The following is a 42,998-nucleotide window of genomic DNA, read 5'->3' on the forward strand; positions in this document are numbered from 1 at the left end:
CGCAGGTAGTACCGCGTCTCTATCTCTTAAATCGCTCATGCTTCATAGCTGAACCACAATAGAAATATTCAGGAAGGCGTCAGTCGCCGAGTGCTTACCAGAAACGGGCCTTCCGGATGACTTTTCCCAGGACCAGTTCAGCGCGATCAAAGGCGCGATCCAGTGCCCCCAGAAACCAGTGCAGCCAGAGCGTGATGTCCATATCGCCCTTCTGGGTGGCCTCAAGGATTGCGTAGTAATCCTTCCGGTCGTGGCGGATCTGGGCCGACAGGCTGTAGAACCGCTGGTCTGTCTGCTCCGAACGCGCCAGCATGAGATCACCGATGGCCCGGGCCATGCGCCCGTTTCCGTCCTCAAACGGATGAATGGTGACAAACCACAGATGTGCAATGGCTGCCTTCAGCACAGGATCCAGTGTCTGCCCAGCATTGCACCAGTCGAGAAAGGCCTGCATTTCCGCGGGCACCCTGCTGGCTGCCGGAGCCTCATAATGGACCGTCTCCCGCCCGACAGGGCCTGACACGACCTCCATCGGCCCGGTTCTGTCATCACGCCACTCTCCGACCAGAATGCGTGCCATGCCGTTCCTGCCAGTCGGAAACAAAGCCGCATGCCAAGCGAACAGTCTTTCTTCGGTCAAAGGCTCAGCGTAATGCCGGGTTGCGTCCAACATCATTTCCACGACGCCTTCGACATCCCGATCCACTGGCGCCAGCGCGCCAATATCCATCCCCAGTCGGCGGGCGATGGAAGAACGCACCTGCTCACGATCAAGGTTTTCTCCCTCGATCTCGCTCGACTTGATGACATCTTCCGTCAGGGTCTGGAGCACGGCTTCCGACCTGAAATCGAAGCCGATACTTTCCATGCGCCCCAGGAGCCGCCCCTGCCGGTGACGCACGGCGGCCAGTTCATGGGAGATGCTGTCCATATTCCACCGGAAATCCGGCCAGTCTCCATGCTGATGAATGTATCGTGCCATATTCCCTGCACTCCTTGCGGAGAATATGGCGCTTAATCGCCGCAAACTGCAAGGCTATATCCGCATGATATGCGGCGAATACGTCCATTATTCAACGCACACACTGGCCGAGCGCCTGGCAGAGGAACTCCTGCTGCCTTTTCCACCTCTTCCGAAAGAGCCGTGCCGCCTTTTTATTCCGGCAGCAACACCAGATCATCGACGGAAAATGACAGCAATGGGGAGGAGAGTTGACTGTCGGTTAACGGTCGCGGTAGGCAAAAAGCTGCTATTCACTTGCGTGCTGCTTACGACTGCCATGCGGCTATTCGACTGACACTGGCGATTTCCCGAAAGCCGACATTGTTTGTGGCGTATCGGGGCACCAGCCGATTACTTCGGCATATATATTAGTGCTCTTGCGAAAGCGTTCTCCCGATCCGGCTGCGGCCGGATTTCTCCATTGTTTTGGAGGGTTATGCGCAGTGAACTGTCGACTGCGCTCAATAGGTACAGTTATCCAAGATCATGAAAATACTATTCTTTTTAGGTCGCTAGAGCTGTACCTTTACGGCGGACGATCGGCATGGGAGCGCGTCTCGGACCGAAAACCATAGCCGGTATGCATTGGTTCGCGACCATCGCTCATCAATACGCCTAAATTTTTCCGCCCACACCCTTGAACTTTTCAACGAACGCAGAGATGCGCTGAAACACATCTCTTTTTTTGGTCAGGTATTTTGGATTGAGCGGGCTCATTTTTGGAAGGATCGAATTCAACTCTGTGCCGTTTTCGCTCGCATATTCGCGCTTGATCGACGTCGCAATGTAGCGCTTGGCGGCCTCTGCGTTCAATTTTTCATCGGTTATCAGTTCTTCCGCTTCCCGGCTTTGTTCAGCCTGTGCGAAGGCAAAAAAAGCCTCGATCACTCCTGCCTTGTCCCCCAGTTCGTCAAGGTTTGTCTGATTGATAAAATCGACGATGAGGCTTTCTTTTGCGCGGTTGCCAATACTGGCGCGAATGACACGCCGAACTTCGCTAACGAGCTCTGACTTTCTCTTCGTTTTTTTGTTGTGCTCGAAGATTAGCTCAAGGATATAATCCAGATTTATTTCCTGAGACTTCAAGAGGTCGACCTCAAAGACGACATCATCCCAGTCGATCGTTGACTCAACCTGCTCGGCACTAGCCTTTTCGCGGCGAAGCCAATCCCGAATGTCATTGTAGGTCGAACGGTAGTCCTGGACCTTTCGGTCAGCAGGCATTTCGATGCTCTTGAGCTCGTCAACGTCATCATCACTCAAATGATGCTGCTCCTTGAACGCTCTCACCGCTTCGGGATCACTCTCGTCGATCTCCTGAAACTCTCGCAGGTTGGAGAACTCATCATAATTCTGAAGGATATTCTCAACACGGAGATACTCGCCGAACAGCTTTGCAAAGGCCTTTTTGTCCGCTTCCTTTTCGATGGCGGTGGGATCCGGGAAACGCTCTTTCAACTCACGGACGACATCGATAAAGCCTCGCCTCGCCTCGCCTGTCGTCTGGTCCGTAAAACCTTCCATGTATTCTGAGTAGCTCTTCTCCAGAACGACATTCTTGGTATTGGCGTTACCAAAGAGTGTGATTGCCTTGACGGTCGCCTCTTCTAGGTCGCGGAAGGTAACGATATTGCCGAAGGACTTGGTCGCATCATAAATGCGGTTGGTGCGGGAGTAGGCTTGTATAAGGCCGTGAAAACGCAGATTCTTGTCGACGAACAGCGTGTTCAGGGTTGGCGCGTCGAAGCCAGTCAGGAACATGCCAACCACAATGAGCAGGTCGACTTCCTTAGACTTCACCCGTTTCGCCAGATCCCGGTAATAATTCTGGAAGCCCTTGCTATCGACGCTGAAATTCGTTCGGAAACAGGCGTTGTAGTCCGCGATGGCGGCGTTTAGGAATTCCTTAGCACTGCTGTTCAGCGCCGAAACCTCAAAACTCTCGTCAGGAATGTCGCCAATCGCATCCTGTTCTTCGTTGGCAGCGAATGAAAAGATGGTTGCGATCTTCAACGGCTTATCGCTACCGTCCTGCAGCGCATTCAGCTTTTCATAATAGAGCTTGGCAGCATCAACGCTACTCACCGCGAACATGGCGTTGAAGCCTTTATTGTCTCCATAGAGACGATGCGTCTTGCGGCGGAAGTTATCAAGAATGTAATGGGAGATTTCAGCGATTCGTTTGGGATGCTGAAGAGCTTGCCGGTTTTCGGCGGCGGTCAGCTTCTTTTCATCCTGTTCGGTTTCGATCGCTTTGAACTGAGGGCGCACATTGTTGTAGTCGACCTTGAATTTCAGCACCTTCTCATCGCGAATGGCGTCGGTGATCACATAGGAATGAAGTTCGGTCCCGAATACGCTGGCCGTCGTATCCGCACCCGAAGCATTTTCTGGAAAGATCGGCGTGCCGGTGAAGCCAAACTGACAGAACTGTTTGAACTTCCGCTTGAGGTTATTCTGTGCCTCACCAAACTGGCTACGATGGCATTCGTCGAAAATGAAGACGACGCGCTGGGTATAGACCGGCAGGTCGCCCTCGCTCTTCATCAGATTGTTAAGCTTCTGGATAGTCGTGACGATGATCTTGTTGTCATCCTTGGAGAGGTTCCGCTTCAATCCGGCGGTACTGTCCGATCCATTGACGCTGTCCGGCGAGAAGCGCTGATATTCCTTCATCGTTTGGAAATCGAGGTCCTTGCGGTCGACCACGAAAAAGACCTTGTCGATGAAGTCGAGCTGCGTGGCAAGGCGGGCCGCCTTGAAGCTGGTCAGCGTTTTGCCTGAACCTGTAGTGTGCCAGATATATCCGCCACTTTCCGGCTTACTAAACGTCTTGCCTTCGAACGAGCTTTTGATCTTTCTTAAGATTCGTTCAGTCGCCGCGATCTGATATGGGCGCATCACCAGCAGCGTGTCGCTAACATCGAAAACGGAATAGTTCAGCAACACGTTCAACAACGTGCGCTTCTCAAAGAAGGTCGCCGTAAAATCCTTCAGGTCCCGGATCAGGCTGTTATCGGCCTGCGCCCAGTTCATCGTGAAGTCAAAGCTGTTCTTGTCGCGCTTGGTCGTGTTGGCGAAGTAGCGCGTGTCCGTGCCGTTCGAGATTACAAAAATCTGGATGTACTTAAAGAGCGAATTGTCCGAGTTGAAGCTTTCTTTGCTGTAGCGGTGGATCTGGTTGAACGCTTCCCGAATGGCAACGCCGCGCTTTTTCAGCTCGACTTGCACCAACGGCAGCCCGTTTACCAGAATGGTCACATCGTAGCGGTTCGCATGAGTGCCCGCTTGCTCGAACTGCTTGATGACCTGAACCTTGTTGCGGCAAACATTGGCCTTATTGACCAGATAGATGTTCTGTATACGGCCATCATCAAAAACGAAGTCAAAGATGTAGTCGTCGTGGATCTTGCGAGTCTTGTCAGTGGCAGTGTCGCTGGGTCGATTTAGATAGGTCTCAACGAAGCGCGCCCATTCCTTATCTGTAAATTGAACATCGTTGAGAGCTTGCAGCTGAACGCGAGCATTCACCAGCAGGGCGTTGGTTGATTTCAGGTCAGGCCGATACTCATAACCCTGATTTTGCAGGTCCTGAACAAGCTCGCACTCTAGGTCGGTCTCAGACTGATAGCTGTCAGCCGCCTCCCAGGCGCGCACATATTTATCGAGAACGATAAAGCGATTGGTCTCAGCAATGGGCGTCGTCTGCTCAGGCATTTTGGGCCTCTTTCTGATAGTATTTGTAATTTTTGCTCAAATGTTCCAGCAGGAGCTTCACCGTCTTCTTTTCTGGCGATGTTGGCTCGGCGATGACTTCGTTGGAGAGCGAGCTATGACTCGTAAAATTAATGATGCGCTGCAGGTAAAGCTTCTGGTCGCCTGGCAGCAGGTCGGACCATTTTTCATAGCCCAGAAAATTCGATGTCTTTTCATAGAGATTGCGTAGCAGGGTGAAGTGGTAGCGCTCAATCTTGTCCGCTTCGATTGCCTCCTCCAGCGTTTTCTTCAGGTAAAGATGATAAGAAAAGCTCTTGTTTGAATCGCCGTCCGTCTTTTCCAGCTCGAACGTTTCATCATCAAACCGTTTCAGCATGTAACTCGCTGGTTTCTTTAACTCGTTGTACAGCACGTTGAAAAAAAGTGGGCTGTGCGTTGTGATGATGAATTTCAGGCCATTCGTGTTGTCACTTCTCCTGATCAGAGCCGCGATATCGACGGCAAGCTGAATGAGGTGGTTTTCGTCGAGTGAGCTCACCGGATCATCGATGAAGATATATTTCAGATCATTGAACTGGTCCGTCTCGCGATCCTCAACTTCAAGTATGTTGCGCGTGCTGATCACCTGATCCAAGAGGCAGTAGAAAATGCTCCAGATGAAGTTACTCTCTTCGCCCTTGGAGATTTTCAGATTGCCAGTGCTCGTATCGGTGCCACGTTCGAGCGAGAAGGTCACTTCGGAAAATGCCGGAATGGTAACCTCTTTACCGTCCTTGCCATTAGTCATGTACTCCTGATTGAAGTGAGGCATCAGGTTTCGTTGAGTATACTGCTGAAAAACGGTGATGACATTGAAGTCGAGCCCGAGATCTTCAAAGGCTGACTTGGTAAAGGCGTTCGGCTGGATGCGGAGTTTCCGGTTAATGTCGCCATCGAGATCATTATCCCAATAGAACAGGTCTTCGGTGAAGGCGTTATAATATAATACCTTGGGGCGACGACCGTCGTCCTGCTCCTCGATCTTCGGGTCGATCAGCTTTCTGAACTCGCGCGAAAGGCGCGTCTTGCCGGTGGCATTGAACGCATAAATCAACTGCACCTTTTTGGAGGCGTCTCGCAGCGTTTCAGCGATTTTGGTTAGCGTCTGTCCCATTTACGCCGACTCTACATCAGGCTTGGGAAAGCTCAGCAGCTGATCGCGGTACCAAGCATATTGCTTTTCGCGCAGCTCGATTTCGCGGGGCAAGCCTTCGCTGATCGAACTCGTCAGCGTGTCGAACTTGTCGAGGATGGCGACAATGTTGGCTTGTTCGGTCAAACTCGGGATAGGTATGCCATATTGCTCCACTTCTTTGACGCGAACGTGCGGTACACCAGCACCTTTTTTCATATCATGAAGCTGCCTCTGCTTATTCTGGAGTAGATAAAAAACAAACTTGGGCAAAAGCAGATTCGGCGCAGGATGAACGCTAAAGGCGTCTGTTAGAAATATCGGCTGATTCCAGTAACTAACATATCCAGCGTAAGCGCCTGATCGAGCAACGACTACGGTTTCACCATCACGATTATGCTGATCGTGGGAGTAAGTCGAGATCGGGCCATTCGCAACGACCGGGATTTTACCCTTCTTCGTCTGTGTCTTCGTGATCGCCGTACCCCTGCGAAACTCGGCGACATCCCCCAAGGTTTTCCACTCCACCTCATTCTCATCAAAGGTCAAAAGTTGCTCGCGGTAGTGGTTGTATTGCTTTTTGCGCTGGATAAGCTCGGCGGTAAGCTCGGCGGTAAGCTCGGTGAAGGTGTCCAGTATCCGGACAATCTCCCCCTGTATCAACAGCGACTTCTCCGGATCATCAGGGCATGGAATAGGGACAAGATATTGTAGGATATGCGGTTTGCTTCCACGAGGCATCTTTGCACCTTTGGAGTGCTGAATATTATACTCGAAGAAATTTTCGTCGGTCAGAACCTGAAAAAGATAGCGTGAGTTCAAGACAGAGTCTGTTGGATGAACCACCAGAACGTCCCCATTGGTTCCACCTCTCCGATCTGCGTACCAAATTTTCCTGAGGTAAGGACGAATGTTACCGATTAGGACGTCGCCCTCCTTAAACTCTGTAAAATTGCCGGACGTAGGAACGTAGTTTGAATCTATCCTCCCAGCTCGGTTTTGAAGAAGGTTATCCACTCCGACATAGTTTGACTCATTGAGCTGATCGGAGCCGATGCGGGTCGTTGAATACTGAGCAATATCCCCCAACGGCTTCCAAACCACCTCAGCCCCATCCAACAGCTTCTCCAGAAAACCCGCCACACTCATGCGTCAATCTCCGCAATGATGGCGTCGATGTCAGCGCGCAGCCGATCGATTTTCTCAACCGTGCCTCTGATTTCCTCATTTAGCTTATTGATGTTCACAACCTCGCGCATGTCGCGCGGCTCGATATAGGAACTGACCGAGAGGTTATAGCTGCGCTCTACGATGGTCTCATACGGCACCGAGGCGGCGACATGATCTACGTCTTCCTTACGACCAAAAATCTCCATCACCCGCGCGATGTGATGGTCCGTCATCAGATTGGTGTTGGTAGCCTTCTTGAAAAATTCTTCGCCACTTGCGTCGATAAATTGGATGGCCGTGTCGGTTTTATTTTTAGCGAGGACCAGGATCGTCACCGCGATGGTCGTACCGTAGAAAAGGTTGGAGGCGAGCGCGATCACAGTTTCGACATAGTTGTTATCAACCAGATATTGCCGGATCTTCTTCTCCGCGCCGTCGCGATAGAAGATCCCCGGAAAACATACGATTGCCGCGCGGCCCTTGGCCGAGAGATAGCTGAGCGCATGGAGCACAAAGGCGAAATCGGCTTTTGATTTGGGTGCCAGCACTCCCGCCGGAGCAAAGCGGTCATCGTTGATCAGGGTCGGATCGTCCGAGCCGATCCACTTCACCGAATAGGGGGGGTTGGAAACGATGGCATCAAAAGGCTTGTCGTCCTGGAAATGCGGCTGAGTGAGCGTATCGCCGCGCTGTATATTGAACTTGTCATAATTAATGTTGTGCAGGAACATGTTCATGCGGGCGAGGTTATAGGTCGTGTGGTTGATCTCCTGCCCGAAGAAACCCTCTTCAATGATGTGTTCATCGAACTGCTTCTTGGCTTGCAGCAGCAGCGAGCCGGAGCCGCAGGCCGGGTCGTAAATCTTGTTGACCTTTTTCTGCCCGTGCATGGCAAGCTGCGCGATGAGCTTCGAGACATGCTGCGGTGTGAAGAACTCTCCACCAGACTTGCCCGCATTGGCGGCATAATTCGAGATCAGGAATTCATAGGCATCACCGAACAGGTCAATCTGACTGTTGTGGAAGTCCCCGAAATTCAATTCCTCAACGCGCTTAAGCACCTTAGCTAATCGGCTATTCTTTTCCGTGACGGTATTTCCGAGGCGCGTGCTGGTCGTGTCGAAATCGGCGAACAGGCCCTTAATATCTTCCTCGGACGGATAGCCATTGGCTGAGGCTTCAATAGCCTTAAAGATCTGTGCCAGATCGGTGTTCAGGCTGTCATTCGTGTTGGCGTCGTCCGCCACATTGGCGAACAGCTGGCTGGGGTAGATGAAATAGCCCTTGGTCTTGATGGCGTCGTCCTTAATGTCATCAGTGATGACATCATCGGATAAAGCAGCATAGTCGATGCTCTCGTCATCCGCCTCAATATATGCGGCGAAATTCTCGCTGATGAACCGATAGAAGAGCGTGCCAAGGACATACTGTTTGAAGTCCCAGCCATCAACCGAGCCACGCACATCGTTCGCGATGTCCCAGATTTTCCGTTGTAGCGCTGCGCGTTGTTCCTGGCCGGTCATCTCTTTTTGTCCTTCTTCGGACTGGCTTCACGCTCGATCCAGTCCTCAATATCCACGCGCCGAAACCGCCACGTGCCGCCAACCCTGAAGCCGGGCAGCTCGCTGTCGGCCGCAAGGCGGTAAGCGGTTTTCCTGTTGATTCTAAGATAGTCGGCGACTTCATCAATGGTCATGATGTCAGCTGCCATGCGAATTACTTTCCCAAAATCATCCCTTTTGAGAATTTTATGGAAAATTGCGGATTCCTACAAGGCGGGCATTCCGAGCAATTTCAGAGTTCTGATGAGATCGCGCTGGTTTTGGGCGTATCGCTCCTTGGATTCTGGCTGTTGCGTCACTGTCTTCGATGTCCGGACACCTGAGCAGAAGCACTGCCCAAGCCTTATAACTCTACCCACGGTCCAGCCGATGCCGCCTGTGCGCGCTGAGACGATTAAAGACAGAAGCGGTCAGCCGGAAAGTTGGCGCATAAAACGGGTTTGAATGACCTACACACGGCCCGGTGAGCGTCCGTGATCGACAGTTTTCGTCCCAGATCCGGCCGGTCCGCTCACGGCCCCAAGTAGTAACAGAGATTTGCGCTGATCATGTCTGCTATGCAGAAGGCGATCTGGGCAACTGTATGTCCAACATGAGGCGGATGCTGCCCGTCCGCTTCATTCACCAGCAGCCATAGCCCATAATGATCTCGTCCAGACGCAGCCTTCTATCTGGACCTGGAATACCGTGCACCTGCCCTCAATTTCATTGACAGAAATTGGCAAAGATTGTCATGCTCGAGGTTGGAGGCACCGATGGCAACAATGAACGTATCCCTGCCCGACCCCATGAAGGAATGGGTAGAGGCTCAGGCCAGAACGGGACGCTATAGCAATGCGAGCGACTATGTCCGCGATCTGATCCGACGTGATCAGGAAGCCCGTGCCGTGCATGATGAGGTTCAGGCCCACATCACGGCCGGTCTGCGTAGCGGCGTCGGGACCAGAAGCATGAAGCAGCTGCTACAGGACGCCCGGGCTGCTGCCGGGACGACGGATGCCGACCTGTAGAAAAACACGGCTCGCCGAAGACGACATCATCGGCATCTACATGCAGGGCGTGAGGGAATTCGGGCCACGGCAGGCCGAGGCCTACCATGCAGGTCTGGCGGATGCGTTCGACCTTATTGCGTTACATCCGCAGCTTGCGCCAGAACGTCACGAATTCGCCCCGCCGATACGGCTGCACCGCCATCAGGCTCACCATATTCTCTATCTCATTGACGACGACGGGGTTCTGATCGTCCGCGTGTTGCCCCGACTACGGCGCTGGGAACGGCTTGTGGGTACAGACTGACGGGACTACGGCCGCGCACTGAACCTGCCTCACCGTTAGTCGCCAACGCCTGTCATCCTGCCTGCCAACGCTGGCTTTCTGCCGCGTCGCTGTTTCTGGAAGGCCCGATCGGTCTCCATGAAACGTCCGACCATGAGCGGCACCAGCCGGGCTGCATCGGGTATGGCATCTGCCGCCTCCCCTGCTTTCCCCGAGACCAGTTCAGCATACAGCAGCAGATCACGATGTATCTCCGCTGGCAGTTCAATCGTCAGCTTGACCGGGCGACAGTCAGGAATGGTGCTGATACGGAGTTTTGTCATGGCGTTGCCCTTTCATGCGGATGCCAGGGTTTCAGGACCAGATCGCGATTGACGATCAGGGTAAACGGCAGGCCGGGCCGGTCGGTCAGCGTGGGTTGCACGTCCATGCTGCGGTCGATCAGGCGGTTGCCCACCATGGAAAACCCGTTGCTGGCGCCGCTGCGGATCGCCTGAAGCAAGTTGTTTTCACCCCATGATGTCCCGGCTTCGGACCCAACGCTCAGCATGGTTGTCACCAGCGCCGCCCGGAAAAGCTGGCCCCAGTGCTGGTCGACCAGATCCTTGAGCCCGGTCTGGCCGATCGCATCAGCACCCGGGATCCTGTCGAGCACGATGCTTTCGCCATCGGGACGGATGAGACGGGTCCAGATCACCTGCGTGCGCTGCTGCCCGAACGAGACGCTGCTGTTATAGGTGCCGAACAGGGTACTGCCCTGCGGCACAAGCAGGTAGCGTCCGGTCAGACTGTCATAGACGTTCTGCGTCACGTGCCCGATCAGTTGTCCCGGCAGGTCGGAACTGACTTTCGAGTTAAGCGCGCCCGCGATGACCGTTCCCGCCTGAACGACGTATGGGGAAACGGGCGGCGTCAGGCGATCCGGGCTGACCGTGACACGATCGGGCTGTCCCGCCAGAAAGGCGCGGTTGGCAGCCTGCCGGTCATTTGCGCCTGCAGATGCAGCCGGAGTGGTGCCCCCTGCAGAGGGCAACGCAGGGGCGGACGCGCTGTCCCGCCGCCCGGCATTCTGCGTCTGCACGAACAGCTTGCTGGCAATGGCCGCCTCGACTTCCTGTTCGGCGCGCCGGTCGCCCATGCCGGAAACCGGTCCGGCCCTGCCTTCCTGCTGCGCTTTCAGGATCGGTTTGCCCAGATCACCAGGCAGAGGCAGTCCCAGTTTCGGCACACCGGTATAATCCTTCGGCAGGGCATCCAGCCCATCGGCCGAGGGGCGCGCATCGGAATCCTGCACGGCAGACGCTGGTCCCTGCCGGGCGGAATTCTGCAACGCGTAGCCCAGCGCCAGCCCAATCCCGATCATGCCCGTGCCCGCCAGCCCCCAAACGACATAGCGCGACAGCCGCACGACGCGCGGCCGCGCCGCCCGCAGACGCAGATCGGGCGGTGACGGCGGGACCGCAGGGGGCACGTTTCCTGCGCCGGCATCGCCCCTTTCATCCCGTTCTTCTTCCTGCCCGTCCGTCATGACCGCCGTCCGTCGGTCCGGACAATGCGCACGCGCTGCTCGGAATGTTTGTCGCCCAGCCGCAATTCGGCAGCGGCAAACAGCCGGTCCACGATCATCCAGTTCTGGCGCACGCGGTAATTGACCAGTTCCGGCCCCCCATCGGCCCCCAGCACGAACAGCGGTGGCAGTTCCCCCTGCCCTATGCCGACAGGAAAGGCGATATAGACCTTGTGCCCGTCATCGAAGGCCCGACTGGGAAGCCAAGGCGGTGTGCCGCCTTTTACTGGCTCGATGGCATAGCGGAAGTTCAGCGCGTTCAAATCCAGCCCTGCATCCACGGGGGCTGCGTCATCGGCCGCACTGTCCTGTCGGTGCAGGGCAATGAGGTCGTCCTCGGGATAGTCCCACGACACGGATGCCATATAGGTGGCGGGCGTAGAGCGCAGTTCCGCCAGATAGGTCCGCCGGTCGGTGTTGACGATCAGGTTGGTGGTGAGATCCGGGCGCGTGGGCTTGACCAGAATATGGATGCGCTTCGTCACCCCTGCCCCGCTCTCGGTATCGCCGATGATCCAGCGCACCGTATCCCCTGCTGCCACAGGTCCGGTGCCGACCAGCTTTTCGCCCTGCTGGAGCATGATGTCGGTAATCTCGCCGGGCGAGGTGTAGACCTGATAGAGAGCGCCCGGACTATAGGGATAGACCTGTACGGCATTGATGAACCCCGCACGCGTGGGCTGGATGCGCGCGGCAACATTGGCCTGAACCACCCGCGCCGTCGGGTCGACGGCTTCGGAAGCCGTATGGGCCGCGCGTCGTGAGGGCAGCGGCTTGAACTGTCCCGGCAGGGGAAGCGGTTTCGGGACTTCGACCACCTGCACCGGTTTCGGCGGGTCCGGCAGACGTGTCGCCTGCACCGCATCATCGTAGCGGATAACCGGCGGGTGATAATGCTGCGCGCATCCGGCCAGAGGCAGGATCAGCAGCGGGAAGAAACGAAGAGCGCGACGGATCATTGGCCAAGCTCCTTCGACCAGTTGATGGCTGAGACAAAAACACCCAAAGGATTTTTCCGCAGATGATCCGCATCGCGGGGCGGGCTCAGCCTGACCGAGACAATGGCGGTCCAGCGCTCGGTGCCGGTAAAGGCTCCATCGCGGAAACGCCGCTCGACCCAGGCAATCCGGAAACTCGCAGGCGACGCCCGAATGACCGAGGACACGTCCAGTTCGACCTGTTCATGCCCGATACGGGCAAAGGGATCGTTCTGGCGGGCATAATCGTTAAGCGCCTGGGCACCCGAGGGGGTGGTGAAAGCATAGGCGCGCAACCAGTTCTGCCGCACCACCACGGGATCGGAGGACAGGCTGCGGACATCCTCGATGAACCGGGCCAGATACCAGGCGATCTGCGGGTCGGTGGGCACATAGGCGGCTGTCGCCGGGGCCACGACCTGCGCCTCTCCCAGACGGTCGACCTGTACCACCCACGGCGTAATGGTGCCGCGCGCGGACTGCCAGACCAGCCCGGCCCCAAGGTCTGCAGACAGAAACAGCGAGCCAAACGCCATCAGCCGCCAGTTGCGGGCCTGCACGCGGGCGGAGCCGATGCGTTCATCCCAGATCTGGGCGGCTTTCTGATAGGGGGTGACCGGCTCCGGCGTCGTGCCGTAGCGCACCGTGGAGCGACGGAACATCGTCCTCATTCCTTTTCCGAAAGATCGATTGAGGAAGATCCGCCCCCGCCATCGGCGGAGCGGATGACATGGGCGGCCTCGGCGGCATGGGTCGCGGCCTGACGGCGCTTCATGCCGCGCGCCCAGCGCGGGGGCGCACTGGCGGATGATGCTGACCCGGTCCTGCCCGTCGATGCCCCAGTATCAGCTGCGCCACCACCCGAACCTGTTGTCCGGCCACCGGTCGCGGTAAAGGCCGCCCTGCCGCCCGATGAGAAACTGTCCTTCATGGCGCTGGCCGCACTGGCCGCCCTGTTCTTCACAGCGCCTGCGGCCGCAGACCCGGCCGCCCGGCCAATGCCGCCCACACCAGCAGCCATCCGCGCACCGGCACTCCCGCCAGCCGCTGACGCGGACCCGAGCGTGTAGGCTGTTGATGCAGCGCCTGCTACGGCCGCTCCTCCCCGCGCGGCTGCCGCCGTGGCGGCCAGGGCTGCCCCACCACCAGAAACAGCCGCGCCGACGCCAGCCACGGCAGCCGCTCCCATGCCAGCAACGGCCATACCCGTGCCGACGGCGGCACCCGCGCCAAGCTGGGGCGCGCCGGCAATCAGCCCGTTGGCCAGGCTGCCCCCGAAAATCGCAAGACCCACGATGGACAGTGAGGCGATGACCACGGACAGGGCCTGCCCGACCGTGGGCTGCACATCGCCATAGGACGTCGTGAACTGGCCGAACAGCGTCGTGGCAATGCCGCTGATCACGGCCAGAACCATGATCTTCACGCCCGAGGAGACGACATTGCCCATCACCTTCTCGGCGAGGAAAGCCGTGCGGTTGAACAGGGCAAACGGGATCAGCACGAAGCCTGCCAGCGTGGTCAGCTTGAATTCGATCAGGGCGACAAAGAGCTGCACGGCCAGAATGAAGAACGCGGCGAGCACGATCAGCCAGGACAGGCAGAGCACGAAGATCTGTGCGAAGTTGGTAAAGAAGGCGACCGGACCAAGGAGTTTATGGACTGCATCCAGAAGAGGCCGCGCCGCATCGAACCCGGTCTGGGCCAGACGACCCGGACGCAGGAACTGATCCAGCGACAGCGTCCCGCCTCCAGCTTTCAGGCCAAGGGCGGCAAAACTGTCAAAGACGGTCTTCGACAGGCTGGAAAAATTGCTGATCAGGAAGGAAAAAAACCCGATATAGAGCGTCTTTTTCACCAGACGCTGGATGACATCCTCGTCTGCCGCCCAGGCCCAGAACAGGCCCGCCAGCGCCATATCCAGCACAGACAGCGACCCCGCCAGCGAGATCATGCTGCCCTTCACCAGACCAAACCCGGTATCGATGGTAGTGGTGAAGGTGTTCAGAAAAGTGTCGATGACGCCAACATCGTTCATGGCCATGGCGCTCAGTTCCCGCTGCTGCCGAACATGGACACCGCGCCGGGAGTATAGGCGTCATGCTGCGCGAAATGCTGGTACTGCGCTTCACTCTCCGCTTCCGTCGCCGCATCCCGCGCCCGCTCCAGCGCCGTGGCCCGACCGTTGGCGGCAAGCTCGGCCTGAATGTCGGACAACTGGCGGGATTGCAGGGCCATAAGCTGATTGCCAGCCTGCGCCGCCTGCAGGGCGCCCGTAGAGGTCTGGCTCGCCGCGACCAACTGCGTCATGGCAGAGCTATCGCTCGGGATGTTACCCACCACCCGCGCCTGCAGTTTCAGCGCATCCTCGAACCCGCCCACGGAATTCTGCCAGCGCGTCTGCGCGAGGAGCGTCGTTGTCTGGGAAATCGTCGATTGCAGCGTAGACAGGGTCGAAAGCGGCAGGCTCGCCAGATTGCGGCCCTGGTTGACCAGCATCTGGGCCTGATTGGCCAGCGACGTGATCTGGTTATCGATCTGCTGAAGCGTACGGGCCGCAATCAGCACGTTCTGGACATGGTTCGCCCCGTCATAGACCGCCCACTGCGCACGGGCAGGCACGACCGGCATGAGAAAAACCAGAGCGGCTCCCACCACCACAGCACATCCGGGCCGGAAATGTTTTGCCCGGATACGGAAAAGTTTTTCCATCATGGCATGTCCCCTTCCCGCAGAAGGTCTGCCGCCCACATGACGCCACGCGCCTCGAACCAGGCGGGAAGAAAGCCATCGCGCCCATGTTCCGCCAGCACTGCGTCGATCAGCCTGTGCTCGTCCTTCCCGGATGCCGCGCACAACGCCAGGGCGACAGGCCCAAGCCCCAATTCGAACAGGCGGTTTCCCCGTTGCGTCTGGCAGTAATATTCCCGCTTCGATGCGGCACGGGCGATGATGGCGATCTGGCGTTCGTTGAGCCCAAAATCGCGGTAGATGGCCGCGATCTGTGGTTCGATCGCCCGCTCGTTAGGCAGGAAGATCCGGGTAGGACAGCTTTCCACCACCGCCGGAGCGATAGAGGAACTGGCGATGTCAGACAGGGACTGCGTGGCGAACACCACCGAGGCGTTCTTCTTGCGCAGGGTTTTCAGCCACTCCCGGAGTTGCCCCGCGAAATCCCCGTCATCCAGCACCAGCCAGCCCTCATCGATGACCAGCAGCGTCGGACGCCCGTCCAGCCGACCCTCGATGCGGTGGAAGAGGTAGGACAGCACGGAAGACGCCGCGCCGGAGCCAATCAGCCCCTCAGTTTCGAACACCACCACGTCGGCATCGCCCAGCCGTTCGGTGTCCGCATCCAGCAGACGTCCATAGGGGCCACCAAGGCAGTATGGCGCCAGCGCCTGCTTGAGGGCGTTGGACTGCAGCAACGCCACCAGCCCCGACAGGGTCCGTTCATGAACCGGTGAGGATGCCAGGGAATTCAGGGCCGACCAGAGGTAGGATTTCACCTCCGGCGTCAGGCTGACGCCCTCCCGGATAAGTATCTGCCCCAGCCATTCCGCCGCCCACGCGCGCTCGGGCGGGTCGTCGATACAGGCCAGCGGCTGAAGCGAGACGCCGCTGCCCTGTTCGCCAGCGTCATCAAACTCACCCGTCTGCTCCGTCAGACCGCCGCCCAGATCATGCCAGTCTCCGCCCATCGCCAGCGTCGCGGCCCGCAGCGAGCCGCCAAAATCGAAGGCGAAGATCTGCGCCCCCATATACCGGCGGAACTGCAATGCCATCAGAGCCAGCAGAACCGACTTTCCCGCCCCCGTCGGTCCCGCGATCAGCGTGTGGCCGACATCGCCGACATGGAGCGAGAAGCGGAAGGGTGTAGCCCCTGCCGTTTTGCCATAGAACAGGGGCGGCGCCCTGAAATGCCCGTCCCGTTCAGGCCCGGCCCAGACGGCGGAGAGCGGGATCATGTGCGCGAGGTTCAAAGTCGAAACCGGCGGTTGACGCACATTGGCGTAGACATGGCCGGGCAGAGAGCCGAGCCATGCTTCCACGGCGTTGAGGCTTTCCGCCATACAGGTGAAATCGCGCCCCTGGATGATCTTCTCCACCAGACGCAGCTTCTCGATCGCGATCGAAGCAGAGCCATCCCAGACCGTGACGGTTGCTGTGACGTACGCCTGTCCGACATCATCGGCGCCAAGGGACTGTAGCGCCAGATCGGCGTCGGCTGCCTTGTTGGCGGCATCATTATCCACCAGCACCGAGGCCTCGTTGGTCATGACCTCGCGGATGATGGCGACAATCGATTTGCGCTTGGCGAACCACTGGCGACGGATCTTCGTCAGCACCTTCGTCGCATCGGTCTTGTCGAGCAGGATGGCGCGCGTGGACCAGCGATACGGGATGGCCAGACGGTTCAGGTCATCCAGAATGCCGGGAAAGGTCCGGCTGGGAAAACCTGTGATCGTCAGGGTTTTGAGGAAGGCATCGCCCAGTTTGGGTTCCAGCCCGCCTGCCAAAGGCTGGTCAACCAGCAGGGCGTCGAGGTGCATCGGGATTTCCGGCACCCTGACGCGCTGATTGCGGGTAGAGATCGTGGAATGCAGATAGGTCAGCGTCTCGCCGTCACTCAGCCAAACGGCCTCGGGCATGAAACCTTCAAGCAGGGCCAGCAGTCGATCGGTCCGGTCGATAAAGCCCCTGACCAGACCCTGCGGGTCATGACCGTCACGTTCCATGCCTTCATAGAGCAGGCGCTCGGCACGGCCCGACGTTTCCACGGGTGGCAGCCAGACCAGGGTCAGGAAATACCGGCTCTCGAAATGCGCGCCTTCATCCTCGAAGGCTTCCCGGCGCTCCAGATCGACCATCTGACCGGCGGCATCAGGGAAATCACTCTCGGGATAGAGGGTCGCCGGTATGCGCTGTGCCTCCACAAACACGGCCCAGCCGGAACCCAGACGCCGCAGGGCGCTGTTCAGCCGCCCCGTCACGCCAACCAGTTCGGCCGGTGTGGCGCTGTCCAGATCAGGCCCGCGGATACGGGCCGTACGCTGGAAACTGCCATCCTTGTTCAGGACCACCCCTTCCCTGACCAGCGCGGCCCAGGGCAGGAAGTCTGACAGGATGGCGGCAGGACCGCGATATTCACCAAGGGACATCATCGCCCTGCCCTCCCTATGCGCGAAGCCAGGCGGGGTAGCGGAGATGCCGCCGCCCCACCTCGATGAACAGCGGGTCGCGCCTGCCCCCCCAGACCGCCAGCGTGTGCCCCACGATCCAGAACACGGCCTCGACCAGCCAGAGGCGCAAGCCGAGAGCTATGGCGGATGCCAGCGTGCCATTGGCGATGGCTACGGCCCGTGGCGCGCCGCCCAGCAGGATCGGTTCCGTCAGGGAGCGATGCACGGGTACGAAATAGCCGGGCACGGCCCCGGCTTCAGGATCGAAGAGGACCACCATCAGACCAGCGCTCCGCCCGAGAAGGAAAAGAAGGACAGGAAGAAGCTGGAGGCCGCAAAAGCAATGGATAGGCCAAAGACGATCTGGATCAGGCGGCGGAATCCGCCCGATGTTTCCCCGAACGCCAGGGTCAGACCCGTAATGGTGATGATGATCACCGAAATGATCTTGGCGACCGGTCCCTGCACGGATTCCAGGATCTCGTTGAGCGGTGTCTCCCACGGCATGCCCGTGCCGGACGCCCATGCCGATGACGCGAAAACAAGCGACAGCAGCATGGATGTTCCGAACACACGAAAATCCGGCATACGACGGTCAGGACGTGCTCCAGCGCGCACAACGACGCGCTTGCGTGAGGGCGGCATCATGATGATTCTCCATTGGCAGAGAATGATGTTTCGGGAGAAGAAAGGCTGACCGGGCTGATGCAATAGGCTCCGGCCGTGGAATCGAGACCGTCAATTTCGGCCAGTTCGGTCAGACGGCGCGCTGTGCCGCGCCCCGAGAGCACGGCGACCACGTCGATGGTTTCCGCGATCATGGCGCGTGGCACCGTCACGACAACTTCCTGGATCAGCTGCTCCAGACGATACAGGGCCGCGAGCACCGATCCGGCGTGCAGCGTGCCGATACCGCCCGGATGACCGGTGCCCCAGGCCTTGAGCAGATCAAGGGCCTCGGGGCCGCGCACCTCGCCGATGGGAATACGGTCAGGACGCAGACGCAGGGCTGAGCGGACCAGTTCGGACAGGGTCACAACCCCTTCACGGGTCCGCAGGGCTATGAGGTTGGGCGCGGTGCATTGCAGTTCGCGCGTATCCTCGATCAGGACGACGCGATCGCCGGTTTTCGCTACCTCGGCCAGAAGCGCATTGGTCAGGGTGGTCTTGCCCGTAGATGTCCCGCCCACCACAAGGATGTTCTTCCGCGCGGCGACAGCAGCGCGCAGATAATCCGCCTGCCCTGCGGTCATGATCCCGGCAGCGACATAATCGTCGAGCGTGAAGACTGCGACGGCGGGCTTACGGATCGCAAAGCTGGGGGCCGTCACCACGGGTGGCAACAATCCTTCGAAGCGCTCGCCGGTTGGCAGTTCCGCCGACACACGCGGTGCTGCCCCATGCACCACCGCCCCAACATGATGCGCGACCAGACGCACGATCCGCTCGGCATCCGCGGGCATGATCCGTTCACCAGTATCGGCCATGCCGTCAGCCAGACGGTCGATCCATACCCGCCCGTCGGGATTCAGCATGACTTCGATAACGGATGCATCAGAAAGATGATCTGCTATGGCAGGCCCCATAGCCGTACGCAGCATGGACATACCGCGTACCCGACCCTGCTGTGACGAAACGTGAGACATGACCTTGCCCGCATTTCTTGGCTGACAGAAGGACTTCCGTCAGTTGCGGGATGTATTAGGAGAGGCACACATGGACAGATTTCAACAGCGGATTTCTGCTGTAGGTACGCGGGCGCATCGTAACGCATAATTGTCGGCCGATACTGCCTGATTACTCTGTATCGGATGCTTGAAGATTAAGGAGAAACAGACGGCTGCAGGATGCAGCTCCAACGACGTCGCTCACGAATGGGCCCCTTCCTCTCCGCTCAAATCCTGATGCAAACGATGCCCGGTGCTCAGATGCCGGGCCAATGTCTCGATGAACTGTTCATAACGCGCAGTCGCCTGGGCGCGGGCAGCGGCTGCAGCCGGCTCGGGCAGCGGGGGCGTTGTGAGCAGCCAGAAGCGGATGAAAAGCGCCAGCGTTTCCACGCTAATCCCAAGGTCGCGCTCCATGTGACCGATCCGGCGATCAAGCCGTTCCAGTCGTCGGTTCAGCGCTCCCTCACCCTTTCCATCCTCCGGGGAAAGAAAGGCGGCCAGTGCCGTTTCGACCAGCATGGACTGGGACTGACGACGACGTGTGGCGAGATCGCCCAGGGTCTCCGCCAGCAGCGGATCCAGATAGACGGTAATCTGCTGCTTCCTGCGCGTGCGCTTCATGGACCTTCCATCTCCATGCCATCATCGCGATCGAGCGCGGCCAGCCGCGTCATACGCTGGAGATCCTCGAATTCCCGCCTGGCTCGCACCGAGGCATGATCGGGATCGAGGTCCGGGTCTTTGCGTTCATGCTCGTCCCGCCCCCGCTCAGCTTTCGGCGTATGGGCTGCATCAAACTCACGCGCCTGCTTCTGTCCTGCACCCATCGGTTCCTGCCAGCCAATGTGTCTTCATCCTCGGGAGGCATCTGGTCTGGCACGGGCCTGCCACTCCAGTCATCCTCGTCCGGAGCGCTTGATGAAGGTCGAGGCGCAGGTGGCGGCAGGATGCGTTCCTGCAGACGCGGATCGGCATAATAGCGCGCCTTGCGTGCCCGCACCGGCGGCGTGCCAGCCGCCATGACCACCTCTTCGTCTGGCGGCAACTGCATGATCTCGCCGGGCGTCAGCAGAGGTCGGGCACTCTCCTGCCGGGACACCATCAGATGGCCCAGCCAAGGCGACAGGCGATGACCGGCATAGTTCTTCTGCGCCCGGACCTCGGTGGCTGTTCCAAGAGCATCAGACACACGTCGGGCTGTCCGTTCATCATTGGTCGCGAAACAGACCCGGACATGGCAGTTGTCGAGAATGGAATTGTTCTGCCCGTAAGCTTTCTCGATCTGATTCAGGCTCTGGGCGATCAGGAAAGCCTTGATGCCGTAGCCTGCCATGAAAGCCAGCGCACTTTCGAAGAAGTCGAGACGCCCGAGTGCCGGAAACTCATCCAGCATGAGCAGAAGGCGATGATTTTTCTTCTGGTGCTGCAGGTCTTCCGTCAGGCGGCGACCGATCTGGTTAAGCACAAGGCGGATCAGCGGCTTGGTCCGGCTGATATCCGACGGTGGCACGCTGAGATAGAGCGTCGTTGGGCGATTTGTTGAGCAGTTCGCGGGCGGCCGAGGCCACCACAGGATGTGGCCCTGCTTCCCCCAAGTGCTTCGTCCGCATCATTGCGCGCAATGTCGTCTCGATCGGACGCTTCGGATCGGAAAGCAGGTTGGCCACGCCGCTGAGGGTCTTGTCATTCTCCGCATACAGAACGTGCAGGATAGCTCCGACCAGGAGGGAATGGCTGGTCTTTTCCCAGTGGCTGCGACGTTCCAGCGAGCCCTCGGGATCGACCAGCACGTCAGCCACGTTCTGGGCATCCCGCACCTCCCACTCACCCCGGCGGATTTCCAGCAAGGGGTTATAGGCATCCGAGCGGGGATTGGTGGGATCAAACAGAAGGACACGGCTGAATGTCCCCCTGAAGCCCGCGGTCTCGCGCCAGTTTTCCCCCTTGATGTCATGCACGATGGCCGAACCCGGCCAGGTCAGGAGCGTCGGGATGACGAGACCCACACCCTTGCCCGAACGCGTGGGCGCGAAACACAGAACATGCTCCGGGCCGTTATGCCGGAGATAGATCTTGCGGTGGCAGCCCAGCACAACCCCGTCGGGATCGAGCAACCCGGATTTCTGCAGGTCTTCGGCGCTCGCCCATCGCGCGCTACCATAGGTGGCGGCCCGTCTGGCCTCCCGCGCCCGGCGCACCGACATGGCGACGGCCACGAGAAACGCCAGCACGCCACCGGCCCCCGCGATCCAGCCGCCCTGCGCAAACACATGCGGCGCGTAGGCATCGAATTCGTACCACCACCAGAAAACAAGCGGCGGAGCATAGACCGGCAAGCGATGGAACAAGGTGAACCATGGCAGGCCGAGTTCAGACTGGAAAGCCAGTTGCCAGGCCACCCACTCGGTCGCCACCCACCAGGACAGGACAACCAGCGCCAGCACGACGCAAAGTTGCCCCCACAGGATACGCGCACCTGACATTGCCGTTTTCTCCTCTTTCTCAATCGAGAAAAGACGACGGTAACGTGCAAATGCCAGCGCCAGAGGGCCGCCTACGCGGGCGGGCGCATCCGGGCGTAAAATTATCGCCGCCCTCGTGGGATCTGGGTCTCAATGGCGGTTCGACCAGCTTGCGCAGGGACATCATCCTCCCTGAAACGAAGGCACGAGCCCTGCACTGTTAATATCCGTAACGGCGTTGTGAATCCGCGAAGCCTGGTGCTCCTCACTTTCTGCTTAAAATTCAGGCGTTAGGTGCATCTAGGTTGTTATGACAATCGAGATCCGCCATTTGCGGTCCGCGCTCGCGGCCGCCGAGCACGGCAGCCTCCGCAAGGCGGCGGCTGCATCGGGCATACGTGCCGCCATTCTTTCCAAGGACATTCGCCTGCTGGAAGACGTGATTGGCTGCACGCTCTTTATCCGCACCCCTGCTGGCGTACGGCCAACATCTCATGGGATTGATTTCCTGCATGTGGCCCGGCAGATCGTCCATGACGTGGATATGCTGGCGAACAGTCCCGGCTCAGGCCCCAGAAAGACAGCCCGCCGCCTGACGATCGGTTATTATACCTCCGTCTCGACCGGCAATCTCCGGGCAACGCTGGGGGAGTTCCAGCGTAGGCACCCGACCATTCCGTGGAAGTTTGTGGGCGGCAGCCGTGCGTCATTGTTGCAGAAGGTCGAGACCGGCCAGGTCGATATCGCGATTGTCACCGCCGGCGGGCTGGAATGGCGGGATGCACTGCTCAGGCTTTGGTCGGAACGCTGCGTGGTCGCGCTGCGGACCGATCATAAGCTGGCAGCGCTTCCCGTTCTGGAATGGAGCCTTCTGCGCCATGAGCGTTTTCTGATCAGCACACACGATCCCGGTCCCGAGATAGCGGACATCATCCGCCACCATCTCTCGGTCGATGTGCGCGCCCCCAATCTCGTGACACACGATATGGAGACGCAGTTTCTCAAACCCTTCGTGGCGGAGAATGGCAGCGTGATGATCGATTATGAAAGCGCGACGGGGGACGGCCTGAGCAACATTGTCTACCGGCAGGTACTTAACGGCCGCCAGCCTGTCGAACTGCGTTTTGTCGCCTGCTGGCGGGCAGACAATCCCAACCCATCTCTGGCCCGTTTTCTTCAGCTACTCCGGGAACGCTATCCAGACATAGCCTGACGAAGATGCGTGCGTCAGGGATGCCAAAGCTATCCGGGAATAACGACTATCCAATACGTGCAAGCACATCTCATGAGTGTTGCATAGATCACTCTCGCATTTTGCACTGTGCCTTATCACGACTTTGGCATGGCTTGCCCCACGGAAATTGCAGTGAGGCTGCCCCTCGACTTTGACATGGAGACGAGAGGCAAAGTACTGAAACTAATAGGCAAAAGGTGCTGTAGTTCGGGGTGGGGAAATTTTACCAACTATACGAAAGGTTTCCGTATATCCGTTGGCCCTGCCCATAATAGCAGGCACCACCACCGCCAGAGCACGATGTAACGTATCGTTTATTCGTCAGATTTGACATGGCCAACTGCGCTTTCAACCCCTTGAGCGCTGGTGTCAGCGCAGAAAAATCGTAATGGGCACCAACATCAAACAGGGTATAAGCCGGGGCCTTGAAAGAGTTAGCGTTATCTGCATAGGTCATGCCAATATATCGGACGCCAAAGTTAACGCCAAATCCATGAAGAATTCTGGCAGGCGGGGTATAGTCAATAAACATGTTCACCATATTGCGCGGCAGGCCAGAAATATATTTTCCTTTTTCAGAGACCTCACCCAGGACGTTGCCATAGATATCTGTGCGGTCTTCAACCGTATCGCTTTTTGCAACGCGTGTATCATTAAAGCTATATGACGCAGTTAGATGCAGATCTTTCGTAATGTTCGCATGGGCAGATAATTCAACCCCTTTCGACACAACAGTTCCCGCATCAACCTGATAGCCTGGATTGACTGTATCGGTGATTGCGTAGTGATCTTCTTTGATGTGATACGCGGCTGCTGTAAGGAAAATATCAGAATGTGGGATTAAATATTTTAATCCCGCTTCAAACTGATCTCCCTGGTTAGGCTTGAACAGCTTTCCATCTGCGGAAAAATATCCGACCTGCGGCATGAATGACGTTGCGTAACTGAAATATGGTGTCAGTCCAAAATCGAAGTTGTAGGTAAATCCAGCTCGCCATGTAAATGCGGAAGCCGGTTCATTATGCTCGGCACTTACATGCCGTGCAACATTTGTTGCACCAATGTGGCGCTGGGCATAAACGATTGAATCATAACCATACCAGTCCTGTCGCCCCCCGAGCGTAACAGTAAGCTTGTGAAACTTCATCTGATCCTGAAAATATATGCCTTTCTGGTTTAATGTCTGGAACATATCCTGATTTGTAACCATGTCGGAGCCAGACAAGCTATAATTGGGGGACCATCCATATTGAGGATTCCAAATATCTATTGATGATGCACTTAGATCATAATAAATATTTTGTTCGACTTTAACCTGACGGAAGTCCATACCAGCTACAAATGTGTGGTCAATTGGACCGGACGAGAAATGACCGATTACCTTGCTATCTAAACCAATAGTTCTACTTGGCTGCGATGCTGAATTTCCTGTTCTGGTATATGTAGAACCATCGCTATCTAGGCTTCCTCCACTTAGGGAATTGTATTTTGCTGTTGAACTTTCATACATAAATGTCTGCTGAAATTCGAAATGCTTGTTGAATTTATGGGAGAACTGATATTCAAATCGCGCTTCCGATGTATTAAATTCATTATTCGCAGGCTCTCCTAGAAAACGGCTTCGAGGTAGATAACCTCCTTTGCCCGGCACCAATGTGCCGATCAGCGGATAACCTGTCCCATAGAAGCCACTATCAGGTGTGTACACATAGCTACCCAGAAGGGTGATACTTGTCTTATTATCAATATCCCATTTTATGGAGGGGAGAATTCCAACCCTCTTGTAATTAACGTAGTCTGTTTGTGTTCCTTGAGTAACACCTATCCCCGCAATACGATATTTCAGATTTCCCGATTTGGTGATCTTGTCACTGACGTCAAAGGTTGCTTCGTAGCGACCCCAATTTCCGAACCCCACAGAGACATTTCGAATAGGTGTGTCAGTCGGCTGTTTTAAGCGTGTTGCTATGATACCTCCAGGTCCCGTCTGCCCGTACATAACTGATGCAGGGCCATTCAGGGCTTCCACGCGCTCGACAAAAGCAGTTTCGCCGGCGGACATAGAGTTGGATTGAATCCCGTCAACATATTGCGTGGATTGAAAACCGCGTTGCATAAATCCTCCGCCAGATGTACCTGCGTTTCCGTTGTTTCCGGTACCAGTTTGCTCAGAATATACACCTGGCATGTACCGCAGTGCCTCTTGGATGTTTTGTGCCTGCTGGTCCTGAATTTCCTGCTTGGTGATTACGTAAACAGAGCTGGGAATTTCCCATAGCGGCGTATCGGTCTTTGTTCCTGCGTCGGTATAGGTTGCAACGTAGCCGTTCCCAGGCCCTATTGCAGCTTGATGAGGGTCAAAGCTCCCCCCAACACGAACGGGGCCAAGCGTGATATTGGCCGCTTTCTGTGCTGGAACGATCTGGAAAGCACGCTCTCCCAACGACTGATATGACAACCCACTTCCCTGCAAAAGATGGGCAAGCGCCTCACTGGACGTAAACTGCCCGCGTAGCCCAGTGGTGGTGTGACCCGCCAATGTCGGTGCCTGCGATGTCACCTGAATGTGGGACTGGGCACTGAACGACACCAGCGCACTGGACAGCGATCCAGCAGGAATATTGAAGCTGAATTTCGGCTGGGTCTGTGCCGTCTCTGCCCGCGCGCCTGTCGGGACAAAGGATGTCAGCGCGGTGGTGGTGGCGAGCATCAGGACCGATGCGGCAATCGGTCTCCTCAGAAATCCTGACGAATGCATGGGCGCGGCTCTTCCTGTCATCTCAGTTTTTAATGCAATTCATTTGCATTCAATGGGCATGGTAAGTGAGATGCACGGGAGGGCCGTTTTTTCGGAAAAAATTTCAGATTTTTTAATTTTTTTTGCGTGATGCATGCTATCATACTGTTTTATAATGATTTTTTATTTCATGAGGTTTCCATTTTTCTGACATCAGATCCCGCATCTCGGCACACGCTCCCAGCCAGAGCTATCCTCCTGCAACGGAGATTTGCTGGCGATCAGAAGCGTGTCACGCTCCTGCCGTCTCTGCTGATCTAAATGAATATCTGTGAGAGCACCTTACGAGCGACGAAAAGCCTGATCGCCAGACGGCCTCAGCGCCCCGTCACGAGTGCAAACCAGGGCGTTACGGACATGACCTTCGCCCCATAGGGATGCACGATCAGTTGCAGCGACGTTTCCGGATGACGCAGGTCGTAGGAACCGCTGACCTTACGTGCTGCCAGTGTGTCATGCGCGACGATGATCCGCGTGCTGGTCCAGGGCTGGAGCGCTGCCACCATGTCAGCGATGGTATTGTCCTGTGCCACCAGCATGCCGTCACGCCAGAGCCCGATGGTCTCGGGTGCCTGCGTGTCGGATATGACCTGAGTGCCTCTGACATCGACACGATCCCCGGCATGAAGGTCGCGCTCCAGGCCGATATCTCCCTTTGCGGACACATGCACGGCCCCTTCCCGCACGGCCACGGATGTCTCGTCGCCATCCGTCCGGGCATCGAACATCGTGCCAATATCCGTCGTCGTCACCGGTCCGGCAATTACGGTAAACGGCCGACTGGCATCATGATGCACCACGAAATACGCTTCGCCGCGCAGCAGATTGATCCGACGCTCATGAGCCGTCATATGCACGGCAAGCGCGGAACGCGGCGCCAGAATGATATCACTGCCGTCAGCCAGATGAATGTCCTGCGTCGCGCCTGCCTGCGTGTAATGGTCCGCCCGCAGGCGCAGGGACAGGTCGGGCACGAACATGAAGGCAGCCAGACAGGCGGCCATGGCCACACCTGCAACTGCGGCGATCTTTGCCTTTCGTTGGCCAGTACGATCGTTCGCCGGCATACCCCGAAACCTTCTGCGGGTGCTGCTCCGCCTTTTACGCTCCGGTGGGGCTAAATCGAGCACGCCCAGCGTCTCGTTAATTTCCGCCCAGGCCTGCCGGTGCAACGGGCTTTTCTGGAGCCATGCCTCGAACTGTCGGCGCAATTCGGGATCGTCCGGCTCCTCACGAAGATAGATATGCCAGCCTGCGGCTGCCTCATCGGGACTGCGGGACTCAGTCATGCCGCGCCTCTCCTGTCCCGGAATCGGAGAGACAAGCCGGGAGGAACGCAGCAGGCAGGATCGCAGGGTCATACCGATAAGATGCGCGGCATCCCCGGTTTTTCAGAAAATAATTCAAATCCACCGAGGCCTACTGCCCTTCCTTGCGTATCCGGTTGCAGATTGCCAGCCCTTCGGTGATCAGGCCATGCACCATCGGAATGGACACACCCAGCACGGCAGCAACTTCCCGCAATTTCATCCCTTCAAAATGATACATGCGAATGGCCTCCGCCTGTCGCTCGGGCATGACATCCAGCGCATCCATCACACGCATCATCGTTTCACGGGCCGCTACGGTTTCTTCGGGTGATGCCGCATCATCGGGGACGGTCGCTGTGACGACGTCAAAATCCGCCTCGCTCATCCGTTCGATTTTTGTACGGCGGGCACGGGTCATCAGAAGATTGCGAACGATGGTCCGCAGGTAACTGCCGGGCGAGGCAATCGTGCTCGCGGACTGCCGTGCAAAAAGCACCCACGCATCCTGCACGATGTCTTCCGCCAGCACACTGTCGCCCGACAGTTGGCGTGCGTAGGACAGAAGGCCGGGACGGTGAGCCTCGTAAAGCTCAAGAGACGGATGTTTGGACTTCAAGACAGGTGGTTCCCGATGCCATCACGACGCCAGCATTCAGAAATTAAGAAGGATTCGCAATTGTGATGGCACATGGCCCTGCTTTCCGCAAGATTTTGCAGCAGACCGCCGGTTTCGCCGTGGTTCAGCGATGACCGATGAACGGGATACCTGCGCTCGAAGAAAGGCTGTTTTCTGCGGGTAAGACGCAAGTCCCTCGAAAACCGCATATCACGTGTCTGTCATTTATCGCTCTTTTTTCTGAAAAAATGGCAACGCCAGGCATCCATACTTCCAGCAGGGGTTCGCCCCGTTTTCATTCCGGACGCCGTCGCCGACTGCGTGTTCCGGGCACGCAGGGAGAGTTCACATGCAGCACGGTTGCCCATCTTTCCGCCATTCAGTTGCGATTCAGTGTTATTCTTATTCCCTCAAGAGTAACAGACCAGCGGTATCCGTCGGCGCGTTTGTGCCATGACGACCCGCACCCTTCGCCGCTGGTTTGTGGTCCATAAATGGACGAGCCTGGTCTGCACGCTGTTCCTGCTGACCGTGTGCGTGACCGGTCTGCCGCTCCTGTTCTCCGAGCAGATCTGGGACATTTTCGTCGGCGACGATGACCCGCCGTATGAAGTTCTCCCGCCCGGAACGCCCAACGCCAGCCTCGATGTCATCGTGGAAAAAGCGCGGGCGCTGTATCCGGGGCAGATCATCACCAATGTGAATCCGGACGACGATGAACCGGCGGTACTGGTCTCCATGGCTCCAAGCTGGCAGGCCCTGAAGGACGACGAGACCTATCCCGACCGCCATTCCGGCCACTGGATCAAGTTCGACGCCCGCACGGCGAAGGTACTGGAGCAATCCCGTCCGGCGGATGCCCCCAGGGAGCCGCGCACCTGGACCGGTATCATCATGAGCACCTGTAACCGGCTGCATACCAGCCTCTTTGCGGGACTGCCCGGCCGCCTATTTCTTGGCCTTATGGGCGGTGTCTTCGTGGCCTCCCTGATCTCCGGCACGGTTCTGTACGGCCGCTTCATGAAGCGCCTGCCGTTCGGTTCCGTCCGGCGGGATCGCGCGTCGCGCCTGACATGGCTGGACCTGCATAACCTGCTGGGGGCCGCCACACTGGTCTGGGCGACGGTGGTGGGCTTTACCGGGCTGGTCAATGAACTCCAGACGCCGCTCTTCGGCCTGTGGCGTGTGACGGACGTGCGCCAGATCCTGAAACCTTACGCCAACCTGCCGGTGCCGTTGCAGGACCATCTGTCGTCCGTGCAGACCGCGTTCGACACGGCGGCCAGGGCAGCCCCCGGTAATGAGGTGACGGGACTGTCCTTCCCTGGTGCCTCCTTCGGCAGCCCGGTGCATTACGTGCTCTGGACCCGAGGCGCGACACCGTTGCGGGCACGGCTGTTCACGCCGGTTCTGGTCGATGCCCGCACGGGAGAACTGACCGGGGCGTATCCGATGCCCTGGTATCTGCGTTTCCTCGAAATCTCCCGCCCGCTGCATTTCGGTGATTATGGCGGCATGCCGCTGCGTATCCTGTGGGCGCTGCTGGATGTGGTGGTGATCGGCGTGCTGGTCAGCGGTCTGGTGCTGTGGGCGGGCAAGCGGAAGATCGCCACCGATGCCCGGCTGCGGGCGCTGGGTTACGATCTGGACGATACGGACGGCGTGCCTGCTTTGGCGGAGCGCGCATGATGAACGCCGTCTCTCCCGAAAAACCCATGCCATTTCCTCCTGTTTCGGCATCACGTTCTTCCGTCGCCGTCTGGCCATGGCCGATCGCACTGGGGCTGCTCACCACCTTTGGCCTGCTGTCCGCCCTGCTGGGCCAGCACGGTATCTGGCTGGCCCTGTCCTGGGCGGCCCTTTCCATTCCCCTCATCGTCACGGTCGCCTGCCTGATCCGGGCCTGGCGCCGTACGCCGTCTTTCAAAGGAGGTCAGTCATGACCCCGATCTCGTTCTCCCCGTGGGATATGTTCCTTAATGCCGGTCCCGTCGTTCGCTGCGTCATGATCCTGCTGGCCGCGGCTTCGCTGCTGACCTGGACGATCTTCATCGCCAAGTCGGTCGAACTGCTGCGCGTGCGCCTCAAGCTCCAGAAGGCCGAAAAGTCGCTGGAAGACGCCAATACGCTGGATCTTGGCGAGGAATGGACGCGCGGGAACTCGTCGATCGCCCACACGCTGGTCATGGCGGTCGAGACGGAACGCAAACGCTCTGCCGACATTCCCGATGACGGCGAGGGCCTGAAGGAGCGCATCGTCCTGCATCTCGAACGCCTTGAGGCCGCCGAGGGCCGCAGGTTGCTGCGCGGCACCGGCGTGCTGGCGACCATTGGCGCGACCTCGCCCTTCATCGGTCTGTTCGGCACGGTCTGGGGCATCATGACCTCGTTCACCGGCATTGCGGCGAGCAAGGCCACCAGCCTTGCCGTTGTCGCCCCCGGCATCGCCGAGGCCCTGCTGGCAACGGCGTTGGGTCTGGTGGCCGCCATCCCGGCCGTGGTGATCTACAATCATCTCGCCCGCCAGACCGCCTCGTGCCGCGCGCAGGTGGCGGACCTCACCGCACTGGTCATGCGGCTTGTCTCGCGTGATCTCGGGCACATGCAGGCCCTGACCGCCAGCGGACAGGTGGTGCGGCTTGGCGCATCGCGCGACAGCCGCTCGGTTGCCGGGGAGTAAGCGGCATGATCCGCATCCGTCATAACGATGAGAACCCGCATGAGGCGAGCGAGATCAACGTCACGCCGTTCATCGACGTGATGCTGGTGCTGCTGGTGATCTTCATGGTCACCGCCCCGCTGACCACGGTGAACGTGCCGGTCGACCTGCCGTCCTCGACCGAGAAGCCGACGCCGCGCCCCGATGATCCCGTGTTCCTCACCGTCAAGGCCGATCATGGTCTGGCGCTGGGGGAAGACGACATCAGCACCGATGCGCTTCCCGGAGCGCTGGAAACCGCGACGAAAGGCAACAAGGACGAGCGGATATTCCTGCGTGCCGACAAGACCGTCGATTACGGCACGCTGATGGGCGTGATGGATAAGCTGCGGTCTGCTGGTTATCTCAAGGTCGCGCTCGTCAACCTGCAGGGACAGGAAGAAGGCAGCGAGGCAGGCTCAACGCCTGTGCCGTCGGTGTCCGGAGCGACACCGTGAGCGGCACGGCTGACATGGCGGGGACGACACAGCCTGCTGGCGTGACGCCGGATACGGCTCCGCCGTCCTTCGCCGACTGGCAGAGGGGGCAGGCCCGTCTGACCCGGCGGCACGACGCCATCCGCTGGGGCCTGTCCTTCCTTGCCGTGCTGGCGGTCAGTAGCGGGGCGGTGTGGTGGGTCATGCGCCTGCCGCCGCCAGTGATGGCCGTGCCCGAACCGCCGCCTGCCGCGATCGCCATCGACATGGCCCCGGAACCAGTCTCGACGCCCACACCGCCGACGGATGCGCCAATCGGACCCAAACAGACCCAGTCCATCCCCGATCCGGCCCCGGTCGAGCCGCCGAAAATCACCGCGCCGCCATCGCCCGCGCCCAATCCGCCGGTCCCGGTGCCCAAACCGGAAAAACCGCGCAAGATCGTCAAAAAGAGCAAGCCGGTCCCGCAACTGAAAAAGCCCATCCCGGACAAGACGCCGCCCGCTGAAGCCACGACCGCACCGCCATCCTCGGAAGCGCCTCCGGCCCCCACGCAGGCGGCCCCGGCTCCAGGCGCCTCATCGTCGAAGGCGTCGCACGACCCGGTCACCTGGCAGGGCGCGCTGCTGGCCCAGCTTGAGAAGTTCAAGCGCTATCCGTCCGACGCCATGGCCGACCATCAGGAAGGTGTGCCCACCGTAACCTTCTCCATGGACCGTAAAGGGCACGTGCTTTCGGTGACACTCGCCAGCTCTTCCGGCCATCCACTGCTGGATCAGGAGGCGGTGGCGCTGCCCAAACGCGCGCAGCCGCTGCCGGTCCCGCCGGACAGCGTCGCGGGGGATCCCATTACCCTGACGGTCCCCGTCGAGTTCTACATCCATGCCGGTGGAAACTGAGGTTTTCGCCGTTTCCTCATCTCTGATCGTGACAGGATCAAAACCATGCTCGCCTTCTCCGAACATCGCCGTTCTCCGCCCGCCCTGAACCAGATCCGCCCCGGCATGGGCGCCAGCCACAGCGCCGTGCGCAGGCTGGAAGAACGGAGCGAGGAAGTCGGCATCAAGATGACCGATCTGCGGCGCATCCTGTTTCACGGTCTTCTGGAAGCCGGACCCCGCGCGACGGCAGTGGAAATCTGGAAAACGCTGTGCCGGATCATGGAGCATGGGCACGCCCCGTCGCAGGGTTCGATCCAGCGTAACCTGAACCTGCTCGTCGCCCGCGACATCCTGCGCCGCGATGTCTCGCCCGACCGGCTGTGGCATTACAGCATCGCACCCGAACGCAGGGGCAGGCTGGCCGTCACCTTTGTCGAGGCGGGCACGGGGCGGAAGATTCCCTGCCGGATGCCGGAAGTCGCCGCCCTGCTGCGCCGGGCCGCAGCCGAGCACGGACTGGCCGCGCAGGCCGCCGCCATCACCGTAACACCGGTCCCGGCCACAGGCGACGCGGACATCCGCTGAGCGCTGACGCATTTTTTTCATCCGGCTGCTGAAAAAACGTGGCGGCCGATCGTCTTATAGAGTGAGCCCTCCCGCAGGGACGGGACATCTTCCTTGAAATTCATCGCCTGGTTCGTCCGTCGCCCGGTGGCGACCCTCCTGCTGCTGTTCTCCGCCGTGCTGTCCGGGCTGATGGCGCTGCCCCGTCTCCCGGTCTCGGACCTGCCCGATGTGGACCTGCCGGTGATTTCGGTCTCGGACTCCAACGCAGGCGGCTCGCCCGAAATCATGGCCCGCACCGTGGCCGCCCCGCTGGAGCGGCATCTGGGCAATATCGCCGGTGTGACGCAGATGCAGTCCACCTCCACGCGGGGACAGACCTCCATCTCGCTGGGGTTTGAACTGGGGCGTGACCTCAATGGCTCGGCGCGGGACGTGGAAGCGGCGATCCGGGCCGCGCGACGTGACCTGCCGACTACGCCGGGATCGGACCCGCAATATCGCCGCGCCAATCCTAATGCGACACCGGTGCTGATCCTTGCCGTGACACCGGGCATGCAGTCCATGGCGAAACTGTATGATCTGGTGAACACCACCCTGCGGCCGATGCTGCTGCAGGTGCCGGGTGTGGGCGATGTGACGCTCATGGGCAGTTCCGCGCCCGCCGTGCGGGTGGAGATGAACCCGCTGCTGTTCTTCAAATACGGCATGGGGTTCGAGAACCTGCGCGCGGCGCTGGCTTCGGCCAATGCCCATACGCCAAAGGGCGTGATCGACATGGGGGACCGGCGTTTCCAGCTGGCGGTCAACGATCAGGCTGAACACGCCGAGGCCTACCGGGATCTGGTGATCGCCTACAAGAATGGTCGACCCATCCGGCTGCGGGATGTCGCCACTGTCACCGACAGCATGCAGGACGTGAATGCCGCCGCCTTCTTTGACGGAAAACCCGCGCTGACGCTGATGGTGCGTGCCCAGCCGGGGGCCAATCTGGTGGGCATTGTCGATGCGGTGAAGGCCCGCCTGCCGCAACTGCGCACGCTGATGCCGACCGGTGCGGATATTGCCGTGGCGCGGGATGGCTCGGCGGTGATCCGGTCCTCACTGCATCATACGCTGGTGACACTCCTTGCCGCCTGCTTTCTGGCGCTGGCTGTGGTCTGGGTGTTCCTGCGCTCGTGGACCGCCTCGGTGGCCGCCGCGATCGTCGTGCCGTGCTGCCTGATCGCCAGCCTCGGGCCGATGCGTCTGGCTGGCTTCGGTCTGGACAATCTCTCGCTTATGGCGCTGACGGTGGTGACGGGGCTGGTGGTCGATGACGCCATCGTGGTGATCGAGAACATCATCCGCATGCGTGAACGGGGCCTGTCCGTTGACGAGGCCGCCATTGCCGGGGCGAGCGAGGTGGCCTTTACGCTGCTGTCCATCACCGTCTCGGTGCTGGCGGTGTTCCTGCCGATCGGGCTGGCCTCGGGCCTGACGGGACGGCTGTTCCGGGAGTTTGCCGGGACGGTGGGGATCGCCGTGACGGTGTCGCTGGTCCTGTCCTGCGTGGTCACACCGTGTCTGACGGCGCTGTGCATGCGCTTTGCCGAAAACAGAACCGCCGTGGATCCAGAAGTGGATGTCGCAGATTTTCTGGATCATGAAAAACACAGAGGCAGTCTGTATCGACGCACCCTGGAAGTCTGCCTGAGCCATCCCGGCAAAGCCGTGTTGCTGCTGCCGCTGACCCTGCTGGCGACCGGTTTTCTGTTTCTGCGTATGCCAAAGGTCGTGTTCCCGCGTCAGGATATCGGCATTGTCTCGGGCGGGTCGCGCGGCAGCGGCAGTTCTCTTGCCCAGACCAAAGAGCGGCTGGAGCGGTTCAGCAGGATGCTGCTGGAGGATCCTGCCGTTACGCATGTGATCGCCTATCTGGATACGGGCGAAGGCTCCAGCCACGGCATGGTGTTCGCAACCCTGCGCGACCTGTCCACCGGGCGGGCCTCGGGAACGGAAGTAGCGGCCCGGGTCGTGGCCCGGATGGGCAGGGACATTCACGCCGAATATCATGCCCAGGCGCCCGGCAACATCATGATGCGGGTGGGCTCGAACAGCAGCGGAGTCAGCTACATCCTGCGCAGCGAGGATGACCGGCTGCTCGGACCGGCGACACGCAGGCTGGCGAAAGCCCTGCGTCACCACCCGGAGTTCGCGGATGTGGACCCGGACGTCGATCCACCGGGACAGGGCATCACGCTGGCGATCGACCGCGATACCGCTGCCCGTGTCGGTGTCACGCCGCAGGTGATCGGCAATACCCTGTCGGACGCGCTGGGCCAGACCACGGCCTCGGTCGTCTACACGACGCACGGCCAGTACAATGTGGTTCTGACCGTGGAAAACCGCTTCCAGCGCGATCCGGAGATCCTGAAGCAGTTCTGGGTCAGCCCGTCCGGTGGATCCGCCTCGGGCAGTTCGGCGTCCAACACCATCCGGGTGGTGACATCGGCGACAGCCAGCACCACGGCCTCCACGAGTGCCACGGCATTCAGAAACCAGATCGCCAATTCTCTGGCGGGCGGGGCGAATGCTTCAACCGGTTCGGCTGTAGCGACCGGGGCGGAAACGCTGGTGCCACTATCGGTCGTGGCCCGGATCACCCCCAGCCTCGACCCGGTGGCCGTGACCCATATCGGTTACGCCAGTTCCGCCTCGCTGGCGCTGGAACTTGCGCCCGGCGTCAGCCTGTCACAGGCGCAGGCGATCATCGATCAGGAGTGGCGCAGCCTGCATCTGCCGGAGACCATCAACGGTGAACTGCAGAGCGATGAAGGGGACGTCGGCAAAAGCACCCATGACAGCGAGATCCTGATTATCGGCGCTGTGCTCGCCGTTTATCTGACATTGGGGATGCTCTATGAAAGCGTGTGGCATCCGCTCACCATTCTTTCCACCATTCCCTCGGCCGGGATCGGGGCAGTGGTCGCGCTCGACCTGTTCGGCCTGCCGTTCTCGGGCATGGCGGTGATCGCCATGCTGCTGCTCACCGGCATCTCGCTGAAAAACGCCATCCTGCTGGTGGATTTCGCCATCCATGCCGAACGCGAGCGCGGCATGACACCACGGGACGCCATCCGCGAGGCGTGTCTGCTGCGGCTGCGCCCGATTGTCATGACCACCTTTGCCGCGGCCCTCGGCGCGTTGCCGCTGGTACTGATGGGCGGCTACGGGATGGAACTGCGCCAGCCGCTGGGCATTGCGCTGATCGGCGGCTTACTCGTCAGCCAGGCCCAGACCATGTTCACCACGCCAGCGCTCTATCTGGTGGTGGCACGGTGTGCCGATCACCTGCAGCGCCTGAAACTGCGATGGGTCCGGACAGGTCAAACCTGAGCGTCCGCTCCCGTAAACAGGTGGCGTCAGATTTCCAGCCCCTGATCCCGCCGTCTCCCGAACGACCAGTCGACACCGCCATCATCACGGGCGATCCCCGAGACTTCCCTGCCCCGCTGTTTTTCCAGCGAAGGCGTCCACGGCACCAGCTGAAAGCCAAGTCCGTTATCGATCATTGCCATCCGACCGGATGCCATTACGAAACGCTGGCGATAGATCCCTGATACATACTCGCCAGCATCGGACGGCTGATGGGCAAGCCCCTGCTCCGCTCCCAGCCGCTGGGCCAGTTCATCGACCTCCCTTTCCCGGAGCGTGGCAATTATCCCGCGCGGATAGACGGTCTTCTCGCCATCGCGTCGCGCCAGTCCCTGCTCGACCAGATGGGCACTGCGCTGGCGCAGGGCGTCGCGGACCTCCGCCCCAAAACCCGCCTCGCCCAGCACCACCGGATCACGGGCGACAAGCTGGCGGTCCAGCCATGTTGCGCCGCGTGCCTGCACCTGTTCACTGATCGACAGATCGGAACGCACGGCAAGTGTGGCCCGTCGATGACCCTTGCCATCCGCACAGTTCCGTAATTCAACCAGACCACCAGGCGGGACATCCCCGGCAGCCTCCAGCGACGGCAGATGGACATGATGCGTGCGCCCGTCCACGCCATCGATTACGGCATAGGCGTTCCCTTGCAACTCATCATCCAGACCGCGCGCCACCAGACGCCCGATCACGGGCTCAGTCAGTTCCTCCCCGGACAGAACCCATGACGCCGAGGCCCGTTCGATCCCCTGCTCACTCAGACCGCGATGGATGCGTTTGATGATGTCATTGCGCTGGCCCATCTCGCGCAAGGTGACCTCCGCCGTCTCATCCAGCCGCCATTGTCCGGCACGGACCTCATGGGCGAGGCCCATGCGCTCCAGACACCGCAGCCGTCCGACTTTCATGACCGCGAACGCGTCAGGCTGCCGGTCGAGAGACGGCGCCAGATCGATGATGCCCCGCTGATCGGCATCCTGCTGCAACTGCCAGTCCAGTTGGGTCCAGCGTTCGGCCTCGATCTGGCGCTCCACGTTCCGGCGGATTTCATTTTCAGTGCGCGTCCCGAGTTCGAGCGTGACAAGGTTCTGGGCACGGGCACGTAAACCTTCGCGGATATAATCCTTCGAGATGACCAGATCCTCGCCCGCCTGATCCTTGCCGCGCACGATGACATGGACATGCGGGTTGTCGGTATTCCAGTGACTGACCGCCACCCAGTCCAGACGCGTGCCGAGATCCTGCTCGGCCTGCGTCATCAATTCCCGCGTGAAGGTTTTCAGGTCCGCCATGTCCACAGCATCCTCCGGTCCGATGATGAAGCGGAAATGGTGCCGGTCATCCTGGCACCGCTCGGCAAATTCGCGCGCAGGCACGTGATCACGCTCGGCCCCGAACAGCCGGGCCTTCTCGCCATCCTTCGTCACCCCTTCGCGCTGAAGATAGGACAAATGGGCACGCAGCGTGGCCCGTGCGCCGTGGCGAACCACCCGCGCCTTGACGATGGCAAGCCGGGTGCGCCGCGACAGGAGGCGGTTGGCGCGGGCGGCCGCTCCCCTGCCCCGCCCGAAGGTGGATGGCCCCTTGCGTCCATGTGCTGATCCCGGACGCCCCATGCCCCCGGCCCGATTGGTCGCGGCCAGCACGCGCCCGATGAAAGACCGTCCCTGACGGGCACGGTTCGAGCGAATGCGGCCGGGCCGGACCCGAAAATCATCATCACGGGCCATGACGAACCGCACCTTGCGCTAACATATTGAAAACAGGACAATCAGACCGCCTGAAACCTTGGGGCGGCAAAATGACCTTGTGAAAAACCCTGAAAAACTGCCCTCCCCAACCATGCCGCACCTTGCGGCTTTTATCTTGCGCTAAGCCCCAGAGACCCGATCCCCAGGACAATCGCCGTTTCCCTGCCTTCTCATGCCTCCGCTGCACCGGATCGCGCACGTATCCGGTCATGGTGCCCGCTCCATCGAGACAGGGACGAACAACGCCTGCGATGTGTCTGCCAGTGCGTCCGGGGCATGTGGGAAAGGCCCGGACGCACGCCATATGATGTGCCCGGCAAACAGCGTCTCGTCCGGTTGATCCCGCACAACGGTCACGCCGGTATCGTGCGGGACTTCCGCAGGAAACGTGTGCCCATTCAACAGTCGCACGACAGACGCGACGTAATCCCGTGTCTCCCGTGGCAGGGGCTGACCCGTCGCAAGATGGGCCTCGTAGCGCCCCGGACCGGCATTGTATGCGGCCAGAAAACCTACGTCCCCATAATGGTCGTGCAGCATTCGAAGATAACTGGCACCGGCAAGGATGTTGTCGTGGGGATCGAAAGGATCAGTTCCGAGGCCAAGATCACGCCGCAGCCCCTGCCATGTCGCGGGCATGATCTGCATGAGGCCCATCGCGCCCTTTGCTGAAATCACATGGATATCCCGGCCGCTTTCCACCTGCATCACCGCACGGATCCATTCCGGCGGCAGGGCGACACGCAGGGCGGCCTGCCGGATCAGCCCGTCGATATCCTGCGCACAGGCGGGGCGCGCCAGAAACACCAGCGACGCCCCCAGTCCCATGCGGCACAGCCGGACCAGCAGGGAACGAAATCGCCCGCTGGAGTGGCTGAACCTTCGCCCTGTTCGTGCAGTCAGGCGCATCATTCGCGTGCTCCCTGACGTTTCTGCGGGCGGCTCCAGACGAGTTGCCAGACCCGTCCGCCCCGACCCGACTGGAACAGGGTCGCGCGTACGCCCTGTGCCAGAGAGGGGTCATCAAGGACCACGACGATGTATTCGCCAGCCCGTTCGCCGGTACGTGTCCAGCCTGCACCGACTTCCGGGCCGTCGCTACCATCACCGAGATGGATACGATAATCGGGCGCGTTACCACCCTCCGGCGTCTCGATGCGCACCAGTGTCAGTTCGGCATCCAGCGAGAGCGTGCGCAGGCGTCCGGAAAAACCTTCAGCCGTGCGCGTGAAGAGTCCGATCTGGGCCATGTCAGTGATCCTGCGAAAAACGTGGAGGAGAAAAGCCCGTGGCAGACATGGAATCTGCGGCAACCCATAGCGGTGTCGCACGCCCGATGACGCTGCTGACCGACAGGGGACCGAAATACCGACTGTCCAGACTGCGGGGTTCGCGCGCATTCATGACGAAGATTTCCTGCACACCGAGACGGTGACAGCCCTGCCAGACAGGCAGTGGACGCCCGCGATGATCAATGGTCAGCGCCTCACCGGCCCCCAGTCCATCGACCGTGATATGGCTTCCCGTGCGACAGACCGTCTGACCGCCAGTTGCTGCCACCGGTTTGAGCAGCGGTACGCCGCGCGGCAGATAACCACCACGAGCCAGCCTGTCCGCATCGCGTTCGGGCAGACGGAGCGCCACCAGTTCCCCGACATGCGCCCTGCGTTCGGGGTGCAGGCGATACAGACCTACCGGCACACTGGCCGTGGCATTCCAGATCAGGCGTGGTGCCGGATGCAGCGTCATCGACAACCCGATGCCCAGCGCTGCGAAATACGTGATAAAAAACCAGCCCCGGCGCGTCATGGCGTGGTCCTCCCACATAGCCAGGCTTCATGCCGTGCGGTCGTGTAGGACGGCACGATGCCGCGTTCCTGCAGACCGTTGGCAAGCTGCTGCCAGTAGGATGGACAGACATGCACGGGATTGATCCGGCGCCGTTCCAGCGCGTCGATGACAGCAAGAACTGTCCGGACCTCGGCCCAGCCGCTACGATGCAGCAGACGGTCCGCACCCGTCGGCACGAACGGCAGGCGTTCCCGTGGCTCACCCGCATGGGGTGCCCGCACGATATCGATGCAACAGGCTGCCGCCCCGCAATCCGCCTGTGTCCAGCGCAGCAGGGCGAACACCGTGCCCGGCGCGAAACACAGACGGCGGCGATACCGATCGATCGGTTGCGTTTCCAGCGCATGACCGAAGCGCAGCCACTGTTCGATGCGCTTCTCCAGCCAGGTCGGTTCGAGATGCGTCATCACCTCGCGAGATGCGTGGTTCATGGGCATTCTCCCGCGACAGGAGGACGGATGGTGGTTGCGCTCTGACAGCAGTCCCGCTGCATCACGATGAACCGCGTGCCGCCACACGCGCGTCGCTTCCCGAGCAGAGCGCCTGCTCGCAAAAAGTCGGGACGCGGCGCAGGACTGTCGGGAAATGTCGAGCTAAATCCGTCGCTTTTTGTGGTAATCGAGAACTCACGCGCGCGCCCCGGCGCGGTGTACAAGTACTGAATAGTTATACTATTTAGTACTCTTAGAGAGCGCGATTTTCCCCTTTTATAACAATTGATTAAAGCAACATCCCATTCCCGATAGGCCGGGAAATCGATTCCTGATAGGCCGAATGGCATCACGAGTCCTCCACATAGTTATCCACAAAATCATGTGAATAAGTTTCTGAGGCAGGCACGAAATGGAGCACCGGAACGTCCCCCGACGACGCCTCCAGTCGCAGCCGATAGCCAGGCAGACTATCGGCGGTAACAAGGCGACGGATCTCGAAGACGAAGCGGGGATAGGGCGAGCGCGAGGCCGATTTCTCGTGCAGATGCGGCAGGTCAAAGGCCCAGCCATCTTTCTGGCGACCGGCATGCCGCCGCACGAGAAGGTAGAGCCAGCGCTCGAAGCCACCGGTCAGCGCGAAATAGCGCGGATCAAGGTCCAGAACCGCGCGGCGGCCGACCGCATCGCACAACCATTGCGGGAGGATAAGATCGAGTTCGCCCCGTCGTTCCTGCCAGGCGACAACCCACGAAAACCCGAGCGCGCCTTCGCGGGTCTGGCGCAGGGATGTCGTGACACGGGTTCCAGCCAGCCGTTCCAGTCCCGCCCGCAGCCGTGCGTAACGGGCGGACGTCTCGCCCCGGTCGAGAAAGCGCAGGACATCGCGCATGCTGCCCCGGACGTGCGGCGACAGAGGCTGTCCCCGGCGCCGGGCTGCCACCAGGGTCGAGACGGCCCAGATCAGGATGTCCGCATCCCAGATCGTCGCCATGGGACTGTCATCCCGCCCGGTCACGTGCATGGTAACGTGGCCCATGCGAAAGCTGACCGGCACATGCCGCGGCGATTTGCTGAGGCTGAAGAACGGCCACGACATGAGATCGATCAGCAGGCATGGCGTAACGGCCCGCGATACGGGAAAGGACATCATGGCCCCCTCCCGTGCTTGCGGCTGCCAAGCATGCGGGCGACCTCGTAGGCCGTCTCGGACGTGGAGCGGCAGGCCACATTCTCGACCCACACGCGGATATCATCGACGTGGTAGAGCACGCGCCCGCCCATCTTGCGAAAGATCGGGCCACTGCCACGACACCGATAGCGTTCCAGCGTGCGTGGCGAGATGTTAAGCTTATGGGCTGCCTGCGGCGTGGTGAGGAGCTGCTCGCGCAGGAAACTGTCCTGACGTGGATGTGAGAGCGTCATGTCGGCCTCCGTCATTTCGGGCGTAACCACGCGGAGCTTCGGCAATAATTGTCGTGAGGGAGACGTGCGAAAAACGATCGCCCCTATGCGCGTACGGTCCTGTTCCGGCGTCAGAACTGGTGGGGGATCAGGCCCGCAGGCGGAAACGGCCCGGTCGCAGGAGGGAGACATATTCACGTCGGTCAGCGAGACGTGCAGCCCGCTTCAGCAGGCGTCCGACACGCGCACGCTGGGACGATGTATCCCACTGTCGGGCATTCATGGTGCGGACAGACGGATCCAGAACCCGACCGATCTCACGCTGCGAGGCCCCGGCCATACGCCCGGCATACGCGCAGATGACATCGGCCATCCGCCAGACGTGGTAAGGCGGCAGCGAGAGCGAGCGCGGCAGGCCGGGAACAGATGTGCCGGTGAGGCGTTTCAGAAAACGCCGTAGCTGCGCAATACGAATTTCCTCGGCTCCATCCAGAGGAATGAGCGCGGCCGGACGGGCAGAGGCCGCGCGCCCCCGTATCTGCAGATGATGGCCACCGTCATCGGGAGAGACGATAACAACAAGGATACCGGGTTGCTGTTCCGTCGGGGATGCCCCGTGCAGGAGGTGCTCCGGGATCGTGCGAACATGAAAACCCTCCGGGGCCTCGACAAGAATTGTCACACCTGGATAGGCTTCAGGGCTCCATAATGCGGGCTGAATCCATGCGGGAACATCCGGATCAGCCGGAACAGGATAACCCCCAGTGGTGAGCGAAACCGCCCACCAGTTCATAGCGTGCCCGGAGATCCGTGAGTGTATCGAGCTGCTGGCGAATATGGCGGTATCCGGTCACATAAGCAGGGATATGTCGCAGCAGTTCCTGCGCCAGTCCGGGGCCATCAAGGAGACGCAGATTCTCGCGGAACTGCGGATCGTGCCATTCCGGATGCTCGACCATGACGGACTCCTCCCATCTGTAGGCAGAATTACCGGCCTGGCGAGAGACGGAGGGAGATACCGCGAGAAAGGCGGTGCATTGGCATTACGATGCACAACCGCAACAGAAATGACGCATAACGCTGCCTTCCGGGGCATGGGAGCCTCGGCGATGGCTGCGGTTATCGCGATGAAAAAGGAGTACGGGGCTCAACGAGACCGTATCGCCAAAAAGGTCGGTACCACACCGCACCAGTGCATTCTGACAGGGTCGTGATGCATGATCATGCCCGTTCTGGCTGACCGACAGGTCTGGCCCCGAAAACCGGAAGCCCCCCGTCAGACGGGGGGCTCGGCATCGCGTCGGGCAAGCGCTTCTTTGAGTTCGCGCTCGATCTGCCGGCGCTCACGGCGGCTCAGGTGAAAGCTGGTCAGTTCGGCGCGCAGCATCTGGATGTGGTCGTGTCGGGTGATCATCGTCCTGCTCCTTTCGTTTCTTGAAGACAGGACGGACGGCTCATGCCGGGGTGGACCGGGTCAGGGATCGCCGCAGGCGACCGGTTCGCCGGCGCGTGGGGGAGCCGATTTTGTTCGGTGCGCCCGGCACGGGTGCGCCGGGCAAAATTGGGGGGACCACGCGTCCTTGACGCGGTTCGCCCTCGCGCATGGTACAATGGGAAGACTGAGGGAAAGCCTCTGTTCCTCCTGCCTTCCACGTCGGGCGACCAGCGCTGCCGCCCGTGCCCGGAAAAGCACGTGGGAAAAGAAAACCGAGAAGGCCCCGCCCGGAGAGACCGGGCGGGGTTGGGTGTGGGAGGTTCAGTCCCCGTTCCGGCTGCGGGGCCGGGTCCAGATGAGGGAGTAACCCTCGCCTTCCTCGTCGGTGAACAGGTTGGCGAAGATCGGGGCGGCG

General features: G+C 59.8%; 39 protein-coding genes and 3 pseudogenes. 10 read left to right on the forward strand and 32 right to left on the reverse strand.

What is annotated here, in order from left to right; translation table 11 throughout:
- Positions 1-97: 97 nt before the first annotated feature.
- The 6 genes and pseudogenes from CFR79_RS12845 to CFR79_RS12870 form a co-directional block, all read right to left on the reverse strand.
- A pseudogene (locus tag CFR79_RS12845) lies at positions 98-982 on the reverse strand (Fic family protein); the annotation flags it as partial.
- Positions 983-1,618: 636 nt separating this feature from the next.
- The gene (locus tag CFR79_RS12850) at positions 1,619-4,720 is read right to left on the reverse strand and encodes a type I restriction endonuclease subunit R (RefSeq protein ID WP_110548153.1); all 3,102 of its coding nucleotides are present in this window, start codon (positions 4,718-4,720) and stop codon (positions 1,619-1,621) included.
- On the reverse strand, positions 4,713-5,873 hold the full coding sequence (locus CFR79_RS12855; RefSeq protein ID WP_110548154.1) for an AAA family ATPase: 1,161 nt from the start codon (positions 5,871-5,873) through the stop codon (positions 4,713-4,715). Before CFR79_RS12855 ends, CFR79_RS12850 begins: the two co-directional genes overlap by 8 nt.
- Positions 5,874-7,040 (reverse strand): restriction endonuclease subunit S, encoded by a 1,167-nt coding sequence (locus CFR79_RS12860; RefSeq protein WP_110548155.1) that lies wholly within the window; start codon positions 7,038-7,040, stop codon positions 5,874-5,876.
- Positions 7,037-8,584 (reverse strand): type I restriction-modification system subunit M, encoded by a 1,548-nt coding sequence (locus tag CFR79_RS12865; protein WP_110548156.1) that lies wholly within the window; start codon positions 8,582-8,584, stop codon positions 7,037-7,039. Before CFR79_RS12865 ends, CFR79_RS12860 begins: the two co-directional genes overlap by 4 nt.
- The gene (locus CFR79_RS12870) at positions 8,581-8,772 is read right to left on the reverse strand and encodes a helix-turn-helix domain-containing protein (protein WP_110548157.1); all 192 of its coding nucleotides are present in this window, start codon (positions 8,770-8,772) and stop codon (positions 8,581-8,583) included. The genes CFR79_RS12865 and CFR79_RS12870 overlap by 4 nt, the downstream gene beginning before the upstream one ends.
- A gap of 606 nt (positions 8,773-9,378) precedes the next feature.
- Here CFR79_RS12870 and CFR79_RS12875 point away from each other — a divergent pair.
- On the forward strand, positions 9,379-9,633 hold the full coding sequence (locus tag CFR79_RS12875; RefSeq protein WP_110548158.1) for a type II toxin-antitoxin system ParD family antitoxin: 255 nt from the start codon (positions 9,379-9,381) through the stop codon (positions 9,631-9,633).
- Positions 9,620-9,919 carry a type II toxin-antitoxin system RelE/ParE family toxin gene (locus CFR79_RS12880; RefSeq protein ID WP_110548159.1) on the forward strand — a complete coding sequence of 100 codons (300 nt, stop codon included), beginning with the start codon at positions 9,620-9,622 and terminating at the stop codon, positions 9,917-9,919. The genes CFR79_RS12875 and CFR79_RS12880 overlap by 14 nt, the downstream gene beginning before the upstream one ends.
- A gap of 35 nt (positions 9,920-9,954) precedes the next feature.
- Here the strand turns inward: CFR79_RS12880 and CFR79_RS12885 are convergent, their stop codons facing one another.
- The 12 genes and pseudogenes from CFR79_RS12885 to CFR79_RS12940 all read right to left on the reverse strand — a co-directional run bounded on the left by CFR79_RS12885 (position 9,955) and on the right by CFR79_RS12940 (position 21,778).
- Complete coding sequence (locus tag CFR79_RS12885; RefSeq protein ID WP_110548160.1) at positions 9,955-10,221, reverse strand: DUF2274 domain-containing protein; 267 nt, start codon at positions 10,219-10,221, stop codon at positions 9,955-9,957.
- Entirely contained in the window at positions 10,218-11,426 is a 1,209-nt protein-coding gene (locus CFR79_RS12890; protein ID WP_110548161.1) for a TrbI/VirB10 family protein, read from the reverse strand. Before CFR79_RS12890 ends, CFR79_RS12885 begins: the two co-directional genes overlap by 4 nt.
- The gene (trbG, locus tag CFR79_RS12895) at positions 11,423-12,424 is read right to left on the reverse strand and encodes a P-type conjugative transfer protein TrbG (RefSeq protein WP_110548162.1); all 1,002 of its coding nucleotides are present in this window, start codon (positions 12,422-12,424) and stop codon (positions 11,423-11,425) included. The genes CFR79_RS12890 and trbG overlap by 4 nt, the downstream gene beginning before the upstream one ends.
- Complete coding sequence (gene trbF / locus CFR79_RS12900) at positions 12,421-13,104, reverse strand: conjugal transfer protein TrbF (protein WP_110548163.1); 684 nt, start codon at positions 13,102-13,104, stop codon at positions 12,421-12,423. Before trbF ends, trbG begins: the two co-directional genes overlap by 4 nt.
- Before the next feature lie 5 nt (positions 13,105-13,109).
- Positions 13,110-14,486: a P-type conjugative transfer protein TrbL gene (gene trbL / locus CFR79_RS12905; protein WP_110548164.1), complete on the reverse strand. Its 1,377-nt coding sequence runs from the start codon at positions 14,484-14,486 to the stop codon at positions 13,110-13,112.
- 5 nt (positions 14,487-14,491) lie between these two features.
- Complete coding sequence (locus CFR79_RS12910) at positions 14,492-15,157, reverse strand: conjugal transfer protein TrbJ (protein ID WP_110548165.1); 666 nt, start codon at positions 15,155-15,157, stop codon at positions 14,492-14,494.
- Positions 15,154-17,607, reverse strand: coding sequence for a conjugal transfer protein TrbE (gene trbE, locus CFR79_RS12915; RefSeq protein ID WP_110548166.1), 2,454 nt, complete (start codon positions 17,605-17,607; stop codon positions 15,154-15,156). The genes CFR79_RS12910 and trbE overlap by 4 nt, the downstream gene beginning before the upstream one ends.
- Before the next feature lie 13 nt (positions 17,608-17,620).
- A complete protein-coding gene (locus CFR79_RS12920; protein WP_110548167.1) occupies positions 17,621-17,905 on the reverse strand; it encodes a VirB3 family type IV secretion system protein in 285 nt (94 codons plus the stop codon).
- Positions 17,905-18,273 (reverse strand): TrbC/VirB2 family protein, encoded by a 369-nt coding sequence (locus CFR79_RS12925; RefSeq protein ID WP_181417436.1) that lies wholly within the window; start codon positions 18,271-18,273, stop codon positions 17,905-17,907. Before CFR79_RS12925 ends, CFR79_RS12920 begins: the two co-directional genes overlap by 1 nt.
- Positions 18,270-19,226, reverse strand: a complete 957-nt coding sequence (gene trbB, locus CFR79_RS12930; protein WP_110548187.1) for a P-type conjugative transfer ATPase TrbB — start codon at positions 19,224-19,226, stop codon at positions 18,270-18,272. The genes CFR79_RS12925 and trbB overlap by 4 nt, the downstream gene beginning before the upstream one ends.
- A gap of 267 nt (positions 19,227-19,493) precedes the next feature.
- Positions 19,494-19,916: a CopG family transcriptional regulator gene (locus CFR79_RS12935; protein ID WP_110548169.1), complete on the reverse strand. Its 423-nt coding sequence runs from the start codon at positions 19,914-19,916 to the stop codon at positions 19,494-19,496.
- A pseudogene (locus CFR79_RS12940) lies at positions 19,913-21,778 on the reverse strand (conjugal transfer protein TraG). Before CFR79_RS12940 ends, CFR79_RS12935 begins: the two are co-directional and overlap by 4 nt.
- A gap of 289 nt (positions 21,779-22,067) precedes the next feature.
- On the opposite strand from CFR79_RS12940, the gene CFR79_RS12945 reads away from it, so the two are divergent.
- On the forward strand, positions 22,068-22,970 hold the full coding sequence (locus CFR79_RS12945; RefSeq protein WP_110548170.1) for a LysR family transcriptional regulator: 903 nt from the start codon (positions 22,068-22,070) through the stop codon (positions 22,968-22,970).
- A gap of 244 nt (positions 22,971-23,214) precedes the next feature.
- Here CFR79_RS12945 and CFR79_RS12950 read toward each other — a convergent pair whose 3' ends face one another.
- The 3 genes from CFR79_RS12950 to CFR79_RS12960 form a co-directional block, all read right to left on the reverse strand.
- Positions 23,215-25,701, reverse strand: a complete 2,487-nt coding sequence (locus CFR79_RS12950; RefSeq protein WP_258373593.1) for a TonB-dependent siderophore receptor — start codon at positions 25,699-25,701, stop codon at positions 23,215-23,217.
- A 404-nt stretch (positions 25,702-26,105) separates the two neighbouring features.
- The gene (locus CFR79_RS12955) at positions 26,106-27,077 is read right to left on the reverse strand and encodes a FecR family protein (protein WP_181417437.1); all 972 of its coding nucleotides are present in this window, start codon (positions 27,075-27,077) and stop codon (positions 26,106-26,108) included.
- A 130-nt stretch (positions 27,078-27,207) separates the two neighbouring features.
- Positions 27,208-27,714: an RNA polymerase sigma factor gene (locus tag CFR79_RS12960; RefSeq protein WP_110548173.1), complete on the reverse strand. Its 507-nt coding sequence runs from the start codon at positions 27,712-27,714 to the stop codon at positions 27,208-27,210.
- 453 nt (positions 27,715-28,167) lie between these two features.
- On the opposite strand from CFR79_RS12960, the gene CFR79_RS12965 reads away from it, so the two are divergent.
- The 7 genes from CFR79_RS12965 to CFR79_RS12995 all read left to right on the forward strand — a co-directional run bounded on the left by CFR79_RS12965 (position 28,168) and on the right by CFR79_RS12995 (position 35,672).
- On the forward strand, positions 28,168-29,403 hold the full coding sequence (locus CFR79_RS12965; RefSeq protein ID WP_110548174.1) for a PepSY-associated TM helix domain-containing protein: 1,236 nt from the start codon (positions 28,168-28,170) through the stop codon (positions 29,401-29,403).
- Positions 29,403-29,657: a hypothetical protein gene (locus tag CFR79_RS12970; RefSeq protein ID WP_110548188.1), complete on the forward strand. Its 255-nt coding sequence runs from the start codon at positions 29,403-29,405 to the stop codon at positions 29,655-29,657. Before CFR79_RS12965 ends, CFR79_RS12970 begins: the two co-directional genes overlap by 1 nt.
- Positions 29,654-30,394, forward strand: coding sequence for a tonB-system energizer ExbB (gene exbB / locus CFR79_RS12975; RefSeq protein ID WP_110548175.1), 741 nt, complete (start codon positions 29,654-29,656; stop codon positions 30,392-30,394). The genes CFR79_RS12970 and exbB overlap by 4 nt, the downstream gene beginning before the upstream one ends.
- Before the next feature lie 5 nt (positions 30,395-30,399).
- A complete protein-coding gene (exbD, locus tag CFR79_RS12980) occupies positions 30,400-30,870 on the forward strand; it encodes a TonB system transport protein ExbD (RefSeq protein WP_110548176.1) in 471 nt (156 codons plus the stop codon).
- Positions 30,867-31,748 (forward strand): energy transducer TonB family protein, encoded by an 882-nt coding sequence (locus tag CFR79_RS12985; protein WP_110548177.1) that lies wholly within the window; start codon positions 30,867-30,869, stop codon positions 31,746-31,748. Before exbD ends, CFR79_RS12985 begins: the two co-directional genes overlap by 4 nt.
- Before the next feature lie 45 nt (positions 31,749-31,793).
- On the forward strand, positions 31,794-32,315 hold the full coding sequence (locus CFR79_RS12990; RefSeq protein WP_110548178.1) for a Fur family transcriptional regulator: 522 nt from the start codon (positions 31,794-31,796) through the stop codon (positions 32,313-32,315).
- Between the two features lie 93 nt (positions 32,316-32,408).
- On the forward strand, positions 32,409-35,672 hold the full coding sequence (locus CFR79_RS12995; protein ID WP_110548179.1) for an efflux RND transporter permease subunit: 3,264 nt from the start codon (positions 32,409-32,411) through the stop codon (positions 35,670-35,672).
- Between the two features lie 26 nt (positions 35,673-35,698).
- On the opposite strand, the gene CFR79_RS13000 is transcribed toward CFR79_RS12995, so the two are convergent.
- From CFR79_RS13000 to CFR79_RS13050, 11 genes and pseudogenes are all read right to left on the reverse strand, one after another.
- Entirely contained in the window at positions 35,699-37,441 is a 1,743-nt protein-coding gene (locus CFR79_RS13000; RefSeq protein ID WP_110548180.1) for a relaxase/mobilization nuclease domain-containing protein, read from the reverse strand.
- 228 nt (positions 37,442-37,669) lie between these two features.
- Positions 37,670-38,374: a lytic transglycosylase domain-containing protein gene (locus CFR79_RS13005; protein ID WP_110548181.1), complete on the reverse strand. Its 705-nt coding sequence runs from the start codon at positions 38,372-38,374 to the stop codon at positions 37,670-37,672.
- Complete coding sequence (locus tag CFR79_RS13010) at positions 38,371-38,712, reverse strand: DUF736 domain-containing protein (protein WP_110548182.1); 342 nt, start codon at positions 38,710-38,712, stop codon at positions 38,371-38,373. Before CFR79_RS13010 ends, CFR79_RS13005 begins: the two co-directional genes overlap by 4 nt.
- A gap of 1 nt (position 38,713) precedes the next feature.
- On the reverse strand, positions 38,714-39,271 hold the full coding sequence (locus CFR79_RS13015; protein WP_110548189.1) for a S26 family signal peptidase: 558 nt from the start codon (positions 39,269-39,271) through the stop codon (positions 38,714-38,716).
- A complete protein-coding gene (locus CFR79_RS13020; RefSeq protein ID WP_110548190.1) occupies positions 39,268-39,744 on the reverse strand; it encodes a DUF2840 domain-containing protein in 477 nt (158 codons plus the stop codon). The genes CFR79_RS13015 and CFR79_RS13020 overlap by 4 nt, the downstream gene beginning before the upstream one ends.
- Before the next feature lie 349 nt (positions 39,745-40,093).
- Entirely contained in the window at positions 40,094-40,897 is an 804-nt protein-coding gene (locus tag CFR79_RS13025) for a replication initiator protein A (protein WP_110548183.1), read from the reverse strand.
- The gene (locus tag CFR79_RS13030) at positions 40,894-41,169 is read right to left on the reverse strand and encodes a helix-turn-helix transcriptional regulator (protein WP_110548184.1); all 276 of its coding nucleotides are present in this window, start codon (positions 41,167-41,169) and stop codon (positions 40,894-40,896) included. Before CFR79_RS13030 ends, CFR79_RS13025 begins: the two co-directional genes overlap by 4 nt.
- Positions 41,170-41,296: 127 nt before the next feature.
- The gene (locus CFR79_RS13035) at positions 41,297-41,830 is read right to left on the reverse strand and encodes a DUF2285 domain-containing protein (RefSeq protein WP_181417438.1); all 534 of its coding nucleotides are present in this window, start codon (positions 41,828-41,830) and stop codon (positions 41,297-41,299) included.
- Positions 41,831-41,888: 58 nt separating this feature from the next.
- Entirely contained in the window at positions 41,889-42,107 is a 219-nt protein-coding gene (locus CFR79_RS15950) for a transcriptional regulator domain-containing protein (RefSeq protein WP_181417439.1), read from the reverse strand.
- A 317-nt stretch (positions 42,108-42,424) separates the two neighbouring features.
- Positions 42,425-42,562, reverse strand: coding sequence for a hypothetical protein (locus CFR79_RS15955; RefSeq protein WP_181417440.1), 138 nt, complete (start codon positions 42,560-42,562; stop codon positions 42,425-42,427).
- A 342-nt stretch (positions 42,563-42,904) separates the two neighbouring features.
- Positions 42,905-42,998 (reverse strand): annotated as a pseudogene (locus tag CFR79_RS13050) (DUF736 domain-containing protein); the annotation flags it as partial.

This window comes from Komagataeibacter saccharivorans (genome assembly GCF_003207825.1).
In the GTDB taxonomy this organism is placed as follows: Bacteria; Pseudomonadota; Alphaproteobacteria; order Acetobacterales; family Acetobacteraceae; genus Komagataeibacter; species Komagataeibacter saccharivorans.

Bases quoted from the DNA above. Each gene is read 5' to 3' on its own strand.
- CFR79_RS13020 (WP_110548190.1), bottom strand. From the start codon at position 39,744: ATGAACCACGCATCTCGCGAGGTGATGACGCATCTCGAACCGACCTGG.
- CFR79_RS12945 (WP_110548170.1), top strand. From the start codon at position 22,068: ATGACAATCGAGATCCGCCATTTGCGGTCCGCGCTCGCGGCCGCCGAG.
- CFR79_RS12870 (WP_110548157.1), bottom strand. From the start codon at position 8,772: ATGGCAGCTGACATCATGACCATTGATGAAGTCGCCGACTATCTTAGA.
- trbG (WP_110548162.1), bottom strand. From the start codon at position 12,424: ATGATCCGTCGCGCTCTTCGTTTCTTCCCGCTGCTGATCCTGCCTCTG.
- CFR79_RS13025 (WP_110548183.1), bottom strand. From the start codon at position 40,897: ATGATGTCCTTTCCCGTATCGCGGGCCGTTACGCCATGCCTGCTGATC.
- CFR79_RS12910 (WP_110548165.1), bottom strand. From the start codon at position 15,157: ATGATGGAAAAACTTTTCCGTATCCGGGCAAAACATTTCCGGCCCGGA.
- CFR79_RS12850 (WP_110548153.1), bottom strand. From the start codon at position 4,720: ATGCCTGAGCAGACGACGCCCATTGCTGAGACCAATCGCTTTATCGTT.
- CFR79_RS12925 (WP_181417436.1), bottom strand. From the start codon at position 18,273: ATGATGCCGCCCTCACGCAAGCGCGTCGTTGTGCGCGCTGGAGCACGT.
- CFR79_RS13015 (WP_110548189.1), bottom strand. From the start codon at position 39,271: ATGACGCGCCGGGGCTGGTTTTTTATCACGTATTTCGCAGCGCTGGGC.
- CFR79_RS12990 (WP_110548178.1), top strand. From the start codon at position 31,794: ATGCTCGCCTTCTCCGAACATCGCCGTTCTCCGCCCGCCCTGAACCAG.
- CFR79_RS13010 (WP_110548182.1), bottom strand. From the start codon at position 38,712: ATGGCCCAGATCGGACTCTTCACGCGCACGGCTGAAGGTTTTTCCGGA.
- CFR79_RS12885 (WP_110548160.1), bottom strand. From the start codon at position 10,221: ATGACAAAACTCCGTATCAGCACCATTCCTGACTGTCGCCCGGTCAAG.
- CFR79_RS12855 (WP_110548154.1), bottom strand. From the start codon at position 5,873: ATGGGACAGACGCTAACCAAAATCGCTGAAACGCTGCGAGACGCCTCC.
- CFR79_RS12950 (WP_258373593.1), bottom strand. From the start codon at position 25,701: ATGCTCGCCACCACCACCGCGCTGACATCCTTTGTCCCGACAGGCGCG.
- CFR79_RS12965 (WP_110548174.1), top strand. From the start codon at position 28,168: ATGACGACCCGCACCCTTCGCCGCTGGTTTGTGGTCCATAAATGGACG.
- CFR79_RS12860 (WP_110548155.1), bottom strand. From the start codon at position 7,040: ATGAGTGTGGCGGGTTTTCTGGAGAAGCTGTTGGATGGGGCTGAGGTG.
- CFR79_RS15955 (WP_181417440.1), bottom strand. From the start codon at position 42,562: ATGATCACCCGACACGACCACATCCAGATGCTGCGCGCCGAACTGACC.
- CFR79_RS12880 (WP_110548159.1), top strand. From the start codon at position 9,620: ATGCCGACCTGTAGAAAAACACGGCTCGCCGAAGACGACATCATCGGC.
- CFR79_RS15950 (WP_181417439.1), bottom strand. From the start codon at position 42,107: ATGGTCGAGCATCCGGAATGGCACGATCCGCAGTTCCGCGAGAATCTG.
- trbB (WP_110548187.1), bottom strand. From the start codon at position 19,226: ATGCTGCGTACGGCTATGGGGCCTGCCATAGCAGATCATCTTTCTGAT.
- CFR79_RS12970 (WP_110548188.1), top strand. From the start codon at position 29,403: ATGAACGCCGTCTCTCCCGAAAAACCCATGCCATTTCCTCCTGTTTCG.
- CFR79_RS13005 (WP_110548181.1), bottom strand. From the start codon at position 38,374: ATGATGCGCCTGACTGCACGAACAGGGCGAAGGTTCAGCCACTCCAGC.
- CFR79_RS12935 (WP_110548169.1), bottom strand. From the start codon at position 19,916: ATGAAGCGCACGCGCAGGAAGCAGCAGATTACCGTCTATCTGGATCCG.
- trbL (WP_110548164.1), bottom strand. From the start codon at position 14,486: ATGGCCATGAACGATGTTGGCGTCATCGACACTTTTCTGAACACCTTC.
- CFR79_RS13000 (WP_110548180.1), bottom strand. From the start codon at position 37,441: ATGGCCCGTGATGATGATTTTCGGGTCCGGCCCGGCCGCATTCGCTCG.
- CFR79_RS12920 (WP_110548167.1), bottom strand. From the start codon at position 17,905: ATGGTGGTCCTCTTCGATCCTGAAGCCGGGGCCGTGCCCGGCTATTTC.
- exbD (WP_110548176.1), top strand. From the start codon at position 30,400: ATGATCCGCATCCGTCATAACGATGAGAACCCGCATGAGGCGAGCGAG.
- CFR79_RS12890 (WP_110548161.1), bottom strand. From the start codon at position 11,426: ATGACGGACGGGCAGGAAGAAGAACGGGATGAAAGGGGCGATGCCGGC.
- CFR79_RS13030 (WP_110548184.1), bottom strand. From the start codon at position 41,169: ATGACGCTCTCACATCCACGTCAGGACAGTTTCCTGCGCGAGCAGCTC.
- trbF (WP_110548163.1), bottom strand. From the start codon at position 13,104: ATGTTCCGTCGCTCCACGGTGCGCTACGGCACGACGCCGGAGCCGGTC.
- CFR79_RS12955 (WP_181417437.1), bottom strand. From the start codon at position 27,077: ATGACTGAGTCCCGCAGTCCCGATGAGGCAGCCGCAGGCTGGCATATC.
- exbB (WP_110548175.1), top strand. From the start codon at position 29,654: ATGACCCCGATCTCGTTCTCCCCGTGGGATATGTTCCTTAATGCCGGT.
- trbE (WP_110548166.1), bottom strand. From the start codon at position 17,607: ATGATGTCCCTTGGTGAATATCGCGGTCCTGCCGCCATCCTGTCAGAC.
- CFR79_RS12865 (WP_110548156.1), bottom strand. From the start codon at position 8,584: ATGACCGGCCAGGAACAACGCGCAGCGCTACAACGGAAAATCTGGGAC.
- CFR79_RS12875 (WP_110548158.1), top strand. From the start codon at position 9,379: ATGGCAACAATGAACGTATCCCTGCCCGACCCCATGAAGGAATGGGTA.